At 57.4% G+C, this 56,503-nt stretch carries 54 protein-coding genes, 1 tRNA gene and 1 riboswitch (2 of these 56 running past the window's edge); of the genes, 35 read left to right on the forward strand and 20 right to left on the reverse strand.

Annotation, left to right across the window (positions count from 1 at the left end; translation table 11 throughout):
* The 13 genes from KI792_08135 to KI792_08195 all read left to right on the forward strand — a co-directional run.
* Window positions 1-1,169 carry the 3' portion of a DUF3422 family protein gene (locus KI792_08135; GenBank protein ID MBV6632984.1) on the forward strand. The gene continues 214 nt to the left of window position 1, outside the view, so the window shows 1,169 of its 1,383 coding nt (coding positions 215-1,383); its start codon lies beyond the left edge, outside the window; the stop codon is at window positions 1,167-1,169.
* A 260-nt stretch (window positions 1,170-1,429) separates the two neighbouring features.
* Window positions 1,430-2,305 carry a cytochrome c oxidase subunit II gene (gene coxB, locus KI792_08140; GenBank protein MBV6632985.1) on the forward strand — a complete coding sequence of 292 codons (876 nt, stop codon included), beginning with the start codon at window positions 1,430-1,432 and terminating at the stop codon, window positions 2,303-2,305.
* Between the two features lie 84 nt (window positions 2,306-2,389).
* Window positions 2,390-4,024, forward strand: a complete 1,635-nt coding sequence (gene ctaD / locus KI792_08145; GenBank protein ID MBV6632986.1) for a cytochrome c oxidase subunit I — start codon at window positions 2,390-2,392, stop codon at window positions 4,022-4,024.
* Window positions 4,025-4,072: 48 nt separating this feature from the next.
* Window positions 4,073-5,053 (forward strand): heme o synthase, encoded by a 981-nt coding sequence (locus tag KI792_08150; GenBank protein MBV6632987.1) that lies wholly within the window; start codon window positions 4,073-4,075, stop codon window positions 5,051-5,053.
* Between the two features lie 3 nt (window positions 5,054-5,056).
* Window positions 5,057-5,416 carry a hypothetical protein gene (locus tag KI792_08155; GenBank protein MBV6632988.1) on the forward strand — a complete coding sequence of 120 codons (360 nt, stop codon included), beginning with the start codon at window positions 5,057-5,059 and terminating at the stop codon, window positions 5,414-5,416.
* The gene (locus tag KI792_08160) at window positions 5,413-6,114 is read left to right on the forward strand and encodes a cytochrome c oxidase assembly protein (protein MBV6632989.1); all 702 of its coding nucleotides are present in this window, start codon (window positions 5,413-5,415) and stop codon (window positions 6,112-6,114) included. Before KI792_08155 ends, KI792_08160 begins: the two co-directional genes overlap by 4 nt.
* A complete protein-coding gene (locus KI792_08165; protein MBV6632990.1) occupies window positions 6,107-6,919 on the forward strand; it encodes a cytochrome c oxidase subunit 3 in 813 nt (270 codons plus the stop codon). The genes KI792_08160 and KI792_08165 overlap by 8 nt, the downstream gene beginning before the upstream one ends.
* 5 nt (window positions 6,920-6,924) lie before the next feature.
* Window positions 6,925-7,359: a DUF983 domain-containing protein gene (locus tag KI792_08170; protein ID MBV6632991.1), complete on the forward strand. Its 435-nt coding sequence runs from the start codon at window positions 6,925-6,927 to the stop codon at window positions 7,357-7,359.
* Window positions 7,352-8,104 carry an SURF1 family protein gene (locus KI792_08175; GenBank protein MBV6632992.1) on the forward strand — a complete coding sequence of 251 codons (753 nt, stop codon included), beginning with the start codon at window positions 7,352-7,354 and terminating at the stop codon, window positions 8,102-8,104. Before KI792_08170 ends, KI792_08175 begins: the two co-directional genes overlap by 8 nt.
* A complete protein-coding gene (locus KI792_08180) occupies window positions 8,101-9,594 on the forward strand; it encodes a carboxypeptidase M32 (protein MBV6632993.1) in 1,494 nt (497 codons plus the stop codon). The genes KI792_08175 and KI792_08180 overlap by 4 nt, the downstream gene beginning before the upstream one ends.
* Window positions 9,595-9,624: 30 nt before the next feature.
* Window positions 9,625-11,046, forward strand: a complete 1,422-nt coding sequence (locus KI792_08185; protein MBV6632994.1) for a threonine synthase — start codon at window positions 9,625-9,627, stop codon at window positions 11,044-11,046.
* Window positions 11,047-11,075: 29 nt separating this feature from the next.
* Window positions 11,076-12,344 carry an insulinase family protein gene (locus KI792_08190; protein MBV6632995.1) on the forward strand — a complete coding sequence of 423 codons (1,269 nt, stop codon included), beginning with the start codon at window positions 11,076-11,078 and terminating at the stop codon, window positions 12,342-12,344.
* Between the two features lie 52 nt (window positions 12,345-12,396).
* Window positions 12,397-13,023: a GNAT family N-acetyltransferase gene (locus tag KI792_08195; GenBank protein ID MBV6632996.1), complete on the forward strand. Its 627-nt coding sequence runs from the start codon at window positions 12,397-12,399 to the stop codon at window positions 13,021-13,023.
* A gap of 23 nt (window positions 13,024-13,046) precedes the next feature.
* On the opposite strand, the gene KI792_08200 is transcribed toward KI792_08195, so the two are convergent.
* The 3 genes from KI792_08200 to KI792_08210 all read right to left on the reverse strand — a co-directional run bounded on the left by KI792_08200 (window position 13,047) and on the right by KI792_08210 (window position 15,489).
* Window positions 13,047-13,916 (reverse strand): hypothetical protein, encoded by an 870-nt coding sequence (locus KI792_08200; GenBank protein MBV6632997.1) that lies wholly within the window; start codon window positions 13,914-13,916, stop codon window positions 13,047-13,049.
* Window positions 13,909-14,847, reverse strand: coding sequence for a hypothetical protein (locus KI792_08205; protein MBV6632998.1), 939 nt, complete (start codon window positions 14,845-14,847; stop codon window positions 13,909-13,911). Before KI792_08205 ends, KI792_08200 begins: the two co-directional genes overlap by 8 nt.
* A gap of 66 nt (window positions 14,848-14,913) precedes the next feature.
* Window positions 14,914-15,489, reverse strand: a complete 576-nt coding sequence (locus tag KI792_08210) for a YqgE/AlgH family protein (protein MBV6632999.1) — start codon at window positions 15,487-15,489, stop codon at window positions 14,914-14,916.
* A gap of 293 nt (window positions 15,490-15,782) precedes the next feature.
* Between KI792_08210 and KI792_08215 the strand changes: the two genes are divergently transcribed.
* Complete coding sequence (locus tag KI792_08215; protein MBV6633000.1) at window positions 15,783-16,283, forward strand: peroxiredoxin; 501 nt, start codon at window positions 15,783-15,785, stop codon at window positions 16,281-16,283.
* A 9-nt stretch (window positions 16,284-16,292) separates the two neighbouring features.
* Here the strand turns inward: KI792_08215 and rnhA are convergent, their stop codons facing one another.
* The 3 genes from rnhA to ispH all read right to left on the reverse strand — a co-directional run bounded on the left by rnhA (window position 16,293) and on the right by ispH (window position 18,796).
* Window positions 16,293-16,787, reverse strand: a complete 495-nt coding sequence (rnhA, locus tag KI792_08220; protein ID MBV6633001.1) for a ribonuclease HI — start codon at window positions 16,785-16,787, stop codon at window positions 16,293-16,295.
* Complete coding sequence (locus tag KI792_08225; GenBank protein ID MBV6633002.1) at window positions 16,759-17,736, reverse strand: homoserine kinase; 978 nt, start codon at window positions 17,734-17,736, stop codon at window positions 16,759-16,761. The genes rnhA and KI792_08225 overlap by 29 nt, the downstream gene beginning before the upstream one ends.
* A gap of 67 nt (window positions 17,737-17,803) precedes the next feature.
* Complete coding sequence (gene ispH, locus KI792_08230) at window positions 17,804-18,796, reverse strand: 4-hydroxy-3-methylbut-2-enyl diphosphate reductase (GenBank protein MBV6633003.1); 993 nt, start codon at window positions 18,794-18,796, stop codon at window positions 17,804-17,806.
* Between the two features lie 229 nt (window positions 18,797-19,025).
* Between ispH and KI792_08235 the strand changes: the two genes are divergently transcribed.
* The 5 genes from KI792_08235 to gcvPB all read left to right on the forward strand — a co-directional run bounded on the left by KI792_08235 (window position 19,026) and on the right by gcvPB (window position 24,452).
* Entirely contained in the window at window positions 19,026-19,523 is a 498-nt protein-coding gene (locus tag KI792_08235) for a hypothetical protein (GenBank protein ID MBV6633004.1), read from the forward strand.
* Window positions 19,524-19,622: 99 nt separating this feature from the next.
* Window positions 19,623-19,736: riboswitch (glycine riboswitch) on the forward strand.
* Window positions 19,737-19,899: 163 nt separating this feature from the next.
* Window positions 19,900-21,048, forward strand: a complete 1,149-nt coding sequence (gene gcvT, locus KI792_08240; GenBank protein ID MBV6633005.1) for a glycine cleavage system aminomethyltransferase GcvT — start codon at window positions 19,900-19,902, stop codon at window positions 21,046-21,048.
* A 31-nt stretch (window positions 21,049-21,079) separates the two neighbouring features.
* Window positions 21,080-21,457: a glycine cleavage system protein GcvH gene (gene gcvH, locus KI792_08245; GenBank protein MBV6633006.1), complete on the forward strand. Its 378-nt coding sequence runs from the start codon at window positions 21,080-21,082 to the stop codon at window positions 21,455-21,457.
* Window positions 21,457-22,833 (forward strand): aminomethyl-transferring glycine dehydrogenase subunit GcvPA, encoded by a 1,377-nt coding sequence (gene gcvPA / locus KI792_08250; protein ID MBV6633007.1) that lies wholly within the window; start codon window positions 21,457-21,459, stop codon window positions 22,831-22,833. The genes gcvH and gcvPA overlap by 1 nt, the downstream gene beginning before the upstream one ends.
* Window positions 22,834-22,847: 14 nt before the next feature.
* A complete protein-coding gene (gcvPB, locus tag KI792_08255; GenBank protein MBV6633008.1) occupies window positions 22,848-24,452 on the forward strand; it encodes an aminomethyl-transferring glycine dehydrogenase subunit GcvPB in 1,605 nt (534 codons plus the stop codon).
* Between the two features lie 5 nt (window positions 24,453-24,457).
* Here gcvPB and KI792_08260 read toward each other — a convergent pair whose 3' ends face one another.
* Window positions 24,458-24,958: a GNAT family N-acetyltransferase gene (locus KI792_08260; GenBank protein MBV6633009.1), complete on the reverse strand. Its 501-nt coding sequence runs from the start codon at window positions 24,956-24,958 to the stop codon at window positions 24,458-24,460.
* Window positions 24,959-26,091: 1,133 nt separating this feature from the next.
* Complete coding sequence (locus tag KI792_08265) at window positions 26,092-27,480, reverse strand: cation:proton antiporter (protein MBV6633010.1); 1,389 nt, start codon at window positions 27,478-27,480, stop codon at window positions 26,092-26,094.
* Between the two features lie 281 nt (window positions 27,481-27,761).
* On the opposite strand from KI792_08265, the gene KI792_08270 reads away from it, so the two are divergent.
* Window positions 27,762-28,715 carry a response regulator gene (locus KI792_08270; protein MBV6633011.1) on the forward strand — a complete coding sequence of 318 codons (954 nt, stop codon included), beginning with the start codon at window positions 27,762-27,764 and terminating at the stop codon, window positions 28,713-28,715.
* A 27-nt stretch (window positions 28,716-28,742) separates the two neighbouring features.
* Here KI792_08270 and KI792_08275 read toward each other — a convergent pair whose 3' ends face one another.
* A complete protein-coding gene (locus KI792_08275) occupies window positions 28,743-29,345 on the reverse strand; it encodes a cold-shock protein (GenBank protein MBV6633012.1) in 603 nt (200 codons plus the stop codon).
* 460 nt (window positions 29,346-29,805) lie between these two features.
* On the opposite strand from KI792_08275, the gene KI792_08280 reads away from it, so the two are divergent.
* The 9 genes from KI792_08280 (at window position 29,806) to KI792_08320 (ending at window position 39,561) form a co-directional block, all read left to right on the forward strand.
* On the forward strand, window positions 29,806-31,566 hold the full coding sequence (locus KI792_08280; protein MBV6633013.1) for a long-chain fatty acid--CoA ligase: 1,761 nt from the start codon (window positions 29,806-29,808) through the stop codon (window positions 31,564-31,566).
* A 163-nt stretch (window positions 31,567-31,729) separates the two neighbouring features.
* Complete coding sequence (locus KI792_08285; protein MBV6633014.1) at window positions 31,730-32,167, forward strand: MerR family DNA-binding transcriptional regulator; 438 nt, start codon at window positions 31,730-31,732, stop codon at window positions 32,165-32,167.
* Between the two features lie 134 nt (window positions 32,168-32,301).
* Complete coding sequence (locus KI792_08290) at window positions 32,302-33,450, forward strand: thiolase family protein (GenBank protein ID MBV6633015.1); 1,149 nt, start codon at window positions 32,302-32,304, stop codon at window positions 33,448-33,450.
* 48 nt (window positions 33,451-33,498) lie between these two features.
* Complete coding sequence (locus tag KI792_08295) at window positions 33,499-35,823, forward strand: 3-hydroxyacyl-CoA dehydrogenase (GenBank protein MBV6633016.1); 2,325 nt, start codon at window positions 33,499-33,501, stop codon at window positions 35,821-35,823.
* Window positions 35,824-35,874: 51 nt separating this feature from the next.
* Complete coding sequence (locus KI792_08300; protein ID MBV6633017.1) at window positions 35,875-37,674, forward strand: acyl-CoA dehydrogenase C-terminal domain-containing protein; 1,800 nt, start codon at window positions 35,875-35,877, stop codon at window positions 37,672-37,674.
* Window positions 37,675-37,707: 33 nt separating this feature from the next.
* On the forward strand, window positions 37,708-38,010 hold the full coding sequence (locus KI792_08305) for an SCP2 sterol-binding domain-containing protein (protein MBV6633018.1): 303 nt from the start codon (window positions 37,708-37,710) through the stop codon (window positions 38,008-38,010).
* Between the two features lie 80 nt (window positions 38,011-38,090).
* Window positions 38,091-38,660, forward strand: coding sequence for a thioesterase family protein (locus tag KI792_08310; GenBank protein ID MBV6633019.1), 570 nt, complete (start codon window positions 38,091-38,093; stop codon window positions 38,658-38,660).
* A gap of 286 nt (window positions 38,661-38,946) precedes the next feature.
* A complete protein-coding gene (locus KI792_08315; protein ID MBV6633020.1) occupies window positions 38,947-39,132 on the forward strand; it encodes a hypothetical protein in 186 nt (61 codons plus the stop codon).
* Between the two features lie 60 nt (window positions 39,133-39,192).
* A complete protein-coding gene (locus KI792_08320) occupies window positions 39,193-39,561 on the forward strand; it encodes a RusA family crossover junction endodeoxyribonuclease (GenBank protein MBV6633021.1) in 369 nt (122 codons plus the stop codon).
* Window positions 39,562-39,563: 2 nt separating this feature from the next.
* On the opposite strand, the gene KI792_08325 is transcribed toward KI792_08320, so the two are convergent.
* Together KI792_08325 and KI792_08330 are read right to left on the reverse strand one after the other, a co-directional pair.
* Window positions 39,564-40,193: an SCO family protein gene (locus KI792_08325; GenBank protein MBV6633022.1), complete on the reverse strand. Its 630-nt coding sequence runs from the start codon at window positions 40,191-40,193 to the stop codon at window positions 39,564-39,566.
* A 106-nt stretch (window positions 40,194-40,299) separates the two neighbouring features.
* On the reverse strand, window positions 40,300-41,160 hold the full coding sequence (locus KI792_08330; protein ID MBV6633023.1) for a PhoH family protein: 861 nt from the start codon (window positions 41,158-41,160) through the stop codon (window positions 40,300-40,302).
* Window positions 41,161-41,610: 450 nt separating this feature from the next.
* Here KI792_08330 and KI792_08335 point away from each other — a divergent pair, with 450 nt between their 5' ends.
* On the forward strand, window positions 41,611-41,817 hold the full coding sequence (locus KI792_08335) for a hypothetical protein (GenBank protein ID MBV6633024.1): 207 nt from the start codon (window positions 41,611-41,613) through the stop codon (window positions 41,815-41,817).
* 6 nt (window positions 41,818-41,823) lie between these two features.
* Here the strand turns inward: KI792_08335 and KI792_08340 are convergent, their stop codons facing one another.
* Together KI792_08340 and KI792_08345 are read right to left on the reverse strand one after the other, a co-directional pair.
* A complete protein-coding gene (locus KI792_08340) occupies window positions 41,824-44,145 on the reverse strand; it encodes a penicillin acylase family protein (protein MBV6633025.1) in 2,322 nt (773 codons plus the stop codon).
* An 87-nt stretch (window positions 44,146-44,232) separates the two neighbouring features.
* Window positions 44,233-46,083 (reverse strand): gamma-glutamyltransferase family protein, encoded by a 1,851-nt coding sequence (locus KI792_08345; protein MBV6633026.1) that lies wholly within the window; start codon window positions 46,081-46,083, stop codon window positions 44,233-44,235.
* Window positions 46,084-46,268: 185 nt separating this feature from the next.
* Between KI792_08345 and KI792_08350 the strand changes: the two genes are divergently transcribed.
* Window positions 46,269-47,303 (forward strand): DUF1611 domain-containing protein, encoded by a 1,035-nt coding sequence (locus tag KI792_08350; protein MBV6633027.1) that lies wholly within the window; start codon window positions 46,269-46,271, stop codon window positions 47,301-47,303.
* On the forward strand, window positions 47,273-48,343 hold the full coding sequence (locus KI792_08355) for a dipeptide epimerase (GenBank protein ID MBV6633028.1): 1,071 nt from the start codon (window positions 47,273-47,275) through the stop codon (window positions 48,341-48,343). Before KI792_08350 ends, KI792_08355 begins: the two co-directional genes overlap by 31 nt.
* Window positions 48,344-48,350: 7 nt before the next feature.
* Here KI792_08355 and glk read toward each other — a convergent pair whose 3' ends face one another.
* Both glk and KI792_08365 read right to left on the reverse strand, forming a co-directional pair.
* On the reverse strand, window positions 48,351-49,331 hold the full coding sequence (glk, locus tag KI792_08360) for a glucokinase (protein ID MBV6633029.1): 981 nt from the start codon (window positions 49,329-49,331) through the stop codon (window positions 48,351-48,353).
* Window positions 49,332-49,700: 369 nt separating this feature from the next.
* Window positions 49,701-50,573, reverse strand: coding sequence for an N-formylglutamate amidohydrolase (locus KI792_08365; protein MBV6633030.1), 873 nt, complete (start codon window positions 50,571-50,573; stop codon window positions 49,701-49,703).
* A 298-nt stretch (window positions 50,574-50,871) separates the two neighbouring features.
* Here KI792_08365 and KI792_08370 point away from each other — a divergent pair, with 298 nt between their 5' ends.
* From KI792_08370 to KI792_08380, 3 genes are all read left to right on the forward strand, one after another.
* Window positions 50,872-51,234, forward strand: a complete 363-nt coding sequence (locus tag KI792_08370) for a response regulator (GenBank protein MBV6633031.1) — start codon at window positions 50,872-50,874, stop codon at window positions 51,232-51,234.
* 74 nt (window positions 51,235-51,308) lie between these two features.
* Entirely contained in the window at window positions 51,309-52,178 is an 870-nt protein-coding gene (locus KI792_08375) for a hypothetical protein (protein MBV6633032.1), read from the forward strand.
* Between the two features lie 147 nt (window positions 52,179-52,325).
* Window positions 52,326-52,400, forward strand: a tRNA-Val gene (locus tag KI792_08380).
* Window positions 52,401-52,456: 56 nt separating this feature from the next.
* Here the strand turns inward: KI792_08380 and KI792_08385 are convergent.
* The 5 genes from KI792_08385 to KI792_08405 all read right to left on the reverse strand — a co-directional run.
* Window positions 52,457-53,356 (reverse strand): site-specific integrase, encoded by a 900-nt coding sequence (locus KI792_08385; protein ID MBV6633033.1) that lies wholly within the window; start codon window positions 53,354-53,356, stop codon window positions 52,457-52,459.
* Window positions 53,353-53,718, reverse strand: coding sequence for a helix-turn-helix domain-containing protein (locus KI792_08390; protein ID MBV6633034.1), 366 nt, complete (start codon window positions 53,716-53,718; stop codon window positions 53,353-53,355). The genes KI792_08385 and KI792_08390 overlap by 4 nt, the downstream gene beginning before the upstream one ends.
* On the reverse strand, window positions 53,715-54,479 hold the full coding sequence (locus tag KI792_08395; protein MBV6633035.1) for a helix-turn-helix transcriptional regulator: 765 nt from the start codon (window positions 54,477-54,479) through the stop codon (window positions 53,715-53,717). Before KI792_08395 ends, KI792_08390 begins: the two co-directional genes overlap by 4 nt.
* A gap of 108 nt (window positions 54,480-54,587) precedes the next feature.
* Window positions 54,588-55,346 carry a helix-turn-helix transcriptional regulator gene (locus KI792_08400; protein MBV6633036.1) on the reverse strand — a complete coding sequence of 253 codons (759 nt, stop codon included), beginning with the start codon at window positions 55,344-55,346 and terminating at the stop codon, window positions 54,588-54,590.
* A protein-coding gene (locus tag KI792_08405) for a protein rep (protein ID MBV6633037.1) crosses the window boundary here: on the reverse strand, window positions 55,343-56,503 show its 3' portion. Its footprint extends 186 nt past the window's final position; the window shows 1,161 of its 1,347 coding nt (coding positions 187-1,347); its start codon lies beyond the right edge, outside the window — the gene reads right to left on this strand; the stop codon is at window positions 55,343-55,345. Before KI792_08405 ends, KI792_08400 begins: the two co-directional genes overlap by 4 nt.

The following is a 56,503-nucleotide window of genomic DNA, read 5'->3' on the forward strand; positions in this document are numbered from 1 at the left end:
GCGCGCCGGCGGCGGTTAGTCATTTTGCCACCGTTAGTGGTGATAGCCCGGTTGAGGCGGATCGCGAACATCTTGGTTGGCTTTGTTACAGCGTGGGCGCAAACCCACCCGCACCCGATGCGACCGAGCATGTGGTTGAGTTCAATGGCTGCTTGGTCCACTGGCGCTTTGATCGCGGTATCTCAACCTACACGGTTGTTCAACGCCAAGCTGAAGGTGGTGCCTTCGCTAGCCATGCGCTTGATGCCCTGCCAGAGGATTGGTTGACCGGCCTTAATGGTGAACGACTCTTCGGCTTGCACTTGTTCTTTGAAGAATCAACAGGGCCAGAGCGCAATCGTGCGGCCTTGGCGCGGTTATTTGGCCGTGATGATTATCTCGGCTGTGCCGTTGCCGGTGGTCGTGGCCAGCTTTGGGCCGATTGGCATGGTGATGCCGATGGTTTCCCGCGGATCCTGTTGCGCGATGCCGGGTTGGGTAGCCGTGAGGCGGGTCGGATGGTCGTTGAACTTATCCGCCTGGAGCATGCGCGGGTGATGAGTTTGGCGGCTCACAGCGCGCTTTTGCCGCTGGCGGGCCAGATGGCAGCCTGGGAACAACGCATGGCACCGGCACAGGGTGATTTGCTGCCTGATGCCGAAGCTGCCCAAACGGTGCGTGAGGGCCTCGCTGCCCATCACGCAGATCGCGCTGCCCTAGCCGCTGCCTTGGTCGATGGCGATGTGGCACAGGCCGCGCTTGCTGCCCTAGATACTCAACGCTTACCGGGCTTGATGTCACTGAGTGATTTCATTGGGCATACCCTCGCTGGGCTTACCCGTGATCTTAAGCAATGGTCTGCCCGCCTCGCTGTGCTGACTGAGAGCTTAGAACTTGCGTTGGCCCAATCGGCTGCCGAAGACCGCCAAAGACAGGCCGAGGCCATGCAGTTGCAGACGGCTGTCGCCGCCCGTACGGCGCAGGCCCAGGTTCAAAACCGCCGCCTAGTGCGGGTTTTGGGCCTTGCCGGATTGACCGCGATCTTTGCCTATCTGGGTCAATTGGTGGGTGAGGGGCTGGCCGCTGCCGGTATTGTCGGCGATGCAGGGCTAATCTCAATTACCGCTGTTCCGCTTGCGCTAATGGCCGCCTACGCCCTCTTGTTTATGGGCGGTAAAGGCCAGCGCTAGGGCCCAAAACTAACTTCACATCACCAATAAAGCAGCCCAGGGCAAAATGGCTCACCGCTTGCCCGTAGACCCTGTCTTGTTTTGTCGATAAAACAACGGCCAAATTCGGTTGTTGCATGATTATGCTGTGGCGATTGACCCCAGTTATGCCGCTGCCGTTAGTTGCTATATGTTAAGGCGTTCGAGGCACACTCTCGACATGCCTAAATCATTAACACCGCTCCTGAATGTGGGACCGTTCGATGCGTAAACTGATGTCCATGTTTCAACCCGCTGGGTTGGTAGCCGTTCTGTTTTTGGCAATTGGCCTCGCCTTTGGCGCGCCGGTTGTTGAGAGCGCCCTTGCTCAATCTGCGTCTGACCAGGTGGTTGGCGCGCCAGAGCCATGGCAGTTGAACTTCCAAGACGCAGCCTCTCCAGTGAAGGAGCAGGTCCACCAGTTCCACAACATGCTGCTGGTGATCATCACCGCGATTTCTGTCTTCGTGTTGGCGCTGCTGGCCTATGTCATCATTCGCTACAACGAGAAGATGAACCCAGAGCCGTCTAAGACTTCTCACAACACGCTGATTGAGGTTATCTGGACCGCCGTGCCGGTCATGATCCTGATTGTGATTGTCGTCCCTTCCTTCTCGCTCCTTTACTATATGGACCGCACGCCAGACGCTGATTTGACCATTAAAACAACTGGTTACCAGTGGTATTGGACATACGAGTATCCAGATTACAAAGATCTGGAGTTCACCTCGATCATGCTTCAGGAAGACGAGCTTCAGCCTGGTCAACCGCGCCTGCTCGCCACTGATAACGATGTGGTTGTCCCGGTCGGTGCGAATGTCCGCCTGCTGATCACCGCCGCTGATGTCCTCCATGCCTGGGCAATGCCTGCCCTCGGTGTGAAGAAGGATGCGGTGCCTGGCCGTCTCAACGAAACCTGGTTCCGCGCTGACAAGCCCGGCATGTATTACGGCCAGTGCTCAGAGATTTGCGGTGAGGGTCATGGGTTCATGCCGATTTCCCTCCGCGCTGTGCCTATGGCTGAGTTTGAGGCCTGGGTCGAAGAGATGGGTGGTGAGGCGATCACCGCGGCAATTGAGCCGCGACGTTTAGCCGAGGCTGCCGTTTCCGCTGAGTGACCTAGATTATCGTTTAAGCGCCGGTTCGCTGGCGATTTGTAAGACCTTGCAAGACTAGCAATTGCGTTGAATTGAGGAATTTCCATGCCGTCCGATCACGCCCTAGACGCCAACGTTGAGACTGGCCACGCCCACGAGCATCACGATCACAAGCCGGGTTTCTTTACCCGTTGGTTCTTGTCGACCAACCACAAAGATATTGGCACGCTCTACATCATCTTCTCGATTGTCGCCGGTGTGATTGGCGGTGCGTTCTCCGTAATCATGCGGATGGAGCTTGAAGAGCCTGGCTACCAAGTCATGACCTGGCTGTCGGAAGGTGGCCCCGGTCACATGTGGAACGTGATTATCACGGCCCACGGCCTCATCATGGTCTTCTTCGTGGTCATGCCCGGCCTGATTGGTGGGTTTGGTAACTGGTTTGTGCCGATCATGATTGGCGCCCCAGATATGGCGTTTCCTCGCCTCAACAACATTAGCTTCTGGCTGATTGTCCCGGCGTTTCTGTTGCTTTTGGGCTCGGCCTTTGTCGGTGGCGGGGCCGGTACCGGCTGGACAGTTTATCCGCCGCTATCGACAGCGGGGCACTTAGGAAACCCCTCAGTTGATATGGCGATTTTCGCGCTGCACTTAGCGGGCGCTTCGTCGATCCTTGGCGCGGTTAACTTCATCACCACGATCTTCAACATGCGTGCCCCTGGCATGACGCTGCACAAGATGCCGCTGTTTGCCTGGGCTATGCTGATCACTGCCTTCCTCCTGCTTCTGGCTGTGCCAGTGCTGGGTGGTGCGATCACCATGCTGTTGACCGACCGTAACTTCGGCACCTCATTCTTCGCCCCTGAGGGCGGCGGTGACCCACTGCTTTACCAGCACCTGTTCTGGTTCTTTGGGCACCCTGAGGTGTACATCATGATCCTGCCGGCCTTCGGCATTGTCAGCCACATCGTCTCGACCTTCTCGAAGAAGCCGATCTTCGGTTACCTCGGCATGGCGTACGCCATGGTGTCGATTGGTTTTATCGGCTTCATCGTGTGGGCGCACCACATGTATACCGCCGGCCTCGACGTCGACACGCGGGCTTACTTCACCGCGGCGACCCTGATCATTGCGGTACCGACGGGTGTGAAGATCTTCTCATGGATCGCTACCATGTGGGGCGGTTCCATGCGGTTTGATACCCCGATGCTGTTCGCCTTGGGCTTCATCTTCCTGTTCACCGTTGGTGGTGTGACTGGTGTGGTCCTGGCGAATGCCGGTATCGATACGGTTCTGCACGACACCTATTACGTCGTGGCGCACTTCCACTACGTCCTGTCCTTGGGTGCCGTCTTTGCCCTCTTCGCTGGCTACTACTACTGGATCGGCAAAATGTCCGGCCGTCAGTATCCAGAGCTGCTCGGTAAGATCCACTTCTGGACCACCTTTATCGGTGTGAACCTGCTGTTCTTCCCGCAGCACTTCCTGGGCCTCGCCGGCATGCCACGCCGTATTCCGGATTACCCAGATGCCTATGCGGGCTGGAACTACATTTCCTCCCTCGGTGCGTATATCGCCTTCGCGTCCAGCCTGCTGTTCGTGTGCATCGCGATCTACACCCAGTTCGCTGGTCGCCGCGTTGGTGCCAACTACTGGGGTGAGGGTGCGAAGACCCTGGAATGGTCATTGAGCTCACCACCACCATTCCACCAATTCGAGGTGCAGCCACGGGTTCGCTAAGGGCGGACCCGCTGACCCCAACCTGTGTGGAGCCATATTGGCCAGCCAATGACCGATATCAGTGTTCAAACACCCGGCAGTTTCGCGGCGGCAGGTGGTCTTAAAAAGACCCAGCCGCCGCAAGCCTCCGTTGGCGACTTCATTACCGTGTTGAAGCCTCGGGTCATGTCGCTGGTGGTGTTCACCGGTTTTGCCGGCCTGTTGGCCGCACCCGGCTCTATTCATCCGTTTTTGGCTGCGGTTGCTGTGCTTTGCATTGCCGTGGCTGCTGGTGCCGCTGGCGCCATCAACATGTGGTACGACCGCGATATCGATGCGGTGATGACCCGCACGTTGAAGCGACCAATTCCCCAAGGGCGAGTTGAGCCAGATACCGTACTCGCCTACGGGCTGATCTTAACCTTCTTCGCCGTTGCCATTATGGGGCTGGCGGTGAATTGGACGGCGGCGCTGCTCTTGGCCGGTGCCTCTGCCTTCTACGTCTTTATCTACACCATCTGGCTAAAGCGCCGGACGCCACAGAACATCGTTATTGGCGGTGCGGCTGGTGCGTTCCCACCGATGATTGGTTGGGCGGCGGTGACCGGTGATGTGTCACTGACGTCGATTGCGCTTTTCTGCACGATCTTCTTCTGGACCCCGCCGCATTTCTGGGCCCTGGCTCTGTTTAAGCGTGACGATTACGCCAGTGTCGGCATTCCCATGCTGCCTGTGGTGGCTGGTGAGGCCGAGACCAAGCGCCAGATGCTGCTCTATACCATCGTCTTGCTGCCGATCACCTTGGTGCCAGTGTTCCTTGGCAGCGCGGGCCTGATCTATGGCGCCGTTACGCTGACCCTGGGCCTTATGTTCATCAATCACAGCGTCACCGTGCTGCGTGAGGATTCTAAGAAGACCCAATACGCCGCCGCTAAGAAGATGTTCGCCTTCTCAATCCTGCATCTGGCGCTGATTTTTGCGGCCCTGATCGTTGATCGTCTATTGGCCAGCTTTGGCTTTGCGATCAATCTGCCTGGCTTGGGGGGCTGATAAATGAGCAGCCTTGAAGAGCGCCCAACCGCCGAACAACTTGGCCAGGAAGATGCCGACCGCCCCTTTGATGGGGAGTGGGTGAAATCCCGCCGGTCCGGTAATTGGGCCATTCTCGCCGTGCTGGTTGGCATTGGCTTGATGTTTTACTTCATCACCATCATCCGGATTGAAGAGGGGGCGAAGGCGCGCGAGCAGGCGGAAGCCCGCGCCGCGGCAGAGCAGGCGCTCGTCGAATCCTCAATCACCCAGCGTGAACGCAATGCCGATGATGTTGTTCTGACCCCAGCGCTTGAGGCGATTGCCGAAGACGCGGCAGCAGCCGTTGAAGGGGCAGAAAACAGTGGGGAGGCGGCACAATGACCGACCCTCGATTAGACCCCGCCTATCAGAAGCAGTTGGCGCGCAAGAATGCCCGGGTCATGCTGATCTGCAGCACCGTGGTCGCTGGTATGATCAGCCTCTCATTCGCTGCTGTGCCGCTTTACGAACTGTTCTGTCAGGTCACCGGCTTTGGTGGCACCACCCAGGTGGCTGAAGGGGAGCTGGATGCGAGTGAAGCAACCGGCCGTACCATCACGGTTCGCTTTAACGCCGACACCGATCCCCGCCTGCCCTGGCACTTTGATGCTGACCAGACCTCAATAGATGTTGAGATCGGCCGATCAAACCTGACCTATTATCGGATCGACAATAAGACCGCCCGCACCACTGCTGGCGTCGCCGCCTATAACGTCACGCCGCTCAAGGCTGGGAAGTACTTCCATAAGGTTCAGTGCTTCTGCTTCGATGAGCAGGTGCTGAAGGCCGGTGATGGCATGGACATGCCAGTGCTGTTCTATGTTGATCCAGAGATCCTAGAAGACCGGAAGATGGCGGATGTGGACACAATCACACTCTCCTACACCTTCTTTCCAGCAGATACCGGCGATCTGAACGAGCAGATCGGCGATTACTATGATAACCAGGGTGTGGCGGTACCAACAAAAGCCTCAACAGGGGCATCAACCGCGGCCGCACCTGCCGCAAACCAGCCGGATAAGGGACTAATCGATGGCTGATCCAGTCTACGAAATTGTTGAGGATGGCCCAGGCCACCCCTACCACATTGTTGAACCAAGCATTTGGCCGCTGTTAAGCGCGTTTGCTGGTGGCCTGCTGGCGACCGGCGCCGTCGTCTATATGCATAGCGGCAGCTGGCTTTGGCTGATCCTCGGCTTTGTTGCTGTCCTCGCCTGCATGGTCGGCTGGTGGCGCGATGTGATCCGGGAAGCAGTGGTTGAGAAAGCCCATACCGAGATCGCCAAGATTGGTCTGCGCTACGGCATGCTGTTGTTCATCGCCTCTGAGGTGATGTTCTTCGTCGCGTTCTTCTGGTCATACTTCAATGCGAGCCTGTTCCCGGTTGAGCAGGTGGGTAGTGTTTGGCCGCCAGTGGGCATTGAAACGGTTGACCCGTTCGATCTGCCACTGATGCTGACCCTGATCCTGCTGCTGTCTGGCTGCACAGTCACCTGGGCACACCACGCGATTATGGAAGGACATAAGAAGGAAGCGGTCCAGGGCCTGATCCTGACGGTCGTCCTTGGCGTGATCTTCACCGGCTTCCAGATTTATGAGTATGCGCACGTCCACTTTGGTTTCACCGATGGCGTGTACGCCTCTAACTTCTTCATGGCGACTGGCTTCCACGGCTTCCACGTCTTGATCGGCACGATCTTCCTGGCGGTTTGCTGGTGGCGCTTGACCAGTAATCAGTTCACCCCGAAGAGCCATTTTGGCTTTGAGGCGGCGGCTTGGTATTGGCACTTCGTCGATGTTGTCTGGCTGTTCCTGTTCGTCGCCATCTACTGGTGGGGCGCTTAAGCCAAATGCCTGGTCCACGACCGCATGAACCCGTTTGGTGGCAGGCGGGCCTCGCCTGCCGCTGCCCGGCTTGTGGTCATGGCCAGATTTTTGAGGGCTTCCTTAAAGTTCGTGATGCCTGCAGCGAATGCGGGTTTGAGCTTGGCAAGCATGACAGCGGCGATGGCCCCGCCTTCTTCGTTCTATTCCTGCTCTGCGCTGTGATCGCGCCCCTGGCGTTGATCGTAAACAGCATCATGCCGATGCCGGTTTGGCTGATCGGTTTGGTTTGGGGTGTTGTGATCATTCTCTCAACCCTGGCCCTACTGCGTCCGGCCTTTGGGTTGATGATTGGCGTTCAATACCGCTCCCGCGCGACCGGTAGCGATTGGGCCTTGCCACCTGAAGAAGAGCGCAAGGCACAGGCTGACAAGAAGACCGAAACCTCAACCGATGCCTAACTCTCTCAAGTCGTTTCGCCCGGGTCTTGCTATGACGGTGGCCGTGTTAACGGCGCTGCCGGTCCTGCTTGGTCTTGGTACCTGGCAGTTACAGCGATTGGCCTGGAAGACTGAGCTGATCGAGGTGGTCAATTCCCGCTCTGAAGCGCGGCCGGTGCCGTTGCCGCAAGCGGATGCCCTCAATGACAATTGGAACCACCGTGCCGTTAGTCTGAAGGGGCTATGGCTTGCCGGAACCGAACAATTCGTCCCGGCCAAAACCCATGACCGCGAGTTGGGTGAGTGGTTGCTGCAAGTTATGTCGCTTGAGGATGGTCGCTCTGTTTTGGTGAACCGGGGCTGGGTGCCGCTGTGCTGGCGGGAGGATACCTGCCGAGAGCCAGACCCAAGCAGTGAGCAAACGGTTGAAGGCATCCTACGCCTCGGCTTCCAGCGTGGCCCGCTTGTGCCTGAGAATGAGCCGGATGAGGCACGTTGGTTCTGGTTCGATATCCCAGCAATCGAGGCAACCCTCGATATTGGCCCATTGCTGCCAGTGGTTATCTTCGTGCACCCGGACACCGATGTGGATGGCGTGCCGCCGATCCCCCAAGTGCCGAGCCTTAGCCTCCGCAACCAGCATCTAAGCTACGCGCTGACTTGGTACAGCTTGGCCATTGTGATGCTGGGTGTGTATTTCGCCTTTGGTATGCGCCGTGGGCATAGTGACCGGCTTGAGGCCGCCCGTAAGGAAGATCAGGAATGACCACCGCCAATTATCAAGCCCTGGAAGATCACTTCGCCCGCCTAAACGATATCGGCAATGCCATGGGTGTTCTGAACTGGGACCGGGCGACCATGATGCCGGGCGGTGCGGCTGAGGATCGTGGCGCGCAACTCGCAACCCTCGGTGGTCTCGCTCATTCCATGCTGACCGACCCAAAGGTTGGCGATTGGCTTGAGGCCGCCACGGGTGAAGGCCTCGAAGGCTGGCAGCGCGCCAACCTGCGTGAGATGCAGCGCAAGCATCGGGATGCCACGGCTATCCCGCAGGATTTGGTCGAGGCTTTAAGCCGTGCCTGTACACGCTCAGAAATGCTGTGGCGTGAGGCCCGTCAGAAGGCCGACTTCGCCATGCTGCAACCAGCCCTGGAAGAGGTGCTGCGGCTAACAATTGAGAAGGCGCAGGCGAAGTCAGAACTTTTGGGCGTCGAGCCTTATGCCGCCCTGCTCGATAGCTTTGATCCCGGCCTTACCCCCGATGCGGTCGATGCCCTGTTTGAAGATCTGGGTGCGTTTCTGCCGGGTTTCCTGGGCGAGGTTCAGACGTATCAAGCATCCCAGCCAAAGCCGGAAACACCAGCCGGGCCATTCCCAACGGATAAGCAGCAGGCGCTTGGCCGTAAGCTGATGGCCGCTGCTGGCTTTAACTTTGACCAGGGGCGTTTGGATATCTCGACCCACCCATTCTGTGGCGGTGGTGGGCCAACCGATATCCGTATTACGACGCGCTATGATGAGGATGATTTCACCTCAGCCCTGATGGGCGTGATGCATGAGACCGGGCACGCGCTTTATGAGGCTGGCTTGCCAGCTGATTGGCAACGCCAACCCGTGGGCCAGGCGCGGGGCATGACCCTGCATGAAAGCCAATCCCTCCTAATCGAGATGCAGGCTTGCCGCAGCGATGCCTTCATGCGTTTCCTAGCGCCATTGGTGCGGGAAACCTTTGGTGCCGGTCCGGGTGATTGGTCCGCTGAGGCCCTGCATTGGCACTACACCCGCGTTAAGCCCGGCTTTATCCGTGTCGATGCGGATGAGGTGACCTATCCGGCCCATGTCATCCTGCGCTACCGGTTAGAGCGGAAGATGATTGCCGGGGATCTGGCTATCGCCGATCTGCCGGGGGCATGGAACGATGGGATGGAAGAGATGCTGGGCATTCGCCCGCCCAATGATGGGGTGGGCTGCCTGCAGGATATTCATTGGCCGGATGGTGCCTTTGGGTACTTCCCAACCTATACGCTGGGCGCCTTGACCGCGGCCCAACTCTTTGCCGCCATCCGCCGGGATGTGGCTAATCTGGACGACGCGCTGGCCGCTGGTGATTTTACTGGCTTGCTGGATTGGCTTTGCCAGCATATTCACGGGCAAGGCAGTGTTGATGGCACGATGGAGATCATCAAGGGTGCGACGGGTGAGAGCCTGAGCGCCGAGGCCTTCAAGACGCATTTGCGCACGCGTTACTTAAGCTAAAGGACCGGCGATAAGCGCCGGGGCAGATCGATGCATTACATCTCAACCCGGGGCCAGGCACCGCGGCTTAATTTCACCGACACCATGCTAACGGGCCTCGCCAGCGATGGCGGGCTTTACGTGCCTGAGAGCTGGCCGACCATGTCCGCCGATGAGCTGCGGGCCCTCGCCAACGCTTCCTATGCTGAGATTGCGGCGGCTGTTCTGTCTCGTTTTGTTGGTGAGACCATGTCGGCGGAAGAACTAGCCGAGGATATCGGGGCGGCCTATGGCAGCTTCCGGCATGAGGCAACGGTCCCGCTGAAGCAGCTGGGCGACAACACTTGGTTGCTTGAGCTGTTCCACGGCCCGACCCTGGCCTTTAAGGATGTGGCGCTGCAGCTGTTGGGTCGCTTCTTTGATCGTGAGCTTACCCGTCGCAATCGTCGGATTACGGTGGTTGGTGCCACCTCCGGTGATACCGGTTCCGCCGCGATTGAGGCGTGCCGGGACCTGTCGCGGGTTGATACCTTCATCCTGTTCCCTGAGGGGCGGGTGTCTGAGGTTCAGCGCCGCCAGATGACCACCGTGCCGGGTGAGCATATCCACGCAATTGCCATTCGTGGCAATTTCGATGACTGCCAGGATTTGGTGAAGGCGATGTTCGCCGATGTGCCGTTCCGCGATGCGGTTGGCCTCTCGGCTGTTAACTCGATCAACTGGGCCCGGATCATTGCCCAGACGGTCTATTACGTTTCAACCGCGCTGCGCCTTGGTGCACCGGATCGCGCGGTTGGTTTTGCCGTACCAACGGGCAATTTCGGCAATGTTTACGCCGCCTATGTTGCCCGGCAACTGGGCGTGCCGATTGAGCGGTTGATCATTGGCACCAACCGCAATGATGTGCTGGCCCGCTATTTTGAGAATGGCGAAATGCGCCTCTCAGCCGTTGAGCCAAGCCTGTCACCATCCATGGATATCCAGATTTCCAGCAACTTTGAGCGGTTGCTGTTTGAGATGCTGGGGCGCGATGGCGGCGCCGTCGATGGGATGATGAAAGGCTTGCGCAGTGATGGGGTGTTCAGCACTGGCGATAATGAGATGGCCTCGATTGCCAAGCTTTTCAGCGCCTACCGCGCCGATGACGCGCTGACCAAGGCCACCATCGCCGAGGTTTATGAGCAGACGGGCGAGGTGATCGACCCGCATACCGCCGCTGGCCTTGCCGCGGTTAAGCAATATCGGGCGGCTAAACCTGCTGATGACGTGCCGCTGGTGTCACTGGCCTGTGCCCATCCGGCGAAGTTCCCTGATGCCGTTCAGGCCGCAATTGATGTGAGCCCATCTTTGCCGCCACATCTGGCTGATTTACATGATCGTGAAGAGCGCATGACCGTGCTCGACAACGACCTGCAAATTGTTGAAGCTCACATTAAGGCGCGCAGCCGTGCCGCCGCTCTAAACGCCTCTTAACGGTGCCTATGTCTGATCCGAAAACTGAAATGCCCAATGACACGCTGAAGGTGACCCGTTTGCCGAATGGCGTTCGGATTATCTCCGATGAGATGCCGGGCCTCGCCACTGTCTCAGTTGGTATCTGGGTTGCCACCGGCGCGCGGTATGAGCCGGTCGCCCTCAACGGTGCCGCCCATATGCTGGAGCATATGGTGTTTAAGGGCACATCTAGCCGATCTGCGGTGCAGATTGCCTCAGAAGTTGAGGCGGTCGGCGGGCAAATGAATGCCTACACCACACGGGATACGACAGCGTTCTTCATCCGCCTGATGGCCGGTGATTTGCCAATGGCGGTTGATGTGTTGACCGACCTATTGCTGAACCCCGTATTGGACCAGGAAGAGCTGGACCGCGAGCGGCAGGTGATCATTCAGGAAATCGGCATGACCGAGGATACGCCGGATGATCTGATCCATGATCTGTTTCAGGCCACCGCCTATCCGGACCAGGCGCTGGGCCGCCCGATCTTAGGCAGCCGGGAAACCGTGCGCAGTATCAGCCGCGATGACCTGCGCGACTATCTGCAGAAAAACTATGCCGCTGGCCGTCTCGTCTTCTCCGCTGCTGGTGATGTTAATCATGAGCGGCTGGTTGAGATGGTGGCCGCCCGCCTTGGCGATCTACCAGCGCCTAAGGGCTATGACTGGGCACCCGCCAATTACCAGGGCGGTGACCACCGCCGCGCCGATGACCTTGAGCAGGTGCACATCCTGTTTGGCTTCGACGGTATTGGCCCACAGGATGATCTATTCCAGGCGAGCAATGTGCTTTCAACCCTGCTGGGTGGCGGCATGTCCTCCCGCCTGTTCCAAGAGGTGCGGGAGAAGCGAGGGCTCGTTTACTCCGTCTACAGTTTCGCGAGCCCATCAATCGATAGTGGCCTGTTTGGCATTTACGCCGGTACGGGCCCCGAACAGGTTGGTGAGTTGGTAAAGGTCACCTGCGATGAGTTGGTGAAACTGACCAATGATCTGAGTGAGGAAGAAATCCAACGCGCCAAGGCCCAGGCCCGCACGGGCCAGATGCTGGCGCTTGAGAATGCCATGGCCCGGGCTGATTTCTGGGCAAGCCAGATGCTGACCTTCGACCGGGTGATTTTGCCCGATGAAGTGCTGGCAGAGATTGATGCCGTCGACCATGACCAACTGGTTCAGCTGGTCCGTCGGATGCTGGGGAGCCCACTAACCCTAACGGCCTTGGGCCAGTTGGGTGGGCTGGAGGATTATGAGCACATCCAAGCCCGGCTCGCCGCCTGATCTAAGATATCAGAGCCCTGGCAGCGGTATGCTGTTGCGGTTCTTTGAGCGGATGCGGCCACAGCGCGCCGCCGATGACCCGCGGGATCGGGCCATCATTGGCCAGGGGCGTGTCTGCCTCGGCCCGCCGCAGCCAACGGACTATCAAGCCTGGGCCGATTTGCGTCGGGCCTCACGGGATAGCCTGCAGCCCTGGGAGCCGACCTGGCCGAATGATGCGCTAAGCCGTACCGGCTTTAGCCGTCGCATTACCCATCAATGCAATGAGTGGAATGCCGACCGCGCCTATAATTTCCTGATCTGGCGGGTGGATGATGGCGTCCTGCTTGGCGGGATGGCGTTGAGCAATATCCGCCGTGGTGTGGCCCAGGCTGGAACCCTGGGTTACTGGATTGGCGCTGCCCACCGTCAGCAGGGCTATATGGGCGAGGCATTATCGGCCACGCTCAAATTCGGCTTTGACGAGTTGGATTTAAACCGGCTGGAGGCTGCCACTCTGGTTGAAAACGAACCCAGTCGTCGCCTACTGGGCAGCGCTGGGTTCAATGAAGAGGGGCTGGCCGCCGAATACCTGAAGATAAACGGACAATGGGCCGATCATGTCCTCTACGGGCTAACCAGGCGAAGCTGGTCACCAACCGACCAAAGCGCCGAAACCGACGAGCCTGATTTCATTTAGGCCCCGGCTGTTTTCTGGTGTCCTCAATGTGTCCACTCGCCGATAAGTTTCTCTACACCGTTGGCGACGTCTTCCCATTCATGTTCATACCCCCGCATGACAACACGAACCCTCACGTGCTCCTGAACAATCAAATACAATTGACAGAGACCGTCGACAGTATTGGTGCCACGCTTAGTTGGGCACTCCATCTTCAGGCGGTCGACCCATTTCCCGCTTGGCGGGTACAGATGAATATTTGCCCCTGTCTTTGCCTGGTCCGGCTTGGAGCGATCTGGCGCATAGCCAATCAATCCCGGAAGCATGTCATGTATCTCCAGGGTATACTTCGATGTGAAGTATTCCGATGGGGCGTATGTCGCTGATCGTGGTGTTAGGCTGCCCACCATGATCCGACCTTTTAAACCTGAGAATATGCCTTCACCGCTACGTGGATGGCCATTCGGAAGCTCTGGGCCCCACAGATTATCTCTTAGGCAACCCGGTCTAAAATCTGGCAGCAATACGCTAAGCCAGACATATCCATCGGGGTCAGTTCGACGATGGCGTTCGCGAGTGATGTAGGCCGCCGGTATTTCGAAAGTCATTCTGTGACTTCCATCCGGGGCTTCAAGTGTTCTGGATATTGGTTTTAGGGAGTTGGTGCACGAGCCACCATCACGCGTCACATAAACATCTTCCTGGGCCCTCGGAAGTGATTGGAGGTATTCCATATCACCGATCTTTTCGAGCATAAGGCCGGGTGGTTCGAAATCTGGATTATCTATCTTTGTAGGGGCGAAGGATAGGTCAGTTGGGCCGTCATTCGCCTGCGCAACGGGGATAGCCGCCGACAGCATGAGAAGCAATACAGCTGCCACCCAAACGATTGCAGAAGGTGAGACTTTAGCCACCATCCTCAGTCTCCTTTGTTTCAATAATCCAGCCTTCGATCAGGTCACCAAGCGTCGGCAGCATTACGGCCCACTGATCCCAATACTGGTTGGGGTCAACGGTAATTGATAAGAAATCTGAGTGTTGATAGCTCAGGGTGCAGCGGCGAAAATCACCTCGTGCAATATCACGAGCGTTGCAGATGCCAATTACCTTGCTTGCCCATTTCTCAGATAGAGGGATGAATGCAAAGCTATTGCTGCGTGTCGGATGATAGCCATTTGCTGGGTTATAGACATAGGTTTCCATGCCCGGCCAAAGCTCCCAGTCTTTATCCGGTACTAAACTACCGTATGGTTCAAAAATCTCTTTGGCTTGAATAATGAGGCGATCAACCCGTGTGATAGCTTGGGTTGGCGACTCAAATGCCAAAGTGACTGACGTGCTTGAGTAATCTGACGACGGTACATCCGCGACACCGGTTTCATGCTTCTTTTCATCCGCGACTTTGTCCCTCAAACAGGATGGGCGGAAGTCCGGCAACGTCACAAACAGCCTGATGTTTCTGGAAACCATCCCATCGTCTTTACGAACGGCAGGCTCTTTTTCAAGGAAAGCAGGGGGAATTTTCATCAAGACTGAAAAATCACTATCGACCCTCACGGCATAGGAAACAGCATCAAGCTTATTGGTGCATCCTCTATTACCCCGTAAGCGATCGTAAACGGGCCTCTGTGCAACCGGAAGAGAGCTTAGATATGCCATATCCCCCGCCAGCCTTGGCATTAGCGGAGGCCGGTCATCCCCACCAATCACTCCGTCTGGTGGCGGGACGAAGGAGAGATCCACAGGGGTTTTGTCTTGGGCAAGAGCGCTTAGACCCCACGATAGGCCGATCACTGTGCCAAGCAGGACATTCCCAGCATAGCGGCTGGCTGTTTCTGTGATCATCGGCTGCACTCCATCTTGCAAATTTGATCGCCAACAATCCGCTTCATGCTGCTGATTTTTTTGTTTTTAAGCCCGGCCTGCATCACCCGACAGGAAGGTGGGATCAAAGCCGAGCAATGCGACGGCGCGGTCCCAGATGGTTTCGTTCTGGGGGTCAAAGACCAGATCCGGGGTGGCGGGGGCGGTTAGCCAGCCATTGTCCTGGATTTCTAGATCCAATTGACCAGCCCCCCATCCCGCATAGCCGAGGGCGAACAGGCTTTGCTGTGGGCCCTGGTTTTCGGCGAGCGCTTGTAACGCATCTGTGGTTGCGGTCAGGGCGATTTTGCCATCCACCTGAATGGTGCTCTCGACCTCATAATCTGAGGAATGGAGCAGGAAGCCACGGCCAGACTCAACCGGCCCGCCGGCATAGACAGGTAGGTTCTGCACGTAGATTGTGCTCTCAATATTCAGCTGGGCCAGAATATCGGGGAAGCGCAGGCTATCTAGGGTTTTATTGATGACGAGGCCCATTGCGCCCTCATCATCATGGGCGCAGAGATAGATGACCGTCTTGGCAAAACGCGGGTCGCCCATGCCGGGCATGGCGATTAAGAACTGGCCCGCCAGCGTATTACTGTCATCGATTTTGCTCGACATGGCTAATCCCTGCTGGAAATCGCGCGCCTACGGGTTCCATTTCCGCCTGCGCTTGCCATTTACATGGGGTCCGCACTTAGCGTAAGGCAAGCTGAACGTGGCATTTCGCCCGGCAGATGCCGTCCGATAGAAGCGCCCATGGCCGGTCTGGCAACCAGATCGACCGCTCTATTAAACGACATCACCGCTGGACTGTCAGCCCCGCTGGCACATTGGGTGCCTGGCTTCTGCTGGTTTGCCCGAATGCTAAAAGGCGTTTTGTTCTAAGGTTAAGAGATCAAAGGAACCTCAAAATGATCAAAGTTGGCGATAAAATCCCCAGCGTCACCCTTCGCGTCCTGACCGCCGATGGGATGGATGAAATCACCACCGAAACCGTCTTTGGTGGCAAGACTGTCGCCCTGTTCGGTGTTCCCGGGGCCTTCACCCCAACCTGTTCTGCGCAGCACCTGCCAAGCTTCCTTCGCAATGAAGAAGCACTGAAGGCCAAGGGCGTTGATGCCATTGCCTGCATCGCGGTGAACGACCCGTTTGTGATGAAGAATTGGGCTGAAACCTCTGGCGCGGCCAGTGTCATTCAGATGCTGCCCGATGGTAATGCCGAGCTAACCAAGGCCATGGGGCTTGAAATGGATGGCACCGGCTTTGGCCTAGGCATCCGCTCGCAACGCTTTGCCGCTGTCGTTAAGGATAGTGAGGTTGTGCATCTGGCGGTTGAAGAGCCAGGTGCGTTTGAGGTCTCCAGCGGCGATGCCGTGTTGAAGCACCTGAACGGCGAAACGGTTGCGGCCTAATCTTGGGCCTTAATCCACTTCACGCATAAATGGCTCATCGGCGCGCTTGGCTTCTTGCGCGCCGGTGACAGCCAGCTGGTCCACCCGCTCATTCTCTTCATGGCCGGAGTGGCCACGCACCCAATGCCAACGCACATCATGCTTGGCATCGAGCGCATCGAGGCGTTCCCATAAATCGGCGTTAGGGATGGGCTTGCCCTTCTTCTTCCAGCCATTGCGCTTCCAGCCATGGCGCCATTCATTCATGCCCTTCTGCACATACTGGCTGTCCGTATAGAGATCGACCGAAACCCCGTTGCGGGTGAGGGCAGTGAGCCCCTCAATCGCCGCCATCAATTCCATGCGGTTATTGGTCGTCTGCGGGTCACCGCCCAGCAGCTCTTTCTCAACATCGCCCTTGCGCAAGAGAACGCCCCAGCCACCAGGGCCCGGATTGCCTGAGCAGGCACCATCGGTAAAGATTTCAACGCTCACCTTAGCCAACCTCAGCGGTGGCGAGGCCATAGGCGCCAAGGCCATCAACGGCTTGGTGGAACTGCAACTTGCGCCAGTACTCCAGCGGGTCTTTAGGGGTCACCATCGCCCCCTCCGGATGGTTCAGCCAGTCATAGAGGCGGGTCAGGAGGAACCGCAGCGCACTGCCCCGAGCAAGTAGGGGCAGGGCATTCAGTTCAGCCGCACTTAGCGGGCGAACGGTCTGATAGTTCTTTAACATCTGCCGGGCTTTGGTGACGTTGAATGAGACGTCAGGCTCAAAACACCAGGCATTCATGCAGATCGCGACCTCATAGGCGAAGAAGTCTTCGCAGGCGAAATAGAAGTCGATGACACCGCTAAAGTCCTCTTTGCGGAAGAAGACGTTATCCGGGAACAGGTCGGCATGAATGATCCCGCGCGGCAAATCCGTCGGCCAATGCTGTTGTAGATACTCAAGCTCCGCCTCAATCCCGGCGCAGAGGCCCGGCTGCACTTGATCCGCGCGGCCCTTGCACTGTTCCACCAGGGTTTCCCAGCCATTGAGGGAGAGGTCGTTCGGTCGGGTCATTGAGAAATCAACGGCCGCTGCATGCATTTGGGCCATGGCCTTGCCAAGGCCGGCGCAGTGATGCGGCTGAATACGCCGTGGCCACATCCCTTGCAGGAAGGAGATGACAGCCGCTGGCCGACCGCAAAGCTCGCGCAAGGCCTCACCATCCTTGGCCGCGATCGGCAGGGGACAGGCGAAGTCGCGCGCCGCCAAATGCTCCATCAACCCGAGGAAGAAGGGCAGGTCGCTGGGGTTCACCCGTTTTTCATAGAGGGTCAGGATGTGCGGGCCCTGGGTGGTCACCACTAGGTAGTTCGAATTCTCCACGCCCTCGGCAATCCCCTTACAGGAGATTACCTCGCCCAGATCATACTGGTCGAAGAACTCGGCAAGCGCCTCATCACTGACATCGGTGTAAACAGCCATACAAGGCGGGGTAGGGGTTTTACGCGCACCCGTCAACCAGGAGATGATGGGCGGGAGATGGCCTGAACTAGGCGGTCATGCGCTCCAGCTCGCGCGGGATGCGGAAGAACACATCCTCGATCTCGCCCTCAACATCGGTACGCGTCACGTTGAACCGCTCATCAAGCGCGTCCAGCACCTGTTCAACCAGGATCTCTGGTGCTGAGGCACCAGCGCTGATGCCAAGGGTTTTAACCCCCTCAAACCAGGACCAATCAATCGCATCCGCATCGGCGATCAATTCGGCCTTTTCAGCCCCATAATCGCGGGCGGTTTCCACCAGCCGGTTTGAGTTCGATGAATTGGCCGCGCCAACAACCAGCACCAGATCTGCAGCCTTGGCGATGCTTTTGATCGCCTCCTGCCGGTTCGTGGTCGCGTAGCAGATATCCTCAGATTTAGGTGCCAGGACATCCGGGAATTTGGTGATCAGCGCCTCAACCATGCTGGCCGTGTCATCCACGGACAGGGTGGTCTGTGTAATGAAGGCCAGCTTATCGCCGTCTTTAGGCTCAAACGCCTCAATGTCTTCCACCGTCTCAATCAGCGTCATGACGCCCTTAGGCACCTGACCCATGGTGCCAACAACCTCTGGGTGGCCATCATGACCGATGAGTAGGATGTGATAGCCGCGTTGGACCAGATGTTCAGCCTGGCGGTGCACCTTGCTGACCAGCGGGCAGGTGGCATCGAAATAGATAAGCTCACGGCGCTTGGCTTCTTCTGGCACCTTTTTCGGCACGCCATGGGCGGAGAAGATGACCTTGCCGTTCTCTGGAACCTCGGTCAGTTCCTTCACAAAAATCGCGCCTAGGCCCTCCAGCCGCTCAACCACATGTTGGTTGTGCACGATCTGATGGCGCACATAGATGGGCGCACCGTATTTGCGGATCGCCTGCTCAACCATGGTGATGGCGCGTTCAACCCCGGCACAAAACCCGCGTGGGTTGGCGAGCATAGTGCTCAGCGCAGGCTTGTCGCCCTGGGTTTCTGATGCGGTGGTGGTTTGGTTATCGCTCATGGCACGAGTGTTTCAGACGGTGATGGTCAAAAAATGTCGATCAGCAGGGCAGATCGGTAGATGCGTTCTTGTCGCATGACAGTGACATGGGTAGGGTCCGGCGACACGTCGATAGCCGCTACCACGATTTATCACAATGCGCGCCGAAATCTCCCAGTTCTTCTGGCCTAGCCGTTTGACGACAGCATGGCGAAACTCGCCAGGCTTTCGGCGTTTCGGTGTTCTTGCGATGGTTGCCATCCTACCGGTTTTGGCGGCTTGCACCAGCAATGATAGTGATCCGCGTGCCTGTCCTCGGGTTGCGATCCTCCAGGATGCCGCCACGGTGACGGTTTTCGATCCCGCTGATGCGGTCGATTTGACCGACGTTGTCGCTCGCGGTGCCCTGTCAAACATCCGCGGCGGGTGTGAGTATTTCGATGATGAGGTCGAAATCGCCTTTGAGATCACCCTAAGCGCGGAGCGCGGCCCGGCCCTCACCACGAATCAAACCAGCTTTGATTACTTTGTCTCAATCCTTGAGCCGTCGGGCCAAGTGGTGGCGAAGGAAGTTTTCCGCACCCCGGTAACATTCCCGGATGGCGTTTTCCGTGCTGGCACACTTGAGAGCCTTGAGCAGGCAATTCCATTGCCGCAAGAGGGCATGGATGCGCGTGGTTACAGTGTCTTACTTGGCTTTCAGCTGACCGAGGCACAGGTTGCGTACAACCGCCGCAGCCGCAAATAACCCCCGTAATTACTAGCTTAAACACAAAAAATTGGCATTTCGGTTGACCAAAGGGTTTACCGAAAGTCGGTTTGGTTTGATATAACTCCCCATACCCGATGAGCCATCGCGGGAGAGGGCTGGTGAACATCTTTAAAAAGTGTTCGAGGAAACCAGCCGCCGAAGGAGCAACCGCCCCGGAAACTCTCAGGCACCAAGGACCGCATGGCTGGGGATCTCTGGAAAGGGTTAGTCACTGACTGACCCGCCGACGGAGTAAGCGGTGGACCATCCCAGTAGAGTGATGGGCAGCGTGAATCTCTCAGGCCTATGACAGAGGGGGCGTCTGATAACCCCGTGCCGTGTTTCGGCGCGCGTTAAAGAAGGACGCCTCGCTATGGCCGCAACTGCGGAACAGACAGAAGTTTTGAACGAAACGGCACTTCACGCCCGCCATGTGGCATTGGGCGGGAAGATGGTGCCGTTTGCCGGTTGGTCTATGCCCGTGCAGTACCCGGCCGGGATCATGACCGAACACCGCCAGGTGCGCGAAAGCGCTGGCCTGTTTGATGTGTCCCATATGGGCCAGGTCATGCTCCGCGCCGCTGATGGCGAGAGCCTGTCAAAGGCGCTTGAGCGGCTTGTGCCCGGTGATGTGCTGAACCTGAAACCAGGTCGTATCCGCTATTCCGTGCTGTTGAATGAGCAGGGCGGCGCGATTGATGACCTGATGATCACCCGCGACCCCGATGAGCCAGAGGCACTGTTCCTCGTTATTAATGCGGCCCGGGTTGATGCTGATCTTCCTTACCTCCGCGCCCAGCTCGACGGCGTCACCATTGAGCCGCTGACTGATCGTGCTCTTCTGGCCGTTCAAGGCCCGAAAGCGGCTGCCTGCCTCAGCCGGTTTGCGCCAAGCCTTGAAACCGCACCCTTCATGTCGATGCAACGCGTTGAGATTGAGGGAATTCCAGTTTGGGCCAGCCGTTGTGGTTACACCGGCGAGGATGGGTTTGAGCTATCGGTCGCCAATGACCAGGCTGTCGCCCTGATGGACTTGCTGCTGGCACAGGATGAGGTTGAGCCGATTGGCCTTGGCGCCCGCGATAGCCTGCGACTTGAGGCCGGGCTTTGCCTCTATGGCCATGACATGGATGAGAGCACCTCGCCGGTTGAGGCTAATGTCGCTTTCGCCATCTCCAAGCGTCGCCGCGAGGAAGGTGGCTTTCTCGGCAGCGATCGGATCCTGGCGGAACTGGCGGATGGGCCAAAGCGCCAGCGCGTTGGCATTCAGCCCGAGGGCCGCGCCCCGGTTCGTGAGGGCGCCCTGATCAAACATGCCGAAACCGGTGAAGAGATTGGTGTTGTAACCAGCGGCGGTTTCGGCCCGACGGTTGAGCGTCCAGTTGCCATGGGCATTGTCAGCGCTGGCTCAACCGAGCCCGGTACCAAGCTAACCCTGGTTCAGCGTGGCCGTGAGATGCCCGCCGCCGTGGCGCCGATGCCTTTTGTTCCTGCCCGGTTCTACCGCGGCCCCAAATCCTAATTCCCAGCTTCATCTTTGAGAGTTTGAAACTATGAGCGACGTAAAATTCACCAAAGACCACGAATGGATCCGCATGGAAGGCGATATCGCCGTTTGCGGCATCACCACCTATGCGCAAGAGCAGCTGGGCGATGTTGTCTATGTCGAGCTGCCCGAGATTGGTAAGGCGCTTGAGGCCGGTAAGGACGCCGCCGTTGTGGAGAGCGTGAAGGCCGCAAGTGAGGTCTACGCCCCAATCGATGGCGAGGTGGTTGAGGTCAATGAGGCCCTTAACGACAACCCTGGCCTGGTGAATGAAGAGCCGGAGGCTGGCGCTTGGTTCTTAAAGCTAAAGCCAACCAAGTCAGAGCAACTAACTGAACTCATGGATAAAGCTGCGTATCACGCTTTTGTGGAGGGTTTGGACTAATGCGTTATCTGCCACATACCCCAGAAGACCGCCGCGAGATGCTGCGTGTGGTCGGTGTCGACACTGTCGAAGACCTGTTCACCGATGTGCCGGACAACGCCCGGCTTGAAGGTCCCATTGAGGGGCTCAGCTATAAAATGGGTGAGTATGAGGTTGAGTCGGTCTTCCAGGCCTTCGCAACCCGTAACACCCGTCCGGCACGGGTTACCCCCTGCTTCATCGGTGCTGGCGCCTATTGGCACCATGTGCCGTCCAGCGTTGATCACATCATTCAGCGCGGTGAGTTCCTCACCTCTTACACCCCGTACCAGCCTGAGGTGAGCCAGGGCACGCTGCAGTATCTGTTCGAGTTCCAGACCCAGGTCGCACTGCTTACAGGCATGGATGTGGCGAATGCCTCCATGTATGACGGCTCTACCGCGACGGCTGAGGCTGTTTTGATGGCCAATCGCGTGACCCGTCGCTCTAAGGCGATTATCGCGGGCAATCTGCACCCGCATTACCGCGATGTGGTTGAGACCCAGGCCCGCCTGACCGGGATTGAGGTTGAGCTGCTTGAGCCAGCCGCCGGTGACGAGGCAGCCCTGACCGCCGAGATCGACAACACCATCTCTTGTGTCGTGGTTCAGAACCCAGACTTCTTCGGTGAGGTCCGTGACCTGACCGCACTGGCTGAGCGTTGTCATGAAAACGGTGCACTGCTGGTTGTCGTGGTCACCGAGGTTGTGTCCCTTGGCTTAATGACCCCGCCGGGTGAGATGGGCGCCGATATTGTGGTCTGTGAGGGCCAGTCGATTGGTGTGCCGCTAAACTTTGGTGGCCCTTATGTTGGTCTGTTCGCCTGCCGCGATAAGTATGTCCGCCAAATGCCTGGCCGCCTCGCTGGTGAGACCGTGGATGCCGATGGCAATCGCGGTTGGGTGCTAACCCTCTCAACCCGTGAGCAGCATATCCGCCGCGAGAAGGCGACCAGCAATATCTGCACGAATTCAGGGCTTTGCGCCTTGGCTTTCTCTGTGCACCTGTCGCTTCTCGGTGAGGTGGGCATGACCCAACTGGCCGAGGTGAACCACGCCAAGGCCGTTCAACTCGCCGATGCCTTGGCCTCGGTTGAGGGCGTTGAGGTCGTGAATACCGGCTTCTTCAACGAGTTCACTGTGAAGCTCCCGGTTGCTGCGGCACCGGTGGTTGAGTGGCTGGCCGAGAACAAGATCCTTGGTGGTCTCCCAATCTCACGCCTGCTGCCACAGCAGGGCGAGATGGAGAACCTGTTGCTGGTGGCCGCGACTGAACGGGTCACCGATGACCACATCAAACATTTCACCAACGCGCTCGGCACGGCAATCGCTGCCGATGGCGCCGCTAACGCAGCGTAAGGGGAGTGAAGACGATGAGTGAGAGTACAAAAGCCATGAACAGCCAAGGTCGTCCGTCACGTCCACAACTGGTCGAAGACACCGCCAGCAACGATGTCGGCTTGCCAAGCTTTAGCGGCCACAAAGGTTTGGTCTTTGATGAGCCACTAATCTTTGAGATGGGCCGCGAGGGCCGCACCGGTGTTGATCTACCAGAGGTGCCAAAGGTTGAGAGCCGCCTCGGTTCTGTCGCTAAGCGTCAGGGCATTGGCCTGCCAGGCCTGTCCGAGCCGCAGGTGGTTCGCCACTACACGCGCCTTAGCCAGAAGAACTATGCCATCGATACCGGCTTCTATCCGCTTGGTTCCTGCACGATGAAGCATAACCCACGCCTGAATGAGAAGATGGCGCGGATGCCCGGCCTCGGTGATCTACACCCACTGCAGCCGGTCTCAACCGTTCAGGGTGCGCTCGATATGATCGCGCTCTTGGCCTATTGGCTGAAGCAGCTGACCGGTATGGCCACGGTTGCCTTGTCACCAGCAGCTGGCGCCCATGGTGAGCTGTGCGGGATGATGGCGATTAAGGCCGCCCTGGAAGCCCGTGGTGAGGCCGATAAGCGCAAGCGTGTCCTGGTGCCGGAAAGTGCCCATGGCACCAACCCCGCCACCGCTGCTTCGCTTGGCTTCGTTGTTGACCCGATCCCCGCTGCGGAAGATGGCAAGGTCGACCTTGCCACCGTGGTTGAGAAGCTGGGCGACGATGTCGCCGGTATCATGCTGACCAACCCCAACACCTGCGGGTTGTTTGAGCGCGATATCAAAGCGATTGCCGATGCCATCCATGAGGCTGGCGGCTACTTCTACTGCGATGGTGCGAATTTCAACGCCATTGTTGGTCGGGTGCGCCCCGCTGACCTCGGCGTCGATGCGATGCACATCAACTTGCATAAGACCTTCTCCACGCCCCATGGCGGTGGTGGGCCGGGTTCAGGCCCGGTCGTGCTGTCCGAAGCGCTGGCGCCTTACGCACCGCTGCCCCATGTCGCCGATGGTGATACCGGTGTGGTGCTGGTTGAGAATAAGAGCGATGTGGATGCCACCGGCACCGAGTTTGGCCGGATGAAGGCCTTCCACGGCCAGATGGGCATGTTCATCCGCGCCCTTGCCTATATGTTGAGCCACGGTGCTGACGGCCTTTGGGATGCCTCCGGTGATGCGGTGTTGAACGCCAACTACGTTCGCGCCCGGTTGGAAGATGTCATGACCGTCTCCTACCCAGGTATCTGCATGCACGAGGCGCTGTTTGATGAGCGGTTCCTCAAAGGCACCGGCGTCAGCACCCTCGACTTCGCCAAGGCGATGATCGATCAGGGTTGTCACCCAATGACCATGTACTTCCCGCTGGTTGTTCATGGCGCCATGCTGATTGAGCCAACCGAGAGTGAAGCCAAGGAAACCATGGACGAGTTCGTTGGGATGATGCGCGGCCTGGCCCAGGCGGCCAAGTCAGGTGAGGGCGATGCCTTCGCCGCTGCACCGCTGCACACGCCACGCCGCCGCATGGATGAGACCCAGGCGGCACGTAAGCCTGTTCTGCGGTGGAAGCCAGAAGTGCCACCAGCCGTTGCAGCTGAATAACTAAGCTAGGTGAGCGGCAGCCAGTAATGCCGCTCATCATAGTAGCGGTCTTTGTATTTGAGGGCTTGGGGTTCCAGGCCATAGGCTTCGAAGCCCAGGCTCTCATACAACGTTCCGGCCGTCGTGTTGTCAGTGACCACACTGATCTGCAGTTGCTCGATACCCTGCTCTTCAGCAGAGGCGATCAACTGCTGTAAGAGGGATCGGGCTACACCCTTACCGCGATGGCCTGGCGCTACATACAGGCCGTAGATGGTCGCCTTATGCCGCTGTTTCAGGCGTTCGCCACGAACAAAGCCGGCGCTGGCTATCAGACTGCCATCGGCATCAATTGCCCCGAACACCGTATGCTCATGCAGGCCTCGTCTGAACCATGGGCGTGATTTGGCCTGATCCTCCTCCAATGTCGCGCCAAAGGCAGCCGGATCCTGCTCCAACGCTTCTAAGCGAAGGGCCCGGTAGTCCGACGCATCGGTACGGTTCAGAATTCGGATCGTCCAGTTCATTGCTCTGAACTAACAGCCAGGTTGCTGATTATCAATTTTTCCAGGTGCTTACGCGCACTCACCCGACGAGGCGTTGCGTGATCGTCTCGATTGGTCGGTTGTCTAATCAGGCAGGATATCGTGCAGATCCGGGAAGCGTGTTTCAGCCAGCACCCGGAAGTGTAGATCCAGATAATCGATATCGATTTCTGCACAGGCTGTCTCAGCCGCGATCCGATAGAAATGCTCATGGGTTGAGAGTGGGTCAATCCCACCATTGCGCTGAATGCTGGCCGCCTGCAGGAACCAGCCCAGTCGTTCGCCGCACTCACTTGCCTGCATTAGCTGACACGGCATGTCTGCCAGTGTGATCCAGTCCCCCTGACCGCAGAGGTTACCGAGATATCGAACCGTATTGCGGGCCGCCACTGGGGCGGGGCTTCGTTCCTGATCATATTGATGGTGCCGGAACAGGCGCAGGAACATATCGCCGATGGTCAGTTCATGCGGCGGTGAGATAAAGCGGCAGAGGGCCACCGCGCCATGGACCAATCCATGCAGCGGGCTATCGAATTTGCAAAGCTCCCCGCCAACAATCAGGCCAAGGGGGTTCCCAGCCAGAACTGGATCCAAATCATACTTGCCTGGGCGCCAACGGCCGAGGCCCTTGCCACCATGTTGGCGGCTGTATTCGCTAAGGGAATTGATGGTNTGCCATTGGCTGCGATGCTGGCGCGCGATGGTCAGGCATTCGGCCAAGGATTGCAGATCGCTATCGACCGCAAACAAGCTTTCCATCTGTTCCAGGAACTGGCCTTGCATCGCGGATAAGGCCGCGAACTGACGTTGATCCTGCTCACCAAAGCTTGGCACGCGATCAGCGGCTGATTGGTTGTCGTTATCATCGGGAGTGACGGTCGGCTGGCCAGGGGAGGGTTCGAAATCCGTTTGTCGCTCGCTCATCATCTCACCTCATCACCAATCCTGTGCGGAGAGATGGCCAGAGCTGATCCCAAACAACTCTAGCAATAGCCGTGCGCTGACGGCTCGCGTCAGCGTCTAGCAATCCCCACATCCCAACTATAAGATACGCAACTGGAGGCGCCCTGCCAAGCGATAGCAGGGCACGATTTCCAGCGATTGCGATTTAGTAGTTAGCTCGGCGCATCCGCGGCGTTGGCTGACGGCGTCTGCCCTGCCACTGGCGTGCCCGGCAACCCAGCGTTCTGACGGGCCTGCCTGAGCTTAGTTGCCAGGCCAACCAGGGTGCTCTCATCTGCCGCTTTAGCGTTGGACTCACCACGCACCGCGTTGGCGCAACGGCCCACCGCATCAATCTCATCGCAGAAGATGATGGCTGTGAAGACCCTCAAATTGGTAACACCGGTCGCCGCGAAATCATGGGCACGCTGGGCGACCATCTTCCAGAGCGGGCTGATCAGTAAGCTGAGCGCAATCACTGCGATAGCGAGTGCGTAGCCATTCTGGTCAATGATCCCGGCCGTTAACCCTGCTGCCGCCAAGACAAACGAGAATTCACCAACCTGACCGAGCAGCGCACCGGCAGTAAAGGCCTGGCCCCAGCATTTGCCGAGGAGGCGCAGGGCCAGCACGTTGATGAAGGTCTTAAAGAGCGTAACCGCCAACAAGCAGCCAAGCACAAGGCTCCAGTTTTCTTGAATGAACGGCAGATCGATAAGCAGGCCAATCGACAAGAAGAAGACCAGCAACAAGCAGGTTTCAATCGGCTTGATGGAGTCCCAAATCTGGCTGCGTACATTTGAGTTACCGAGGATCAGACCAGCCAAGAAGGCGCCATAGGCGGCCGACATGCCGACGAGACCACTAACCGTCGCCACGCCAAAACAAGCGGCAAGGGCCGCGATTGGCACCATGTCCTTACGCTTCTCAATCGCCTCGGTGAACGGGATTTTGATCCGCTCACGGCGGGAGAGGAACCAAATTACAAGTGCTAGGATAAGCCCGGCGGCGCCGAGCTTTAGCAGGATTGTGGGGTCAAATGTGCCTTTACCCAGATCCGCGATAATCAGCAGCATCGGCACAATCGCCAAATCCTGCGCAATCAGAACACCAACGGCGGTTCGGCCCAGCTCGGTTCTGAGCTCCCCAACATCGTCCAGGATCTTAATAACGACAGCGGTGCTAGATACCGCCATGATAAAGCCCGCGAGGATCGCCTGGGCGACCGTGAAGTCGAATAGATAGGCGAGGCCTAACGCTGTCGCTGTCGATAACCCTATCTGTAAACACGCGGTCCCTACCGCGACGCCGATCACGTTCTTAAACGAGCGTAGCGATAGCTCCATCCCGATCACAAACAGCAGCATCATGACTGCCAGATCAGCCAAAAGCTGAACAATCTCAGTGTTTTCCACCATGCCAAGGCCCGTTGGGCCAAGCGCAAAGCCAGCGATGATATAGCCAACAATGGCCGGCTGTTTCAGCCGGGTCATCAGCAGGCCAAAGCTGAGCGCGATGAGGATCACGAGGGTTAAGGCAGTGAGATCAGCGTATTTTTCCATCAACTTCCTTGAACAAAAAGCAGGTTGAAAAGGGGCCCGATGAAAATGTGCCGGGCGGGTTGATTAGCAGAATAAATGAAACTGGCTTCGATATGTTTTCTTAAGACGAAAGTTCAACCAGTAAAAGCACGGAAAAATGAATAAATTCAGAGGTTTTTCGATGTTGCTGCAAGGTGTTGCCAAAGGCTTTGGTTAACCAGTTGTTTACGAACTCAGAGGTATGTTTATCCCATCAGCTGAATTGCTGATCGGAATGGGTTCTAACCAGCGGCTGAGAGGTGATGCAAAAGCCTTCTTTCCATGTTCCTCTCTTAGTGCTGATCGGCGGCCTTGTATTTGGGCAAGGTTGTCTCTTGTCCTTAGTCTACATAACAGGATGGGACGAGGGGACGGCTTACGGGTCTGCTATCGCCTCAAGCGTTATTGCAATTGGCTTTGGCGTGGCATGGGCGTACTTCCTGGCCCATAGGCACACGCAGCATCAACAGAGTCAGAGCCAGTTTTTGCGACGGGAAAAAATGCAAACCGTCAGCCGTCTTGCTGCTGGTATAGCTCATGATTTCAATAACATACTGGCGTCGATCAACGGTTATGCCCATCTTCTGAGGCAAGATCTCGATCCCGAAACAGATGCCAGCAAATTTGCCAATAACATCTGCATAAGCGGTGAGCGAGCTGCTGGTCTTGTGTCGCAGATAGTTGCTCTGTCTAGGTTCAACCAAGCCCTAGGGGATGTGAAAGAACCATTACCTCTCATCTCGGATTTAACCGATCTAAGGGTTGGCTACGGCCATGTTTTTGTCGTCGATGATGATGCGAGCTTTGGCGAGTTTCTGCGCGCCTTGCTTGAGATGCTTGGCTATACGGTCACCTCTTTCGCGAACTCTCTGGATGCCCTTGAGTGCCTCACCGAGCTTGCGCGCCGGCAAACCAAGATCGAGCTTCTGATCTCCGATCAGGAGATGCCAGGCATGGCCGGGTTAGAGCTTATTGTTCGGGTTCGCCGACTGCTACCAGAGATTAAGACAATCCTGTGCACGGGCGGCAGTGGCATCATCAGCTTAGATATAGCAGAGGAGGCTGGTGCAGACCTGCTGGTTTCTAAGCCGATAGAGCCAGAGTTGTTCTCACAGAAGCTGTTTGATCTGCTCCGCTCATCAGGCAGCACTAGAGCTGCTGATAGTAGATCGGCAAAGAAAAAGGCAGCGGCGCTTGAGGGCGATACCGCTGCCTAATCTCTAGGTTTTTCTGGTTGGTTGGCTTTAGCCGACGCTAACCCAGTTTGCCTCGCGGCCCTTAGGAGCGGGCACAACCTTCATATTGACCTTCTGGCCAGGCTCCAGGGCCTCAATGCCACAGCGGCGCAGGACGCTTTTGTGGATGAAGATGTCTTTCTCGCCATCGTCAGGAACGATGAAGCCAAAGCCCTTCTCAGGGTTGAACCACTTAACCGTGCCGCCAAGGTCGGAACCTTCCGCTTCTTCATATGAAGCAGGGCCGCTGTCGTAACCGCCGCGGTCACCATAGCCACCACGACGATCACCGTAGCCGCCACCACGACCACCACGATCACCGTAGCCGCCACGGTCGCCATAACCACCGCGGTCGCCGAAGCCGCCACCGCCGCCAGCTTGCGGAGTGCCTTCGCTCAGCACTTCAAAGATTTCCTCGACCACAGGACCTTTCGGGCCTGAACCCAAGCGACATGTCAGTTCCATGTCCGGGTTAACCGCATTAATCCCGGCCTGTTGAACTGCCGAGATATGCAGGAAGGCATCACGATCTGCGCCCTCAATTTTGACGAAACCGAACCCTTTTTCGGTATTGAACCACTTAACCGTTGCGCGCTCACTCGCGCCCGACATGCTGTTCATGTCGGCATTATCCGAAGCCACGATGACCAAACCCCAAAACTAATCGATGTTGAACACGGCCGCCGGCCACCTCTCCCGGGTGACAGTGAAGCACAGCCCTAGTTGCATTTTGCGAGGCGTGCCCCGCCGTTACCGGCCGCTCCACTCGATTTCTTCAAGCGCCGCGTGATGCACTATACCCTGTTTTTTCCACAGAATCAGGTGGATATTTCAGGTGCCTCCCGGCAGGCCGGGCTTTTAACAAGTTTGTTTGCGGTTGAATAGACCGTTTCGATAGCAATGATTCGAGCCTAACCCCTTGCAATTTGGGCCATCCGTCTTAGCTGTCGATTGGTGGCTTACGTTATGGTAAGCACAATCCAACAACGAAAAAAAATCCCGCTAAAGTTGTCCTGGCCAAATCAACCGGTCGTAATCCAATCAGGCGGGCATGAAATTCAGGGGAGGCATTATGACCGCTGATCCATCGGGCCAGCCCGAAACCGCTGTTGCCGATACCGCTACTGAGGTGAGCAATACATCCACGCGAACGTCGCTGGATCGCCCATGGATCGATAACTATCCCCGAGGTGTTGACTGGTCGATGACCATGACGCCCCAGCCGGTCTACGAAATCGTTGAAAGCACAGCCGCCAAGCTGCCCAATCGCACGGCGATTGATTTCCTGGGCAAGACCTATAGCTATGCCGAGCTTCAGCAGCTAATCGATGAGGTTGCGGCTGGCCTCCAGGCCAATGGCCTGACCAAGGGCGACCGGGTTGGTCTGCTGCTGCCCAACTCCCCTTACTTTGTTGCTCTGTTCTACGGTGTTCTTAAGGCCGGTGGCGTGGTGGTGAACATCAACCCGCTCTATGCCGAGCGGGAGATTGAGAACCTGGTCCGTGATAGTGGCCTCGACATGCTGGCCACGCTCGACCTGGCCGCCCTTTATGACAAGCTGAAGCCCGTGATGGATGAGGGGCTGAAGAAGGTCATCGTCTGCCCGTTCACCAATGTCCTGCCATTCCCGAAAAACATGCTGTTTAAGCTGCTTAAAGGGAAAGAACTCGCCAGTGTTCCAACCAATGATCAGCACATTCGTTTCGATGAGCTGCGTAAGCCAGGCGGGCAACCCGATCCAGTTGAGATCAACCCCGTCGAAGATATCGCCGTGCTTCAATATACCGGCGGTACGACCGGGATCCCTAAAGGCGCGATGCTGACCCATGCCAATCTGCATGTGAATGCGCAGCAGGCCGTGGCCTGGTTTGATGGTGCCAAGTTCGGTGAAGAGGTGATGATGGGCGTGCTGCCCTACTTCCACGTCTTTGCCATGACCGCCTCTATGAATTTGGGCATCGCCTTCGGCTCAACACTAATCCTGCAGCCGCGTTTTGAGCTTAAGCCGCTTCTGAAGGCCCTGCAGAAGCATAAGGTGACGCTGTTCCCGGCGGTGCCAGCAATCTACACGGCGATCAACAATTCGCCCGAGCTGGCCAATTACGACCTCTCATCAATCCGGCTTTGTATCTCTGGTGGCGCGCCGCTGCCGCTTGAGGTCAAGCAGCAGTTTGAGAAGGCGACCGGCTGTACGCTGGAGGAAGGCTACGGCCTGACCGAGAGTTCACCCGTTGCCTGCATGAACCCGCTGGACGGCAGCAGTAAGGCTGGCTCAATCGGTCAGCCGGTGCCCGGTACCTCGATTGAGATTATCTCGCTGGAAGATCGTAAGACGCCAATGCCGCTGGGTGAGGTGGGCGAGGTTTGTATTCGTGGTCCGCAGGTTATGAAGGGCTACTGGCGCCGTGAAGATGCCACCGCTGAGACGCTAATCGATGGCCTGCTTCACACCGGTGATGTCGGCTACACGGATGAGCAGGGCTACACCTTCATCGTTGATCGCTTGAAGGACATGATCTTGGTAAACGGCTACAACGTTTATCCGCGCAATATCGAGGAGGCGATCTACCTCCACGAGGCGGTTGAAGAATGTGTTGTGGCCGGTGTGAATGATCCGAAGCGCGGCGAGGTGCCAAAGGTTTGGATCAAGCTGAAGGATGGTAAGGCGCTGGATGATGACGGCCTCAAAACCTTCCTTAAAGACAAGCTCTCACCGATTGAGCTGCCCCGTCAGATTGAGTTCCGTGACCAGCCACTGCCAAAGACCCTGATCGGTAAGTTGTCCCGTAAGGACCTGCTCGCCGAACATGAGAAAGAGCAGGCTGGCGGATAATCCCTCAGAAACTCGTCTGGGCTACTGGAATTTCATTGCATCAAAACCCATCTTTACGTAAACGTAAGGTATGGGTGATTTGCTAGCGCCGAGTTAGTGCGTTTGAGGATCACCCAAACAACAAATCGACAGCCATAGATCGATGAGCATGGGACAGAATGACATGATGCGTGGGTTGGCCGGTGTAAGCAGCACCGACCGTCAAACATTCTCTATCGGGCAGCTCGCCCAGGAGTTTGAGGTGACCCACCGCACCATCCGCTTTTATGAGGATGAGGGGCTTTTGACCCCGGCCCGTCGCGGCACCACCCGCATTTACTCCACCACGGATCGCGGCCGTTTGGCGCTTATCCTGCGCGGTAAGCGGCTCGGCTTCTCAATCGCTGAGATTAAGGAGTTCCTCGATCTCTATGAGGTGGATGAGGATCAGGTTGAGCAGATGAAGTTTGCCTTGCAGCGCGCGCAAGATCGCCTGCTGCTGCTCGACCAGCAACTTGCAGATTTAAAACAGACCAAAAGTGAACTGCAGCAGATCGAAGCTGCCATCCGTCAGCATTTGGAGAACACCGATGCAGACGAGGGGAAGTCCGATAGCGGCTAACCCAATCTGAGAGTTTTGACGGCACCGCTTAGAACCTTAACGCGGTGCCGTTTGTTCAAGAACACAACGCCCAACACCCAACAAAAGGGCCAAACCGGCCCGATAAAAATAAGAACGCTTGAAGGAGCAAGATCATGACCGGCACCCCGGAAACCACCCCAGTTATCGCTGGCTATGTCCGTACCCCGTTCCATTTCGCCAAGAAGGGCGAGCTCGCTAAAGTCCGTCCAGATGATCTCGCCGTTGTTGCGGTGAAGGGCCTGGTTGAGAAGACTGGCGTTAATGTCGACGATATTGAAGACCTGCTGCTTGGTTGTGCGTTCCCGGAAGGTGAACAGGGCATCAATATTGCCCGCGCTGTCGCCCTTCTGGCCGGCCTGCCGAAATCTGTTGCTGGCGCCACGTTGAACCGTTGGTGCGCCTCGTCGATGAGCACCATTCATATGGCGGCTGGCGCGGTTGCGACCGGCAGTGGCCAAGCCTACATCGCCGGTGGTGTGGAGAGCATGACCCGGGTTCCGATGGGTGGCTTTAACACCATGCCGAACCCAGCGATGGATAAGGAAGATTTGGCGGCCTATATGTCCATGGGCCTGACCGCTGAGAATGTCGCGAAGAAGTATCAAATCACCCGCGAAGACCAAGAGAAGTTCGCCCTAACCTCCCACCAGAAGGCCGCCAAGGCTTGGGAAGAGGGTAAGTACTCTGAGGTTGTGCCGGTTCAAACCAACGGCCATGCCGTTGAAAAGGACGGCTGTATCCGCCCTGACACCACCCTAGACGCGCTCGCTGGCTTGAAGCCCGCCTTTGATGCTGAGGGTTCGGTGACCGCTGGTACCTCCTCACCATTGACCGATGGTGCGACGGCGACCCTTGTCACCTCTGAGGCTTATGCCAAGGCGAATGGCCTGACCATCCTAGCCAAGATCAAGGGCATGGCGGTTAGCGGTTGTGAGCCAGCAATTATGGGGATCGGCCCGGTGCCATCCACCCAGAAGCTGCTTGGGCGTCATGGCCTCAGCGTCAGCGATATCGACCTGTTTGAGCTGAACGAAGCTTTCGCCAGCCAGTCGATTGCGGTGGCCCGTGACCTCGCCATTCCGGATGAGAAGATCAACATCGATGGCGGTGCCATCGCCCTTGGTCACCCGCTCGGTGCGTCCGGCGCCCGTGTGACCGGTAAGGCAGCGATGCTGCTGGGCCGTGAGGGTAAGAAGTTTGCCGTTTCCACCCTATGTGTGGGCGGTGGTCAAGGTGTCTCCACCCTGTTGGAAGCAGTCTAAGCGCAGCGCCGACGACTGAAGCCAACAAGAGATAAGGGAGACACCATCATGGAAATCAAAAAGGCCGCCGTTATCGGCTCTGGCGTTATGGGGATGGGCATTGCCGCCCATCTCGCCAATGCTGGCGTTGAGGTTCTGTTGCTCGATATCGTGCCAGAGGGTGCGGAAGACCGGGACGTTCTGGCAAAAACCGCCATCGCCAAGGCGCTAAAGACCGATCCAGCACCATTTATGAGCAAGCGATTTGCCAAGCTCGTCACGCCTGGCAATGTCGATGATCACCTCGACAAGATTGCCGATGTTGATTGGATCGTTGAGGTCGTGATTGAGCGCCTGGACATCAAATCCGCGCTTTATAAAAAGATCGACGCGGTCCGTAAGCCGGGAACGCTCGTTTCATCCAACACCTCGACCATCCCGCTGAAGGATTTGGTGTCTGAGCAGTCGGATGCGTTCAAGAAAGACTTCCTGATCACCCACTTCTTCAACCCGCCGCGCTATCTGCGGTTGCTTGAGGTTGTGGCCGGCCCTGACAGCCGTCAGGAACTGATCGATGGCATCACCGAGTTTGGCGACAAGGCTCTCGGTAAGGCCGTCGTGCTTTGTAATGACACCCCTGGCTTTATCGGTAACCGGATTGGCACCTTCTGGATGCAGTCCGCGATCAACGCCACCCTCGACCTCGATCTGACAGTTGAGGAAGCGGATGCCATTATCTCCAAGCCTATGGGCCTGCCGAAGACCGGTGTCTTTGGTCTGCTCGACCTCGTTGGTATCGATCTGATCCCATACATCTCTGCCAGCCTGACCAAGTCACTGCCGGCGGATGATCAGTATGTGAAGGATCATCGCGATGTGCCGCTGATGACCAAGATGATCGAGGATGGCTACACTGGCCGTAAGGGCAAAGGTGGCTTCTATCGCATCAACCGTGAGGGCGGCGGTAAGGTCAAAGAGAGCATCAATCTCAAAACCGGTGAGTACGCCAAGACGCAGAAGCCATCACTTGAGAGTGTTGGTGCAGGCAAAAAGGGCCTGCGCGCCCTGGCTGAGCATCCAGATAAGGGCGGCCAGCTGGCCTGGCGGGTTCTGAAAGAATCCCTCCTCTATGCTGCCAGCCTGGTGCCAGAGATCGCTGACGACATCGTTAAGGTTGATGAGGCCATGCGCACCGGTTTCGGTCGTAAGTTTGGCCCGTTCGAAATGCTCGATCAGCTAGGCGTCGATTGGTTCACCGAGAAGGTGAAGGAAGAGGGCCTGGCCGTCCCGCCATTGTTGGAGAAGGCCGCGGGTCGACCCTTCTATAAGGTTGAGGAGGGTAAGCGCTTCTATCTCACCACCGATGGTGACTATGCCGAGCTGAAGCGGCCTGACGGCGTCCTCCTGCTGGAAGACATTAAGCTTGCCAGTAAGCCGGTTGAGAAGAATGGCTCGGCCTCGCTTTGGGATATTGGTGATGGCGTTCTGTGCTTGGAGTTCACCTCCAAGATGAATGCGCTGGACGACCAGATCTTCGCCATGGCGAAGAAGGCCATGGGCCTAATCCAGGGTGGCGATCACAAGGCGCTCGTCATTTATAATGAGGGCTCGAACTTCTCCGTTGGCGCCAATCTCGGCCTGGCCATGTTCGCGGTTAACATCGCGCTCTGGCCTCAGGTTGAAGAGAGCGTGCGCACCGGCCAACAGGTCTATAAGGCGCTGAAATACGCACCGTTCCCGGTTGTTGGTGCCCCATCGGGTATGGCGCTGGGCGGTGGCTGTGAGATCCTGCTGCACTGCGATGCGGTGCAGGCCCATGCCGAAACCTATACCGGCCTCGTCGAGGTTGGTGTCGGCCTGATCCCAGGCTGGGGCGGTTGTAAGGAGATGCTGGCGCGTCACCTCGGCAATAAGCGTCGGCCACAGGGCCCAATGCCAGCGGTCAGCCAAGCGTTTGAGACGATTGGTACGGCCAAGGTCGCCAAGTCAGCGATGGAAGCGCAGGAGCTGCTGTACTTCAATCCGGGCGACGGCATCACCATGAACCGTGACCGCGTGCTGTTTGATGCCAAACAGAAAGCGCTCTCAATGGTTGATGGTTATGAGGCACCAGAGCCGCCGGTCTTCCGACTGCCTGGCCCAACTGCTGAAACCATTATCAATGCCACGGTCGATGGCTTTGCCCTGCAAGGCAAGGCGACGCCCCATGACGTTGTTGTCTCGAACCACCTCGCGGTGGTGTTGAGCGGCGGTGGGCGTGACATCACCGAGGAGCTAACCGAAGACGAAGTCCTCGACCTTGAGCGTCAGGAATTCATGAAACTGGTCCGGACGACGGGCACCGTGGATCGCATCGAACACATGCTGACCACCGGTAAGCCACTGAGAAACTAAGGCTCAGAAACTGAGCCACGGACCAGATTGGGAATAAGGGAGTAACACGAGATGCCTAGCTATAGTGCTCCAGTTGAAGATATGCGCTTCGTCCTGCATGAGGTGCTGAATGCCGAAAGCCTGTCTGAACTGCCAGGTTATGAGGATGTGTCTGAGGATCTGATCGATGCGATCCTCGAAGAGGCCGCCAAGATGGCGGAGAACGAGCTGTTCCCGCTGAACCAGGTTGGCGACAAAGAGGGCTGCACCTATGAAAACGGTGTGGTGCGTACGCCCACCGGCTTTAAGGAAGCCTATGACCAGTTCCGTGAGGGCGGGTGGATCGGCCTCTCCGCTGACCCGAATTACGGCGGTCAGGGCATGCCAGCCTCGATCAACTTCGTCCTGAACGAGATCCTGTCATCGGCAAATATGGCCTTCGCCATGTATCCGGGCCTGTCCCAGGGCGCTTATGACGCGATCCATATGCATGGCAGTGACGAGCTCAAGGACCTTTATCTGCCAAAGCTGGTGGACGGTATCTGGTCTGGCACCATGTGCCTGACCGAGCCGCATTGCGGTACTGATCTTGGTCTAATCCGCACCAAGGCTGTGCCTCGCGATGATGGTTCCTACGACATCTCCGGGACAAAGATTTTCATCTCGGCCGGTGAGCATGACATGACGGACAACATCGTCCACCTGGTGTTGGCGAAGCTGCCCGATGCGCCTCCAGGGGTGAAGGGGATCAGCCTGTTCCTGGTGCCGAAATTCATTCCAAAGGAAGAGGGCGGTGACCATGTTGCTGGCCCACGCAATGGCGTGATGTGTGGCTCAATCGAGCACAAGATGGGCATCCATGGTAACGCCACCTGCGTCATGAACTTTGATGACGCCCAGGGTTGGCTCGTCGGTGATCCCCATAAGGGGCTCCGCGCTATGTTCACCATGATGAATGCTGCCCGCCTCGGCGTGGCAATGCAGGGTCTCGCGATTGGTGAGGTTTCCTACCAAAACGGCCTAGCCTATGCGAAGGATCGTCGCCAAGGCCGCGCGCTCACCGGCGCTAAAGAGCCGGATCAGCCAGCCGATAGCATCATGGTGCATCCGGATGTTCGCCGGAATTTCCTGAACGCCAAGGCGATTACCGAGGCGTCCCGTGCCCTATCCTATTGGATTGGGATGCAAATCGACGTCTTCGATAAACACCCGGATGAACGGGTGCGTCGCGATGCCGATGATCTGGTCAGCCTGATGACCCCGATCTTGAAGGCGTTCCTGACCGATAATGGCACTCAGATCGCCATCGACTGCCAGCAGATGCTGGGCGGCCATGGCTATGTTTGGGAATGGGGCATGGAGCAATATGTCCGTGATGCCCGTATCGCCCAGATTTATGAGGGTGCCAACGGTATTCAGGCGCTGGATCTGGTTGGTCGTAAGATGCCGAAAGACTTCGGTCGTCTGCTGCGCCAGTTCTTCCATCCCGTCCAGGAGTTCCTGGAAGAGCATCAAACCAACCCAGAGTTGCAAGAGTTCGTCTTCCCACTGGCGAAAGCCTTCGGCAAGCTGCAGCAAGCCACCGGTATTGTCGCTCAGAAGGGCATGAAGAACCCGGATGAGGCGGGTGCTGCCTCCACCGATTTCCTGCGTCTCTTCGGCTATGTCGCCCTCGGCTTTATGTGGGCTAAGATGGTGATTACAGCAAAAGAGAAGCTGCCGAACGCCAATGGCAAAACCGCCTTCTATGACGGCAAGATCAAGACTGCGCGTTACTACATGCAGAAGGTCCTGCCAGAGGCGAATGCCTGCTTTATCCGCATCATGGCCGGTTCAGACCCGGTGATGGATCTGGATGAAGCCCAATTCTAAACTGACGATTTGCTGATCTAGAGGAGGCTTAAAATGCCCGTCGACCAACTAACCGATCAGGTACGCCAACGCGTAACCTATGCCGGCGCCTTTGGCGGGCGTATCAAGCTCGACCTCAACGGGGAGGGGACCATCCTGCTCGATGGTGCGAGTGCCCCACCCCAGGTCAGCAATGATGATGCCGATAGTGATGCGACAGTGAAGATGTCCATGGACACCCTGCGTGGTCTGCTTGATGGCACCCAAGACCCGACGCTGGCCTTCATGACAGGCAAGATTAAGGTCGATGGGTCAATGGGTTACGCCATGAAGTTGGCGTCGCTATTGGAAGAGTAAGCGCCGCTGGGCGTTAGAGTGTTGAAGGCCGATGCGACCAGCGTATCGGCCTTTTCCATGTTTGAGATAGGCACCGCATCATGAACCTTCTGTTCCGTCTGATCCGCATGCTGATCACCGCTTGGTTGTTTGGCAAACGGGATGTCGACACCGCAAAGGCGCTGCTTGAACCGGCACGGGTGACCATGCGCTGCTGGCCGACGGATATGGACCTTAACTTCCATATGAATAACGGCCGCTATCTCAGCATCATGGATCTAGGCCGGGTAGATATGATGCTGCGCGCTGGATTTCTGACGAAGGCATTGAAGCGTGGCTGGATGCCTGTGGTTGCCGCTTCAACCATGCGCTATCGCCGCGCAATTGGCCCGTTTGAGCGGTTCCAGATTGAGACCCAGATCATCGGTTGGGATGAGAAATGGGTGTATATCGAGCAACGTTTCTACGGGCGCGATGGGCGGGTGAAGGCCCTTGGTTTGGTCCAAACCGCTGTCACCTCCAAGCAGGGGCGGGTGCCAACAGCTGAGTTGATGGAGGCAGCAGGCGTTGACCTGAATGCTGTCGCGAGTCGGGCTTATGTTGAGGATTGGACCAAAATGTTGGCCGATTGGCCGGTCGATCCGAGCGTTGAGGTGGCCGAGGCCGCCTAAAATCTCACCCAGAATGCAAATCGACTCGCAAGCGCTGTGGCATTCACATCAGCTATGCACAGTGCGCTTGTGGATCATGTGCACCATATTGTCGATACGCGAAATATTTCTGTCATCAAACCTTCTATTTTTCGAAACACATAGGTAGGTTATCTCCACGACGGGGGAACCAACCGCCGCGCGCGTAAATGTGAGCCTTTACTAACTCGACTTACTTGCTGCGGCCGAAATCTGATCCATTAGGGGGACCGGTCAGCCGTAGCGCCATTTGATGGAGTTTTCGGCCATGGGTGCAGGTACTGGTTTTCGTGGTGTTGCTGGGGTGAAGTCGCTGCAAGGTGATGTGACCCGCCGCCGTCGTCTTCTTCAAGATGCTAGCCTTCGAGAGCGCAATCGCTCAGCCGCTATGGTTGAAGCGGCAGAGATGCTCGACCAAACCGATGGCATGGCGACGGTTGAAGCACGGGCCTAAGCGCCCTTGACCACCAAGACATCAGGCAGATGGCAAGGCAGCAACCGCTGCCGTTATCGGTTGCTTGATGGTGGTGGCCTCTTCATCGAAATTGCACAGATTACAACGCAGCGTAGTCGCTTGCGCACCGTTGTGCGTGAGACGCTTGTCGATGGCGGTTGGCGCAAGGCCGCGCGGTTCGATGCCTATGATGTGGCGATCCTGCTCACCGTTGATCGGCTGAGCCGTCGCATTGATGCAGATAACGTGGCCAAAGCATTGCTCGACGCATTGACGGGATTGGTCTGGCAGGATGATCGCCAAATCCGGCGCCTGGTGGTTGAGAAACAGGCCCAGCCCATGGGCGCCATCGTGCCTGCGATCCAAATGCGCGCCATGGCCTTTGATGGCGTCAGCCTGCGGGACGAGTTCGAGGCAATCCGACGCTAGGTCTAGCCGGTTGCACCACTCTCCACATACCCACCGATTTTACGAACCATCGCCTCGATCGGCGTGTCGTAGGAAATCACGTCAATGAACCGGTTCTGCGGGTCCATCACATAGGTGAAGGTGGAGTGATCGACATTATAGAAGTCGGGATCATCACTCGGTGCTTTCTGATAGTAGACGCGGAACGCCTTGGCGGTGGCGGCGATCTGTTCTTCCGTACCGCTTAACCCCTCAAACCGATCATCCAGCGTGTTCAGATAATCGCGCAGCACCTCAGGCGTGTCGCGGGCAGGGTCGACGGTGACAAAGATCGGGGCAATCCGCTCCACCACCTCCGGCGGTAGGCGGTCGAGTGTCTGCGAGATCTGGTAGAGCTTGGTCGGGCAGAAATCAGGGCAATGAACAAAGCCAAAGAACATGACCCGGTAGAGGCCATCAAAATCAGCTGAGGTCACCGTTTCGCCCTCAGTATTTACTAGCGTGAAGTCGCCGCCGATTTGCACGGTGGTTGCCACCGCGCCGCTTGGCCGGTCAGTGCCTTGCCCAGGCTGCGTGAGCAGGTATGTGGCGGCTGACACCACCACCAGGGTGATGGCGCAAAGTGCCAAGGCGATAACGGACGACTTTTTCATGTGTTCTGTTCCGGCTAACTGGTCTGACCCAAACATAAGAAACCGCCGGTCGCTCTACCATGCGGCGTTGCGACCGGCGGCTCAATTTTTTGCGATATCAGTGCCGTTACAGGACTGAGAGCATGGAAGCGACCAGCGGGTGGCGAACAATGTCGCTCTCGTTCAGCTGAACAACCGCAATGTCAGGCAGGGTCTCAAGCCGTTTAGCGATATCAGCCAGGCCAGACATACCTTCCAACAGGTCAGACTGCTCTGGGTCGCCGGTGATCACCATGGTTGAGTGCCAACCAAGGCGGGTCATCAGCATCTTTAGCTGTGCGTAGGTACAGTTCTGCGCTTCATCAATCACCACATAGGCATTGTTGAGGGTGCGGCCTCGCATGAAACCAACAGGCGCAATCTCAATCGTCCCATCCTGAAGCAGCATGCGTAGGCGCTTATTGCCAAGACGATCAGTCAGGCAATCGAAGAGCGGACGCAGATAAGGGTGCATCTTCTCTTCCAGCGCGCCGGGGAGGAAGCCGATATTCTCACCCGCATCAATCGCTGGGCGGGAGAGGATAATCCGGTCAATCTCACCATTCTCAAGGGCCTCAACGGCTGATGCGATGGCGAGATAGGTTTTACCGGTACCAGCAGGGCCGAGGGCGAGCGCCAGATTATGCTCTTTAATGGCATCCATCAGCTCGGCTTGGCCGGCACTACGGGGTTTGACTTTACGAATGTAGCTTTGATCCCGGTCGCGATCTTCGCCGCCTTTGCCTTTGGCCTTACCCTGGCCGCCGTCACGGTTATTGCCGTAACGATCATCGCCTAATGGGTCCCATCCAGGTTCGCGGTAGGGTTCATCAAAACCAGGTAGTGCATGGACTGTTGCGCCGTCCGCTTTAGCATGGTTACGAACCGTTTCTCGGGCCGCTTCTCGTGCTGATTGCCGCTGGGACTTAGCGCTATTCCGTTTAGCCATGGTCAAACCTCCATACAGGGGTTGGTGATGGGCATGTTGGTCGGTCCTCGACCACATGTCCCTTACGCCCGGCACCGATTACGAGGCTCATGCTCATAAGCGCGGTACGCGGGGGTCTCGCGAAACCTGAAGTTTCTGATCTGGAATTTCGAAGAGTGCGGGGCTGACGAGTGGCACACCGGCTGTACTTGGCAGCCTGGCCAAAGATGCTGGGCGGAGCAGTCTCCGCCGGTCTGGCGTTTGAGGCGATGGATCGCGCGCTCAACCACTTACCCGTCAGTTACGGACTGTCAGTTACGGCATTCACCGTACGAGTAAAAAAGTACCATCGCGCCCATGTCACACTCCAAGCCTGATGCTGCAGTGCCATGAAACTTTCATGTGCGGGAATTGGGTAAGAGGTGGGTTACAACCCTTGCGGCACGCAAATTTACCCGCATAATCAATGGTATGAGCAAAAACAGATTTATTCCGAAACCATTTAGCCGTCCGGCCGCCGCATCGGGTTTTGCCGACACGGAAAGCGGAAATGAGGGCGACTCGACGGATAAGGAGATTTACGCACTCAAGGCGATGCATGAGCGTGGTTTGATCCCTGAAGACGAGTTTAAGACCCGCCTCGCCGAGCTGGAAGCTGAGAAACAGACCAAGACTTGAGGCGGCTTAGCGGGTCAGGGTGATGCTGGTCGTAAACACCCGTCGAACGCCATCATCGCTTAAGGGCAGCTGGATCGCCTGACCGGATAAGAAATCCTCAGTCTGGTCGCTGAAATTTGCGCTGTTCAGCCAACCATCCTGACCACCGACCAACACAAAGTAATTGGCGTCCACATCGCTCAAATCCGAGACATGGCGTGACTGGCTGCCGTAATAGGCGTTGTGCTTACCAGGGGTCAGTGGGTGGGCTGACTTCCAAATCGTTTCATGGCTACCGGCAACGGGATAGTTGCCCACCACATACTTTCCGCCAATCAGGGGGATGTTGGACATGAGGTGGCCAACATTGACCCGGTGCATATCGCCCCAACGCGGGTAACTGGTGAACGCGGTTTCTGCCGCCTCTAAGGATTGAAGCAATGCGGTCTGCAAGGTCGCGTCATCGACCAGGCCCAGAACTTCAGCGGTCCAGCGGTTACTGTTCCCGCCATTATTGATCAGGCTGTAATCCTGCATCCGGCCTGTGGCCTCAAACAGGCGCGGCGCCATGGCGGCGAACAGGGCGGCATAGGCGGCGGCCCCCTCACTCTCCACATCATAGCGGCCATCCCAGGCGCGGATCGCCTCAATCAGTCGTTGATAGCGTGGGGTTAGCTCCAGTCCTTCCAGGCCATCAATGCGGGCGATTAAATCATCCCGGAAGGCCAGGCCGGAGACTGAGAAGGTGTCGAGCTGCAGGCTCATCAATCGGCTGACATTCCAATCGTTGCGCTCTGCCGCCAAGGCCACTTGCCGCTCAACCCGATCAGGACCAGAGAAGACATAGCCGAGCGGTATCTCAGACGGGCCGGGCGGCACATTGGCGCTCGCCAGGATTCCGCTAGGTGGGTTGTGGAAGCGGGGCAGCTCATCGCTGGGCGCCAGGTTATCCCAGGCCTTCAGGGCTTCGGCATCTGTCACGATATAGTCAGCTGGGCGCCCGGGTTTCCGCCGCGGCATGGTGGCGGCCACGACCAGACCAATCTCGCCGGTGCTGGCCTGACCATTCCGGCCGGCAAACAGCATGTTCTGCGCTGAGACGCCATAGCTGGCAAAGGCATCGGCAAAGCCCTGCCAGGTCTTGGCGCGGGCTGCGTTTAGGAAGGCGGTGATCTCATCAGTCTGCTCATGACCGACCCAGCGGACGGCCAGCGGCCGGTCCTTATCAAAGCCAAGCAGGGGCGCATCACTAATAATGGGGCCTTGCGGGCTGACCCGGATATTGGATTCCGTATCCGGCCACCACCGAACCTTGAGCGGCTTGGTCTCAACCTTAAAGTCAGCCTCCGTATAGCCGGTGGCGTTCAGGTCTATCAGATCGCTCGACGCACCCCGAAGGTTGGTGCCACCCCAGGCTGCGTCGGGGTTCCGGCCCAGGCCAAAGATCGGTAGGCCGGTCGGCATCATCCCAACGACGTGGAAGCTGGGCGACTTCAGTCCCGCCAATAACCAAAGGTTGGGAAGGCGCAGTCCCAAATGGGGGTCGCTTGCGATCACCGGCGCCCCGGATGCGGTGCGGCTGCCATCGATGACCATGGAGTTACTGCCAATGCGACCGCTGTCAAGCAGGGCCGCGACGAGTAGTTCTTTGGCCAGTCCGGCGCTCTCACTCGGATCACCAAAACGGCTGCCATCGGCGGCGATGGTGGTTAGGCCGGTATCCTGAATGCGGTCCCAAACCGCGGGCCAATCCTCGCGCTGGCGTTGCTGCATGAGGCCAACCCAGCCCAGCCAATTGATATCAACACCGGCCAGGCGGCCAATGGTCAGGATATCAGCGCCGGTCCAGGGTTCGGGCTCATCAATGCCAAACACCTGAAACTCATGGGGGCGCTCAACCATCCGGTCCTGATAGGCATTCACACCGTCAACAAACCGGTCGAGCCATTGCTTCGTTTCCATGGGAAGGTTGGCGTAGATTTCTGGCGTGGCACGGCCCAGATCGATGGTGCGGATTGCTTTATCAAAATCGATGGCGATCGGGCCTGCCAACTCCGCCATCCAGCCCTGGGTTAGGTGTTTTGCCAGCGTCATCTGGCCAAGGCGTAAATGGGCATGAACCATGCCTAGGCCAAAGGCACCATCGGCATCACTCTCGGCCTCAACGAATGGGATCTGATGCTCATCCCAGCGAATGGTGATCGGCTTCTCAACCGGCAGTCCCTCGGTCGGGAACATGGCGAGGCGCCGTTCAGTCGTGGTTGGCGTCGGCAATGGTGTCAGTAGGGAGCACCCACCCAGGCCAATCGCTGCAATTGCTGAGGCGGCAAGCTTACGCATCATGGTCATCGAAGACTCTTGGTTGAAGGAACCTGATGTCTGTTTCTACGCAGGCGCTGGCCAATAGATCAGTCGTCAGATCACTCACTAGATCACTCATCGGCCAACGGCATAGCCTTGCATGCCCCGCGGGTTGGCGGCTGCACGCAGGATGCGTTGTCCGTTGCTAATCTCTTGGGAACACGCGGAAACCCGGCCCAGTGACCAATCGCCGGTCATTGTGATGTGGTGACCACGGCGCTGAAGCTCGGCGATCACATCTTCATGATACCGGTCTTCAAGGCACATAACCCCAGGCTTGAACGGGCGTGGCCAGAACGAGGCCACAAGGTGTTCGGTGTGGAAGCAGGGGGCATCAATCGCTTGCTGCAGGTTCAGGCCGTGATGCACATGGCGCAAGAAGACAGATAGCGGCCACTGCTCTTGCTGATCACCGCCCGGGGTACCGAAGGCGAGATAGGGCGCGCCATCTTTCAACGCCATGCTGGGCGATAGGGTGGTGCGCGGACGTTTGCCGGGGACGAGGGAGCAGGGCAGCCCTGGCTCTAGCCAGAACATCTGCATCCGCGTGCCAAGCGGGAAGCCGAGGGCAGGGATAACAGGGGAGGCCATTAACCAGCCACCACTTGGCGTCGCCGCCACCATATTGCCCCAGCGATCAATCACATCCAGGTGACAGGTATCGCCGCGCAGTGGGCGGGTTGCAGGGGCTTCGAGGATACGATCGCCGCTCTTTTCCCGGGTTGGCTCACCGCCACCAAAGCCATCGGTTGGCATGGTTGCCGGTGGGTTCTTGATCCAGTCAGCGATCTTTAGCTCGCGGCCATCTGGTTGACCTGGGCGCCAGTCATGGCTCGCACTGGCATTGTCGATCAGCTTGCGCCGGTCATCATTATAGGCGTCAGACAGCAGTGTTTCGGTTGGCACATGCTCATAAGCCGGATCGGTGTACCAGGCATCGCGATCAGCGAAGGCCAGCTTCTGCGCCTCGATCACCGCATGGGCGAAGTCCGCGCCGTAAGGGTCCATGGCGGCTAGATCGAAGCCCTTTAGCAAGGCCAGGCTTTGCAGCATGGCCGGGCCCTGGGTCCAGGCATCGCCCTTTAGGACGGTATAGCCGTGATAGTCATAGGCGAGGGGCGCTTCCACCGACGCGCTGAACCCGGCCATATCATGACCGGTAAGTAAGGCCCGGTTGGCCTGGCCCGTGCCATCCATCGCCTCTGTGGTCTTACAAAAACTATCGATGGCTTCTGCGATGAAGCCCTGGCGCCAGATATCGCGCGCCTTGGCAATCTGGGCGTCGCGACCACTGGCGGTCATCGCCTCATCAACCAGGCGCTGATAGGTGTCAGCCAGCACTGGGTTAGTCATCATGGACCCGGTTTTCGGCACTTCACCTTTTTGTAGGTATGTGTCGGCGGAGCTTGGCCAGTGGGTTTTGAACACCTCGCTCATCTTAGCGATGGGGCTGGTGATCTGTGGCATGGCCGGGAAGCCTTGGCGCGCGTAATGGATCGCCGGGGCCATCACACTGGCCACATCCATCGTTCCGCGTTCGGCCAATAACAGCATCCAGGCATCGAAAGCGGCGGGGATACAGGCCGCCGTTAGGCCGGTGCCCGGGATTAGGTCGAGGCCAATGCCCTTAAAGTGATCAATGGTGGCGGCCGCCGGGGCGGGTCCCTGGCCACAGATCATCTCAGACTTCCCGCTCTCTGCGTCATGGATCAGGATTGGGACCTCACCGGCGGGGCCATTAAGGTGGGGCTCAACAATCTGCAGGACAAAGCCACCGGCGACGGCGGCATCAAAGGCATTGCCGCCCTGTTCCAAGATGCCCATGGCGGCAGCACTGGCCAGCCAGTGGGTTGAGGCGGCCATGCCAAAGCTGCCGCTTAATTCCGGGCGGGTGGTGAAGCTGGGATCGAAATTTGGCTGGGTCATGGGCGCAGGTGGCGCAAGCGTAGGGGCGCCATTTTTCTGGAGTTTCTTATGACTGGTCTATGAATGGCGACCAGCGGCGTCATTCGCATCATTGCCTAAGGCGCCTGGTTTCGTCTATGACGACCGCCTGTCATTCCGTGGTGATGCTTCCAAATCACCGCAAGAAACATGGAGGCTTAAAGCCCATGCAAATCCAACTGCCTTATCTACTCTTCCTCGGCGATGCGCCGGACCAGTTGGCCGCTAAAACCGCTGATGGTATCGCGCGTTGGCGCCCAGAGAATTCCGTCGGTCAAATGAAGTTGCCAGGCTGTAACGCCGATGTGGGCATCACTGACATGACCCTGGAAGAGGGTGTCGCGGCCGGTGCTAAGACCTTGGTGCTGGGCGTTGCGAACCGGGGCGGCAAGTTCTCAGATACCTGGACTGAGGTGATGCTGAAGGCCTTGGATATGGGCCTGGACATTGCCTCCGGCCTGCACAGCAAGGTTGCGGACATTCCTGAGGTTGCCGCAAAGGCAAAGGAACTGGGCCGTGCGATCCACGACGTTCGCCATGCTACCGGCAGCTTTGATGTTGGTAATGGCATCAAGCGTAAGGGCCTGCGCCTGCTCGCCGTCGGTACCGACTGTTCCGTTGGTAAGATGTACACCACCCTGGCACTGGAAAAAGAGATGAAGTCTCGTGGCTTCAACTGTGATTTCCGTGCGACCGGCCAAACCGGCATCCTGATCCACGGCTCCGGCATCTCTATCGACGCGGTGGTTGCCGACTTCATCTCTGGTGTGGGCGAGCTGTTGTCACCTGAGAATTCGGAAGACCACTGGGATCTGGTTGAAGGTCAGGGTTCCCTGTTCCACGCCTCTTATGCTGGCGTGTCCATGGGCCTCCTTCACGGTAGCCAGGCTGATGCCCTGGTTATGTGCCATGAGCCAACCCGCCCGCATATGCGCGGCCTGCCTGAGTATAAGCTTCCCGATATCGGCGATTGCATTGAGCTGAACGAGAAATGCGCCAAGCGTGTCAATCCGGCGGCACGCGTTGTCGGAATATCTGTTAATACCGCAGGGATAGCAGACGAAGGCGAAGCAAAAGAGTACCTTAAGAAGTTAGAACAAGAGCACAGCATGCCTGCGGTCGATCCGGTCCGTATGGGTGTTGGCCCGATTGTTGAGGTACTTGAGAAGGAATGGCCCACCTCGTTGGCCCGCGCGTCTTAACAGCGCGAAAACAGACCATTCCAACGAAAGGCGTGTTTCGCATCTCTCGTGGGGCGCGCACTGGCGCCGATGTGGTTGTAGCCCGCATCGAGCACAACGGTATTGTTGGTAAGGGGGAATCCACCCCCTATGCCCGTTATGGTGAGACCTGCGAGAGCGTCATCGACATTATCGATGGCGTTGCTGATCAGGTCGCCCATGGCATGACCCGCCAAGAGCTACAAAGCGTTCTGCCAGCTGGTGCCGCCCGAAATGCCATCGACTGCGCCATGTGGGACCTTGAGGCCAAGATCGCCGGGCAACCGGTTTGGCGTTTGGCTGGCCTTCCCAAGCCACAGCAAATCGATACCGCCGTTACGTTGAGCCTGGATGATCCAGAGATCATGGCCCAGAAGGCGGCTGAGCGTGCCCATTGGCCACTGCTTAAGCTGAAGCTGGCCGGTGAAGATGAGCTTGAGATGGAGCGGGTGCGAGCGGTACGTAAGGCTGCCCCCGATGCACGGCTGATCGTTGATGCGAATGAGGCCTGGACCCTCGATATGGTTGCGCGTTTCGCAGGCGAGCTTTCCGATCTGGGCATCGAGATGCTAGAGCAGCCTTTGCCAGCGGCAGAGGACAGCCCGTTGGGCACTATGGGTGATCTGCCGATACCCCTCGGCGCGGATGAGAGTTGCCACGACCTGCCGACCTTGGCGCGTTTGCGTGGCCTCTATCAGGTCATCAACATCAAGCTGGATAAAACCGGTGGTTTAACCGAGGCCTTACGCATGAAGGCCGAAGGTGAGGCGCTGGGCTTCAAAATCATGGTCGGCTGTATGGTCGGCTCATCCCTGGCCATGGCGCCAGCTGCGCTGGTTGCCCAGGGCGCCAACTTCACCGATCTGGATGGCCCCATCATGCTGGACCGGGATCGGAAGCCGGGCCTTACCTATGATGATTGGCGTATCACGCCAGTTGAGCCAGGCCTGTGGGGCGGGGGTGTTCAGGAGCTGCATCCCGATGTTGAGAGCCTGCCCCTGCCAACCATGCGTCGGCACTAAGCCCAATTTACCGATCGAGCGCTGCCATTAGGCCCAGGAAGGCCGGGAAATCGTGGGTGATCACATAGCTTGGGATTGGCGCCAGATACTCTTTAAATCGGTTCTTGGCCTCAAAGCGGTCACGGAAGGCTGATTGATCGAACCGCTCACCAAGCCTGGGCACGATACCGCCAGCGACATAAACCCCGCCAGTGGCACCCAGCGTCAGGGCGCAGTTACCAGCCAGCACGCCGAGCCACCCACAAAACAGTTCAACCGCTTCAATGGCGATGGGGTCGCTCTCGGTTAGGAAGCCATCGGTAACCTTGGCTGGGATCAGGTCCTTTGGAACCGGTTTGTCGTCAACAGTGGCGATGGCCTCATAAAGGCGAACCAAGCCACTGCCGCACAGGAAGTCTTCCCCACCCACATGGCCGGTTTTGGCGCGCTGGGCGCTGATAATAGCCGCCTCGCGATCATTCTCCGACGGTAAGGTGACGTGGCCCCCTTCGCCAGATAGCGGGTGCCAGCGCAGTCTACCATCCGGTTCATCAATCGGGAGGAGGCCAGAAACCCCTAGGCCGGTACCCGGGCCCAACACAACCTTTGGTGCGACGGGCGGGTTTGCCTCGCCGCCGATCTGTCGTCGGTCGCTGGGCTTTAGGCGCGATAGGCCAAGGGCAATGGCCGTAAAATCATTCACGATGATCAGCTGCTCCAGGCCGAACTGGTCGCGCATGGCCCGTTGGCTGAATGCCCATGGGTGGTTGGTCATCGAGATCTGGTCACCGGTCACCGGCCCCGCGATACAGATGGCGGCGCGCTGCAAGCCATCCACCGACATGCCGACAGCATCCAGATAGGCGGTCATCGTATCTTCAAGGCTGTGATAGGCCTGAACGCTAAACACCCGAATAGACTCAGGGATGCCGCTGCCCATGCCGGGCCGGCCGGGTAGTAGGGCAAAGCGGGCGTTGGTGGCGCCAATATCCGCGATTAAATCTGTCATGCCTGCTGCCTTAAGCAGTTTTGGCGGGCCAGACAAGGTGCCCGCCTACTGAAATGGCAGGCTGCTTAATTGAGCGCCAGGCAAATCACGGTAATGGCTGCCCAGTTTGTCTAAAAAATAGGCAGAAAGGTTTTTGAACAGAAAAAATGCAATTTTAGGCTTTTTGGGCTTGTTGCGCCGCACAAAGCATGTCAGCATTGTTGACAGGTTTAGGGGCGTTGGACGCGATAAGTCGCTAGGCGATGGGTCGCGGTGAGATGCCGGTAAACCTCTCTCTGTTGGGTGTTTCCTCCCTCAATGAACTTCGGGCCGCCGGCTTCGTGCCAGGCGGCCCTTTTTTATGTTCAATCCGGGTGGGGCGGGCGTTGTTTACTCGGCGGCAGCAGCGCTCAGATACCCGCGGCCCAGCGCTTCAACCATATTGGCGAGTTGCTCTGACAGGGCTTTGACACTGGGCATCGGCTCGATCAGCGCCTCATCCATGTAAAGCGCGCGATTAATCTCAACCTGCAGGGCATGAATGCCTTTAGAGGGGCGGCCATAATTCTGTGTCGTGTAACCGCCAGCATAGGGACGGTTGCGCAAGACGCGGTAGCCCAGGCGCTCAAGATGACGATCTACCAGGGCGGTAATACCGGCATCGCAGGAGCTGCGGTGGCAATCGCCGAGGACGAAGTCAACCGCCCGGCCCTTCAGGGCACCGGGTAAGCCCACGGTGGAGGGCATGGAATGGCAATCGATCAGGATCGCCATGCCAAACTTCTCCTTCGTTTCCTCCAACAGCTTGGCGAGCGCGTCGTGATACGGCTTGTAATAGGTGTCGAGCAGGGCAGAGACATCCTTAAAGGATAACCGCTTGTTGTAGATCGTCTCACCGCTCGCGATCACCTTGGCGATGGTACCGAGGCCAGCGGCCAAACGTGGGCTCCGCGTGTTGGCATAGGCGGGCAGCGGGCCGTCAAACATGCCCGGGTCGAGCTCATAAGGTTCGCGGTTTAGGTCAACAAAGACTCGGCCCAATCTAGCCCGAATCAGGGGGACACCATTTGCCACTGCAGGCTCATAGAGCTGGTCAACGAAGGCATCCTCTGACCGGCGCAGTTGAAGTGGTGTTAGGTTGGTTTTCTTAATTAAATCAGCGGGATAGTCGGCGCCGCTATGGGGCGAGGCGAGGACAATCGGCAACAGTTGTTCACTCGGACGGTCGATCCGATAACTTTTCGTCGTCGTTATCTCGGTCATGCCTAGCAAAATAGGGTCATCCGGTCCCGAGCGATCATGGTGAGCTGATCGGTCTTAAGCGCGTGGTGGTAGCGCGGTGCGGCATCTCGATGCCCGCCTCACCCATAACGCATCATAGACCGCTTTGCCCGTTGGATCACCGGGAAAAGGTATTTTGTCACGGATTGAACGCGCAGAAAGCGCATATCCGGGCATGTGTTTCGGAGGGCTAGGGGTACTTGGGAAGGTATTTCGGAAGGCAACTGGCGGATCGCACGCACGCGCTCCCCTTTAGAATGAAGGCAAGGCGGCACAAGAAATGGCCCGTATTTTGGTGGCAGAGGATGACAGCGGTATGCGCCGTTTCATCCAGCAGGCGCTCGAACGCGCTGGACATGCGGTTGAGGCAGTGGGGCATGGTGATGCCGCCATGGCAGAGCTTAAGACCGGCACTTACGATTTATTGCTGACCGATGTGGCCATGCCCGGCGTTGATGGTGTGCAGCTGGCACGCCATGCCGCTGATAATACCCCCGGCATGCAGATCATGATGATCACCGGCTTTGCCGCCGTGGCACTGCGCATGGGCCGCACGGCCAATGGGAATGAGGCACCGGTTATGTCCCGGCCGTTCCATCTGCGTCGCCTGGTCGAACAAGTCGACGATGTGTTGTCGGCTTAGTAACCCGGATATGCTATCGGCTTAGCAGCCTGATCACGTGTTGGGCGCCCCAAGACCAACCGGTTGCCAACGTCATGACCGCAGATGCCGATAAGCCAGAACTGGCCATCTTCCATTCCCTGGCCCGGACCGGGTGCACCATTTTCTCACGTTATGTGGGCGCGATGGATGGGGTCTATCTCTACAGTGAGATCCACCCCGACGGCCCTCCGTTAAGTAAGTCACAGACGGCCGGTACCGGCCATCTGGCATTAAGCGCCTTGGTGCAGGCCGCCGCCCATGGTCTGGATATTCTAGAGAACCCAGAGGATTTGCTCACCGTCGGTGCGCTGCCGAACTCACTTGAGCAGCTATCCCAAGTCATCGAGGCAACCAAGACGTCCGGCAATGCCCCTGTGTTGCGGGATTGGAGCCATATCGACTGGCATGGTCGGCCGTTTTGTGTGCCCGCAGGCGGGACCGGCGCACTGGTTGCGCTGCTTGAGCCGCACTACCGTTTGAAACGCGCCGTTTGGGTCCGTCACCCCATGGCCTGCTATATGTCGATCGCAGAGAGCGCCACGCTCGGCACCCACTACCGTGGTGAGGCGGCGTTTGATCAATACATCGAGGGCTGGCTCGGTTTCGTAGCGGACAATCCTCTTGATCGCGTGGTCCGGTATGAAGAGTTCTTGCCCGACCCCGCTGCTGCGATCCAGAAACTCTGCCAGTATTTGGACATTCCCTTCGATCCGCAGTTCGCGGCCAAGGCGGCGGCTAACACCAACATCACCGGTGATGATCGCGCCAAGGCGGAGGTTGGGCTATCCCTTTTCCAGCGGCCGATGCCGGTTGAGCTATGGGATTACGTGCGAGCGCATCAGGGGTACCAAAGCCTGGTGGCCCAACTTGGCTATGACCTTGATGAACTACCCCTAGGCTTCGCCTTGCTGCCGCGGCAGTAGGGGATGCCTGGCGTCGATCCAGCAGAACCAAAGTAGCGACAAAAATCGGGGCGAGGGCACTTGCAGAGCAGGTCGGTAAATGCTATTCGCCTCCGGCTCGCGGCAGAGTTGTTACCCGAACAGCCATCGAATATTGCCGACGACATAGGGCGCGTAGCTCAGCGGGAGAGCACTACGTTGACATCGTAGGGGTCGCTGGTTCAATCCCAGCCGCGCCCACCATTTATACTTAATTAAAACAACAACTTGTGGGCCTGCTGAAAGATTGGGCTGGGTGGCTATGCAGTCAATTCCTCGGGCTTGTCCGAGAAATTGCCGAAATTGGCCGTTACTGCTTCTACATCCGCGAGGTAGTTGGGGTCGAAATGAAGGTAAACGCGCCTCAGTGTTCGGGGGTCTGTCGCCGTCATTGCGCCGGCCTTGTCCATCGGTATCCCTTCCTGGGCCAACCACGAGATGAAGGAATGCTTCATCACATGAGGGGTTGCATCTGGTACGCCCGCCTTCACGGCTGCACGCTTGAAGGATTTCTTGATGTCCTTCACTGGTTTTCCCAGATGCTCGATGACAAATGTCGTCTCCGCATGCTGTCTCAGTCGAGTAAGCGCGGTTTTGAGGTCCGGTGGAATGGGTACGAGTGCACGGCGTTTGTTGGTTACCGCTTGGGTGGGGTCGCGAAAGTCGATCCGCCCGCCTACTAGGTCTACTCGATCCCAAGTAAGCTGTAGTATTGCCGATTTTCGAGCGCCGGTTCTCATTGCTATTTTGATGAAGGCCTTTAGGTGGGGTGCTGAGGCAGCATCGTGGATTGCCTGAGCTTGCTCGATCGAGAGATAGAGGTCTCTTGGTGGTTTTGGTTTTGGTATCTCGATCATACCAACATTGAAACTGATCCGACCGTCGTCGTTGGCTCTCTTTAGCGCAGTTTTCAGCTCTCGCAGTTCTTCGATAAGGCTGCCGGACCGATGGGCGCGGGCCTTTCGATACTCTGCTAAATGCACTCGGTTGAGCTGGTCTGCCGTCAGTGATCCAAGCGCTTCGTGAAGTGGCCGATGGTAAAAAGGTGAGTTCTGAGCCCTTGCCTTTCCCATGCTCTCTAGATCCGCAAGTCGCTCGTCGAGGAGCTGACTGATTGAAGGGTTGGGTGGTGCTGCTTTCAGAGCTTTGTACTGGATCAAGCATTGTTCAGCGCCCTCCCGATCCGAGCATTTAGTTGTAAATTCTCGGCTACCATCTCGGATGTAGAAGTTTGGCTTGTTGGGTCGCTTGATAAGGCGAGGGGCGAGAGGTTTGCGGCCTCGCTTTGACGGCTCTGACATTTCTGTTTCTCCACATATTCAAGGTAGCTCTGGACACTCACTAAGCGGACGCGTCCCAGTCGGATGCCATCAAGCGTCCCGTTATCGAGCATTCGCCGAACGGTTTGAGGATGAACATCCAACAAGCGAGCAACACGCTTAACCGAAAGGAATTCCGGCATCCGTCGAGCTTGCGGTGGTGGAGATGTAGCGGTAGTCTCTGTAAGCAAATAACCAGTCATCTTCTGTCCTCCTTTGGATCAGTTGGTGGATTGGAGTTTGTCGAAGAGTCCGTCTTGGTTTCGCCGCCTGCGGGCTCTTCTTTTTTGTGTAGTTTTAGGTGTTCGATCTCCCGGTACTTTCTTGCTATTTGAGCATCGATCCTTTGTTCAGCCCGGCCTGCTTCAGGGGCCTCTGCCAAATAGTCAAAGAAGTCGGTAGCTTGCTGCGCCTCAGGGCCGGGGATGAACAGGCTCTCATTCTTCTCAGCTCCGGTCAGCGTCATGAACGCAAGCATTCGTTGATCAAAAGCTTCCTGCCTGTCATGGATTTCTTGGGATTGCTCGACTAGCCATTGCTTCAGGTACTTCTCATCATCGTCTAGCTCGTCCGGGTCTTTGGTCAGAATTCGAAGCGCCTCACGTTGTATTTGGTTGTCCTTCAATAATGCTAAGTACTGAGTTTGCATGAAATGAAATTGATATGAGGGTTCGTAGCTGTAATCGATAAATGCTTGTTCAGCGGCCTCTTGGTGCTCTTCTGGAACGCACTTAAGGAGTGTCCAAATGGGGTGGAGGTCCAAGAAGAGACAGAGCATTGCGAGGTTCTGAGACGAGGGATACTGCCCATCTTCTTCTAGTCCGGCGCGCTCATAGCGGATCAGGGTGTTCTCACTAATTCCAATCTTCTGACACAGCGCAACGCGAGAGAGGCCCGCCTTTTCTCTGGCCTCTCTTAGGGCTTTGCCCAGCGCTTCACGCGGCTTTGGTTGGTCTGAAGTCATGATTTAACATACCCAAAAAATGAAGTGGGTACATCAAAAAATGAGATGTTCGTGTGCGGCTGGTGCTTTTGTGTGGAAAAGTGGCCAAAACACCAGCCGCTCGCTTGTCTAGCGTTCATCGAAGATAGGTCCGCCTTCGGTGATCGCGCTCCGCATCCGCATGCGGAGGCCTGATATCAGGTCCTTACCTTCAAACAATTGGACAAAGGGTTTCCCGCTGAGCTGATCATCCAGTGCTTCAAGCTGCTCGTCGGTCATGGTCTCGAGATCAACGCCAAAGAGGGCTGTATCGATGATTCTCTTACCCACTGCATCCAGCTGATGCTTTTGATCATCGGTAGCGTTTTCAAACGCTACTGAGGCAAGTTCTTGCCATTGGCCATCGCTAAGCTTGGCGATGTCTCGTTCAATGGCGAGGTCGATAAGTTCTTCCGGGTCCAAGTATCGAAGGCTGGCCTCGAGATCACCTACCATTGGGCCTAGCTTGCGGCGGTTCCCACTAAACTCACCAACTCGCATTTCATCGATTGCGATGAGTAACCCGGCGGCTCTCGTCTCGTAGAAAATCGATAGGACAGGGTTTCCGCCGCGCTCGTCTTCATAGTCTGCGTCTTGGTGATCGATATGTTCCGGCGCGTCGTCGGTGCCAAAGGCAATGTGATCTGTTGAGCATCCTAGGGCTTCGCAGATAGCGACGAGGCGACTAAGGTTTGGTTCTTGAAGGCCTTGTTCGAACTTCTCGATGATGCGGAGCGTAAGATCGGTTTTCTCAGCTAGATCGTTTCGGCTCAGACCTGCCTGTTCGCGAGCGGCACGAAGCCGTTCGCCAGCGGTCGTTGCTTGATTGAGAGTTGCAGTGTCAGTCATGGATTTACCTTTCGATGATTGCTGGTGGTAATACCCATCCCATCTTCTAAGTCATTGAAATTGCGAGGTGGGTAGGGTTCCCGGTAGCTACCGGGACACGTACCGGGACACGTACCGGGAGGAATGCCCGGTGACGTCTGTGAAGGCGGGGCGAGGTCGAGGAACGGCACTCGCCGGCCTAATTCGAGTGATTGATGCTCGCGCTGAATGACATCGAGGCCCTGGGCTCTTAGGAGGGCGATGACACCCTCAACACCATCGGCCTGATCTGCCTCAACCAGCACGTGAGGGATGATCTGCTGTCGCCTGATATGCTTCCACAGTGCATTGCCAAGCGTGGCGATATGCGTCTCAGGAAGTTCTTTGGAGGCTGCTAACTCTTCGTCGGTGGCCTCTGGGCTGTTATCGTAGCGATGCCGAATATCGCCGCCCCAGGTGAGCTGTCGTGCGCCCTTGAAGGCGTGAGCATACTCTCGAAATAGAGCCTTATCGCGCTTGCTACCGTGGCGATGGCAGTCATCAAGGATCTGCCATGGCGTCCTGCCACCGTTGCCAGCGAGCTTTGTATGGGCCTTGGTGAGCTCAAGGCTTGCACCCCATTTGCCTACATACTCAGCGGCGCCACTGTCTTCGGTCACCCGATCAAAGGTGAACGCATCCGCAGAGCATTGCCCGTAGCCTTTGCGCTCGACACTGCGTGCCCATCGATCAAAGAAATAGAAGCCTAGTTGCTCAGCATCATCCTCGGTCGCGTCTGGATGCATGAACACGAGGATATGAAGGTGAGGGTGCCATCCATCGTGGCCATGGGTGACTTCCATGGCCCGAACATCGCCCAGATAGCCGAATTTGGCTTTGGCCCGCTTCCAGGGGCTGCCTTGCTTCACGAACCGCCATACGTCGCGGACGACATGGCGAAGCTCCTCACAGGTCTGCATGCGATGATGCGGAATGGTAAGGGTCATCATGTAGACGGCCCCACCAGCCTTCCGGTGGCTTTCTAGGACGGCATCGATTTCCTCACGGCGACCCTCGGTGATCTTGGCTGCGCAAACCGGGCAATGCCAAACAGAGCCGCATGTCTCGACGCCTGCAAAATGATGACCGGTATGGGTGGCATGAAGCGTAACTGTCGTGCCTACGGGCTGCTGCCCGCA

This window comes from Alphaproteobacteria bacterium SS10 (assembly GCA_019192455.1).
Classification (GTDB): Bacteria; Pseudomonadota; Alphaproteobacteria; order TMED2; family TMED2; genus TMED2.

Bases quoted from the DNA above. Each gene is read 5' to 3' on its own strand.
- KI792_08345 (MBV6633026.1), bottom strand. From the start codon at position 46,083: ATGACCCAGCCAAATTTCGATCCCAGCTTCACCACCCGCCCGGAATTA.
- KI792_08205 (MBV6632998.1), bottom strand. From the start codon at position 14,847: ATGATCACAGAAACAGCCAGCCGCTATGCTGGGAATGTCCTGCTTGGC.
- KI792_08305 (MBV6633018.1), top strand. From the start codon at position 37,708: ATGCCCGTCGACCAACTAACCGATCAGGTACGCCAACGCGTAACCTAT.
- KI792_08325 (MBV6633022.1), bottom strand. From the start codon at position 40,193: ATGAAAAAGTCGTCCGTTATCGCCTTGGCACTTTGCGCCATCACCCTG.
- KI792_08170 (MBV6632991.1), top strand. From the start codon at position 6,925: ATGCCTGGTCCACGACCGCATGAACCCGTTTGGTGGCAGGCGGGCCTC.
- ispH (MBV6633003.1), bottom strand. From the start codon at position 18,796: ATGAGCGATAACCAAACCACCACCGCATCAGAAACCCAGGGCGACAAG.
- ctaD (MBV6632986.1), top strand. From the start codon at position 2,390: ATGCCGTCCGATCACGCCCTAGACGCCAACGTTGAGACTGGCCACGCC.
- KI792_08260 (MBV6633009.1), bottom strand. From the start codon at position 24,958: ATGAACTGGACGATCCGAATTCTGAACCGTACCGATGCGTCGGACTAC.
- KI792_08290 (MBV6633015.1), top strand. From the start codon at position 32,302: ATGACCGGCACCCCGGAAACCACCCCAGTTATCGCTGGCTATGTCCGT.
- KI792_08375 (MBV6633032.1), top strand. From the start codon at position 51,309: ATGACCGCAGATGCCGATAAGCCAGAACTGGCCATCTTCCATTCCCTG.
- KI792_08310 (MBV6633019.1), top strand. From the start codon at position 38,091: ATGAACCTTCTGTTCCGTCTGATCCGCATGCTGATCACCGCTTGGTTG.
- KI792_08330 (MBV6633023.1), bottom strand. From the start codon at position 41,160: ATGGCTAAACGGAATAGCGCTAAGTCCCAGCGGCAATCAGCACGAGAA.
- gcvT (MBV6633005.1), top strand. From the start codon at position 19,900: ATGGCCGCAACTGCGGAACAGACAGAAGTTTTGAACGAAACGGCACTT.
- gcvPA (MBV6633007.1), top strand. From the start codon at position 21,457: ATGCGTTATCTGCCACATACCCCAGAAGACCGCCGCGAGATGCTGCGT.
- KI792_08370 (MBV6633031.1), top strand. From the start codon at position 50,872: ATGGCCCGTATTTTGGTGGCAGAGGATGACAGCGGTATGCGCCGTTTC.
- KI792_08185 (MBV6632994.1), top strand. From the start codon at position 9,625: ATGCATTACATCTCAACCCGGGGCCAGGCACCGCGGCTTAATTTCACC.
- KI792_08315 (MBV6633020.1), top strand. From the start codon at position 38,947: ATGGGTGCAGGTACTGGTTTTCGTGGTGTTGCTGGGGTGAAGTCGCTG.
- KI792_08235 (MBV6633004.1), top strand. From the start codon at position 19,026: ATGGTTGCCATCCTACCGGTTTTGGCGGCTTGCACCAGCAATGATAGT.
- KI792_08265 (MBV6633010.1), bottom strand. From the start codon at position 27,480: ATGGAAAAATACGCTGATCTCACTGCCTTAACCCTCGTGATCCTCATC.
- coxB (MBV6632985.1), top strand. From the start codon at position 1,430: ATGTTTCAACCCGCTGGGTTGGTAGCCGTTCTGTTTTTGGCAATTGGC.
- KI792_08335 (MBV6633024.1), top strand. From the start codon at position 41,611: ATGAGCAAAAACAGATTTATTCCGAAACCATTTAGCCGTCCGGCCGCC.
- KI792_08340 (MBV6633025.1), bottom strand. From the start codon at position 44,145: ATGACCATGATGCGTAAGCTTGCCGCCTCAGCAATTGCAGCGATTGGC.
- KI792_08275 (MBV6633012.1), bottom strand. From the start codon at position 29,345: ATGTCGGGCGCGAGTGAGCGCGCAACGGTTAAGTGGTTCAATACCGAA.
- KI792_08350 (MBV6633027.1), top strand. From the start codon at position 46,269: ATGCAAATCCAACTGCCTTATCTACTCTTCCTCGGCGATGCGCCGGAC.
- KI792_08175 (MBV6632992.1), top strand. From the start codon at position 7,352: ATGCCTAACTCTCTCAAGTCGTTTCGCCCGGGTCTTGCTATGACGGTG.
- KI792_08215 (MBV6633000.1), top strand. From the start codon at position 15,783: ATGATCAAAGTTGGCGATAAAATCCCCAGCGTCACCCTTCGCGTCCTG.
- rnhA (MBV6633001.1), bottom strand. From the start codon at position 16,787: ATGGCCTCGCCACCGCTGAGGTTGGCTAAGGTGAGCGTTGAAATCTTT.
- gcvPB (MBV6633008.1), top strand. From the start codon at position 22,848: ATGAGTGAGAGTACAAAAGCCATGAACAGCCAAGGTCGTCCGTCACGT.
- KI792_08225 (MBV6633002.1), bottom strand. From the start codon at position 17,736: ATGGCTGTTTACACCGATGTCAGTGATGAGGCGCTTGCCGAGTTCTTC.
- KI792_08400 (MBV6633036.1), bottom strand. From the start codon at position 55,346: ATGACTGACACTGCAACTCTCAATCAAGCAACGACCGCTGGCGAACGG.
- KI792_08210 (MBV6632999.1), bottom strand. From the start codon at position 15,489: ATGTCGAGCAAAATCGATGACAGTAATACGCTGGCGGGCCAGTTCTTA.
- KI792_08190 (MBV6632995.1), top strand. From the start codon at position 11,076: ATGCCCAATGACACGCTGAAGGTGACCCGTTTGCCGAATGGCGTTCGG.
- KI792_08180 (MBV6632993.1), top strand. From the start codon at position 8,101: ATGACCACCGCCAATTATCAAGCCCTGGAAGATCACTTCGCCCGCCTA.
- KI792_08280 (MBV6633013.1), top strand. From the start codon at position 29,806: ATGACCGCTGATCCATCGGGCCAGCCCGAAACCGCTGTTGCCGATACC.
- KI792_08155 (MBV6632988.1), top strand. From the start codon at position 5,057: ATGAGCAGCCTTGAAGAGCGCCCAACCGCCGAACAACTTGGCCAGGAA.
- KI792_08160 (MBV6632989.1), top strand. From the start codon at position 5,413: ATGACCGACCCTCGATTAGACCCCGCCTATCAGAAGCAGTTGGCGCGC.
- KI792_08355 (MBV6633028.1), top strand. From the start codon at position 47,273: ATGGCCCACCTCGTTGGCCCGCGCGTCTTAACAGCGCGAAAACAGACC.
- KI792_08300 (MBV6633017.1), top strand. From the start codon at position 35,875: ATGCCTAGCTATAGTGCTCCAGTTGAAGATATGCGCTTCGTCCTGCAT.
- KI792_08390 (MBV6633034.1), bottom strand. From the start codon at position 53,718: ATGACTGGTTATTTGCTTACAGAGACTACCGCTACATCTCCACCACCG.
- KI792_08285 (MBV6633014.1), top strand. From the start codon at position 31,730: ATGATGCGTGGGTTGGCCGGTGTAAGCAGCACCGACCGTCAAACATTC.
- KI792_08295 (MBV6633016.1), top strand. From the start codon at position 33,499: ATGGAAATCAAAAAGGCCGCCGTTATCGGCTCTGGCGTTATGGGGATG.
- glk (MBV6633029.1), bottom strand. From the start codon at position 49,331: ATGACAGATTTAATCGCGGATATTGGCGCCACCAACGCCCGCTTTGCC.
- KI792_08365 (MBV6633030.1), bottom strand. From the start codon at position 50,573: ATGACCGAGATAACGACGACGAAAAGTTATCGGATCGACCGTCCGAGT.
- gcvH (MBV6633006.1), top strand. From the start codon at position 21,080: ATGAGCGACGTAAAATTCACCAAAGACCACGAATGGATCCGCATGGAA.
- KI792_08270 (MBV6633011.1), top strand. From the start codon at position 27,762: ATGCAAAAGCCTTCTTTCCATGTTCCTCTCTTAGTGCTGATCGGCGGC.
- KI792_08150 (MBV6632987.1), top strand. From the start codon at position 4,073: ATGACCGATATCAGTGTTCAAACACCCGGCAGTTTCGCGGCGGCAGGT.
- KI792_08195 (MBV6632996.1), top strand. From the start codon at position 12,397: ATGCGGCCACAGCGCGCCGCCGATGACCCGCGGGATCGGGCCATCATT.
- KI792_08395 (MBV6633035.1), bottom strand. From the start codon at position 54,479: ATGACTTCAGACCAACCAAAGCCGCGTGAAGCGCTGGGCAAAGCCCTA.
- KI792_08165 (MBV6632990.1), top strand. From the start codon at position 6,107: ATGGCTGATCCAGTCTACGAAATTGTTGAGGATGGCCCAGGCCACCCC.